Annotated in this window: 50 protein-coding genes and 3 pseudogenes (1 of these 53 cut by a window edge); 15 read left to right on the plus strand and 38 right to left on the minus strand. The window is 70.8% G+C overall.

Annotated features, from left to right (window positions below; all coding sequences use genetic code 11):
- Positions 1-224: 224 nt before the first annotated feature.
- A complete protein-coding gene (locus ACFVTC_RS26455) occupies positions 225-803 on the minus strand; it encodes an ester cyclase (RefSeq protein WP_390130971.1) in 579 nt (192 codons plus the stop codon).
- A 177-nt stretch (positions 804-980) separates the two neighbouring features.
- Here ACFVTC_RS26455 and ACFVTC_RS26460 point away from each other — a divergent pair, with 177 nt between their 5' ends.
- On the plus strand, positions 981-1,622 hold the full coding sequence (locus tag ACFVTC_RS26460; RefSeq protein ID WP_390130972.1) for a TetR/AcrR family transcriptional regulator: 642 nt from the start codon (positions 981-983) through the stop codon (positions 1,620-1,622).
- 129 nt (positions 1,623-1,751) lie between these two features.
- Here ACFVTC_RS26460 and ACFVTC_RS26465 read toward each other — a convergent pair whose 3' ends face one another.
- The gene (locus ACFVTC_RS26465; RefSeq protein WP_390130973.1) at positions 1,752-4,046 is read right to left on the minus strand and encodes an FUSC family protein; all 2,295 of its coding nucleotides are present in this window, start codon (positions 4,044-4,046) and stop codon (positions 1,752-1,754) included.
- Between the two features lie 340 nt (positions 4,047-4,386).
- Positions 4,387-5,319 (minus strand): hypothetical protein, encoded by a 933-nt coding sequence (locus ACFVTC_RS26470; protein WP_390130975.1) that lies wholly within the window; start codon positions 5,317-5,319, stop codon positions 4,387-4,389.
- 542 nt (positions 5,320-5,861) lie between these two features.
- Here ACFVTC_RS26470 and ACFVTC_RS26475 point away from each other — a divergent pair.
- Positions 5,862-6,604, plus strand: a pseudogene (locus tag ACFVTC_RS26475) (SDR family NAD(P)-dependent oxidoreductase).
- Positions 6,605-6,667: 63 nt separating this feature from the next.
- On the opposite strand, the gene ACFVTC_RS26480 reads toward ACFVTC_RS26475, so the two are convergent.
- From ACFVTC_RS26480 to ACFVTC_RS26530, 11 genes are all read right to left on the minus strand, one after another.
- Positions 6,668-7,183 (minus strand): flavin reductase family protein, encoded by a 516-nt coding sequence (locus tag ACFVTC_RS26480; protein ID WP_390130977.1) that lies wholly within the window; start codon positions 7,181-7,183, stop codon positions 6,668-6,670.
- Between the two features lie 145 nt (positions 7,184-7,328).
- Positions 7,329-8,129, minus strand: a complete 801-nt coding sequence (locus ACFVTC_RS26485) for an alpha/beta hydrolase (RefSeq protein WP_390130979.1) — start codon at positions 8,127-8,129, stop codon at positions 7,329-7,331.
- Between the two features lies 1 nt (position 8,130).
- A complete protein-coding gene (locus tag ACFVTC_RS26490; RefSeq protein WP_390130981.1) occupies positions 8,131-9,159 on the minus strand; it encodes an LLM class flavin-dependent oxidoreductase in 1,029 nt (342 codons plus the stop codon).
- A gap of 231 nt (positions 9,160-9,390) precedes the next feature.
- On the minus strand, positions 9,391-10,731 hold the full coding sequence (locus tag ACFVTC_RS26495; RefSeq protein WP_390130982.1) for an LLM class flavin-dependent oxidoreductase: 1,341 nt from the start codon (positions 10,729-10,731) through the stop codon (positions 9,391-9,393).
- 184 nt (positions 10,732-10,915) lie between these two features.
- Positions 10,916-11,779, minus strand: coding sequence for an ABC transporter ATP-binding protein (locus tag ACFVTC_RS26500; protein ID WP_390130983.1), 864 nt, complete (start codon positions 11,777-11,779; stop codon positions 10,916-10,918).
- Positions 11,776-12,771, minus strand: a complete 996-nt coding sequence (locus ACFVTC_RS26505) for an ABC transporter ATP-binding protein (protein WP_390130985.1) — start codon at positions 12,769-12,771, stop codon at positions 11,776-11,778. The genes ACFVTC_RS26500 and ACFVTC_RS26505 overlap by 4 nt, the downstream gene beginning before the upstream one ends.
- Positions 12,771-13,658, minus strand: coding sequence for an ABC transporter permease (locus ACFVTC_RS26510; RefSeq protein ID WP_390130987.1), 888 nt, complete (start codon positions 13,656-13,658; stop codon positions 12,771-12,773). The genes ACFVTC_RS26505 and ACFVTC_RS26510 overlap by 1 nt, the downstream gene beginning before the upstream one ends.
- 2 nt (positions 13,659-13,660) lie before the next feature.
- Complete coding sequence (locus tag ACFVTC_RS26515) at positions 13,661-14,689, minus strand: ABC transporter permease (RefSeq protein ID WP_390130989.1); 1,029 nt, start codon at positions 14,687-14,689, stop codon at positions 13,661-13,663.
- A gap of 31 nt (positions 14,690-14,720) precedes the next feature.
- A complete protein-coding gene (locus ACFVTC_RS26520; RefSeq protein WP_390130991.1) occupies positions 14,721-16,295 on the minus strand; it encodes an ABC transporter substrate-binding protein in 1,575 nt (524 codons plus the stop codon).
- A gap of 593 nt (positions 16,296-16,888) precedes the next feature.
- A complete protein-coding gene (locus ACFVTC_RS26525) occupies positions 16,889-17,788 on the minus strand; it encodes a DsbA family protein (RefSeq protein WP_390130993.1) in 900 nt (299 codons plus the stop codon).
- Positions 17,785-18,219, minus strand: coding sequence for an Rrf2 family transcriptional regulator (locus ACFVTC_RS26530; RefSeq protein ID WP_168532895.1), 435 nt, complete (start codon positions 18,217-18,219; stop codon positions 17,785-17,787). Before ACFVTC_RS26530 ends, ACFVTC_RS26525 begins: the two co-directional genes overlap by 4 nt.
- 138 nt (positions 18,220-18,357) lie before the next feature.
- Between ACFVTC_RS26530 and ACFVTC_RS26535 the strand changes: the two genes are divergently transcribed.
- Positions 18,358-18,864 carry a cupin domain-containing protein gene (locus ACFVTC_RS26535; RefSeq protein WP_390130995.1) on the plus strand — a complete coding sequence of 169 codons (507 nt, stop codon included), beginning with the start codon at positions 18,358-18,360 and terminating at the stop codon, positions 18,862-18,864.
- 36 nt (positions 18,865-18,900) lie between these two features.
- On the opposite strand, the gene ACFVTC_RS26540 is transcribed toward ACFVTC_RS26535, so the two are convergent.
- Complete coding sequence (locus tag ACFVTC_RS26540; protein WP_390130997.1) at positions 18,901-19,623, minus strand: FAD binding domain-containing protein; 723 nt, start codon at positions 19,621-19,623, stop codon at positions 18,901-18,903.
- A 290-nt stretch (positions 19,624-19,913) separates the two neighbouring features.
- A complete protein-coding gene (locus ACFVTC_RS26545; protein ID WP_329294414.1) occupies positions 19,914-21,047 on the minus strand; it encodes a glutathione-independent formaldehyde dehydrogenase in 1,134 nt (377 codons plus the stop codon).
- 175 nt (positions 21,048-21,222) lie between these two features.
- Between ACFVTC_RS26545 and ACFVTC_RS26550 the strand changes: the two genes are divergently transcribed.
- Positions 21,223-21,414 carry a hypothetical protein gene (locus tag ACFVTC_RS26550; protein WP_030190387.1) on the plus strand — a complete coding sequence of 64 codons (192 nt, stop codon included), beginning with the start codon at positions 21,223-21,225 and terminating at the stop codon, positions 21,412-21,414.
- Between the two features lie 333 nt (positions 21,415-21,747).
- Here the strand turns inward: ACFVTC_RS26550 and ACFVTC_RS26555 are convergent, their stop codons facing one another.
- Both ACFVTC_RS26555 and ACFVTC_RS26560 read right to left on the minus strand, forming a co-directional pair.
- Entirely contained in the window at positions 21,748-22,083 is a 336-nt protein-coding gene (locus ACFVTC_RS26555) for a hypothetical protein (protein ID WP_390130999.1), read from the minus strand.
- Between the two features lie 51 nt (positions 22,084-22,134).
- Positions 22,135-22,209, minus strand: a pseudogene (locus ACFVTC_RS26560) (multicopper oxidase domain-containing protein); the annotation flags it as partial.
- A 13-nt stretch (positions 22,210-22,222) separates the two neighbouring features.
- Here ACFVTC_RS26560 and ACFVTC_RS26565 point away from each other — a divergent pair.
- Positions 22,223-22,653, plus strand: a pseudogene (locus ACFVTC_RS26565) (LuxR C-terminal-related transcriptional regulator); the annotation flags it as partial.
- A 149-nt stretch (positions 22,654-22,802) separates the two neighbouring features.
- Here the strand turns inward: ACFVTC_RS26565 and ACFVTC_RS26570 are convergent.
- Positions 22,803-25,352: a discoidin domain-containing protein gene (locus ACFVTC_RS26570; protein ID WP_390131001.1), complete on the minus strand. Its 2,550-nt coding sequence runs from the start codon at positions 25,350-25,352 to the stop codon at positions 22,803-22,805.
- 924 nt (positions 25,353-26,276) lie between these two features.
- A complete protein-coding gene (locus ACFVTC_RS26575; RefSeq protein ID WP_390131003.1) occupies positions 26,277-27,401 on the minus strand; it encodes a hypothetical protein in 1,125 nt (374 codons plus the stop codon).
- 282 nt (positions 27,402-27,683) lie between these two features.
- Here ACFVTC_RS26575 and ACFVTC_RS26580 point away from each other — a divergent pair, with 282 nt between their 5' ends.
- Positions 27,684-28,175: a hypothetical protein gene (locus tag ACFVTC_RS26580; RefSeq protein ID WP_390131005.1), complete on the plus strand. Its 492-nt coding sequence runs from the start codon at positions 27,684-27,686 to the stop codon at positions 28,173-28,175.
- A 55-nt stretch (positions 28,176-28,230) separates the two neighbouring features.
- Here the strand turns inward: ACFVTC_RS26580 and ACFVTC_RS26585 are convergent, their stop codons facing one another.
- Together ACFVTC_RS26585 and ACFVTC_RS26590 are read right to left on the minus strand one after the other, a co-directional pair.
- Positions 28,231-30,579, minus strand: a complete 2,349-nt coding sequence (locus tag ACFVTC_RS26585) for an FdhF/YdeP family oxidoreductase (RefSeq protein ID WP_390131007.1) — start codon at positions 30,577-30,579, stop codon at positions 28,231-28,233.
- A 191-nt stretch (positions 30,580-30,770) separates the two neighbouring features.
- A complete protein-coding gene (locus ACFVTC_RS26590) occupies positions 30,771-31,478 on the minus strand; it encodes a YoaK family protein (protein ID WP_390131009.1) in 708 nt (235 codons plus the stop codon).
- 477 nt (positions 31,479-31,955) lie between these two features.
- Here ACFVTC_RS26590 and ACFVTC_RS26595 point away from each other — a divergent pair, with 477 nt between their 5' ends.
- The 3 genes from ACFVTC_RS26595 to ACFVTC_RS26605 all read left to right on the plus strand — a co-directional run bounded on the left by ACFVTC_RS26595 (position 31,956) and on the right by ACFVTC_RS26605 (position 36,727).
- Entirely contained in the window at positions 31,956-34,190 is a 2,235-nt protein-coding gene (locus ACFVTC_RS26595; RefSeq protein ID WP_390131011.1) for a SpoIIE family protein phosphatase, read from the plus strand.
- 189 nt (positions 34,191-34,379) lie between these two features.
- Complete coding sequence (locus ACFVTC_RS26600; RefSeq protein ID WP_390131013.1) at positions 34,380-35,726, plus strand: cytochrome ubiquinol oxidase subunit I; 1,347 nt, start codon at positions 34,380-34,382, stop codon at positions 35,724-35,726.
- On the plus strand, positions 35,723-36,727 hold the full coding sequence (locus ACFVTC_RS26605) for a cytochrome d ubiquinol oxidase subunit II (protein WP_390131014.1): 1,005 nt from the start codon (positions 35,723-35,725) through the stop codon (positions 36,725-36,727). The genes ACFVTC_RS26600 and ACFVTC_RS26605 overlap by 4 nt, the downstream gene beginning before the upstream one ends.
- 45 nt (positions 36,728-36,772) lie before the next feature.
- Here the strand turns inward: ACFVTC_RS26605 and ACFVTC_RS26610 are convergent, their stop codons facing one another.
- Complete coding sequence (locus ACFVTC_RS26610; RefSeq protein WP_168532926.1) at positions 36,773-37,243, minus strand: nuclear transport factor 2 family protein; 471 nt, start codon at positions 37,241-37,243, stop codon at positions 36,773-36,775.
- A gap of 191 nt (positions 37,244-37,434) precedes the next feature.
- On the opposite strand from ACFVTC_RS26610, the gene ACFVTC_RS26615 reads away from it, so the two are divergent.
- Together ACFVTC_RS26615 and ACFVTC_RS26620 are read left to right on the plus strand one after the other, a co-directional pair.
- Positions 37,435-37,863, plus strand: coding sequence for a MerR family transcriptional regulator (locus ACFVTC_RS26615; RefSeq protein WP_390131017.1), 429 nt, complete (start codon positions 37,435-37,437; stop codon positions 37,861-37,863).
- Positions 37,864-37,876: 13 nt separating this feature from the next.
- Positions 37,877-38,956, plus strand: a complete 1,080-nt coding sequence (locus ACFVTC_RS26620; RefSeq protein ID WP_390131019.1) for an NAD-dependent epimerase/dehydratase family protein — start codon at positions 37,877-37,879, stop codon at positions 38,954-38,956.
- Between the two features lie 22 nt (positions 38,957-38,978).
- Here the strand turns inward: ACFVTC_RS26620 and ACFVTC_RS26625 are convergent, their stop codons facing one another.
- The 6 genes from ACFVTC_RS26625 to ACFVTC_RS26650 form a co-directional block, all read right to left on the minus strand.
- Positions 38,979-39,896 (minus strand): cupin domain-containing protein, encoded by a 918-nt coding sequence (locus ACFVTC_RS26625; RefSeq protein WP_390131021.1) that lies wholly within the window; start codon positions 39,894-39,896, stop codon positions 38,979-38,981.
- A 76-nt stretch (positions 39,897-39,972) separates the two neighbouring features.
- Complete coding sequence (locus ACFVTC_RS26630) at positions 39,973-40,881, minus strand: STM4011 family radical SAM protein (protein ID WP_390131022.1); 909 nt, start codon at positions 40,879-40,881, stop codon at positions 39,973-39,975.
- An 8-nt stretch (positions 40,882-40,889) separates the two neighbouring features.
- The gene (locus tag ACFVTC_RS26635; protein WP_390131024.1) at positions 40,890-42,245 is read right to left on the minus strand and encodes an STM4012 family radical SAM protein; all 1,356 of its coding nucleotides are present in this window, start codon (positions 42,243-42,245) and stop codon (positions 40,890-40,892) included.
- A complete protein-coding gene (locus ACFVTC_RS26640) occupies positions 42,242-43,048 on the minus strand; it encodes an STM4013/SEN3800 family hydrolase (RefSeq protein ID WP_390131026.1) in 807 nt (268 codons plus the stop codon). Before ACFVTC_RS26640 ends, ACFVTC_RS26635 begins: the two co-directional genes overlap by 4 nt.
- 55 nt (positions 43,049-43,103) lie before the next feature.
- Entirely contained in the window at positions 43,104-44,273 is a 1,170-nt protein-coding gene (locus tag ACFVTC_RS26645; RefSeq protein ID WP_390131028.1) for an STM4014 family protein, read from the minus strand.
- A 33-nt stretch (positions 44,274-44,306) separates the two neighbouring features.
- Positions 44,307-45,275, minus strand: coding sequence for an STM4015 family protein (locus tag ACFVTC_RS26650; protein ID WP_390131030.1), 969 nt, complete (start codon positions 45,273-45,275; stop codon positions 44,307-44,309).
- Between the two features lie 197 nt (positions 45,276-45,472).
- On the opposite strand from ACFVTC_RS26650, the gene ACFVTC_RS26655 reads away from it, so the two are divergent.
- Both ACFVTC_RS26655 and ACFVTC_RS26660 read left to right on the plus strand, forming a co-directional pair.
- Complete coding sequence (locus ACFVTC_RS26655; protein WP_390131032.1) at positions 45,473-45,799, plus strand: hypothetical protein; 327 nt, start codon at positions 45,473-45,475, stop codon at positions 45,797-45,799.
- Positions 45,800-45,971: 172 nt separating this feature from the next.
- A complete protein-coding gene (locus tag ACFVTC_RS26660; RefSeq protein ID WP_390131034.1) occupies positions 45,972-47,006 on the plus strand; it encodes a DUF6745 domain-containing protein in 1,035 nt (344 codons plus the stop codon).
- A 69-nt stretch (positions 47,007-47,075) separates the two neighbouring features.
- Here ACFVTC_RS26660 and ACFVTC_RS26665 read toward each other — a convergent pair whose 3' ends face one another.
- The 4 genes from ACFVTC_RS26665 to ACFVTC_RS26680 form a co-directional block, all read right to left on the minus strand.
- Entirely contained in the window at positions 47,076-48,035 is a 960-nt protein-coding gene (locus ACFVTC_RS26665) for a GlxA family transcriptional regulator (RefSeq protein ID WP_390131036.1), read from the minus strand.
- Entirely contained in the window at positions 48,032-48,583 is a 552-nt protein-coding gene (locus tag ACFVTC_RS26670) for a cysteine hydrolase family protein (RefSeq protein ID WP_390131038.1), read from the minus strand. Before ACFVTC_RS26670 ends, ACFVTC_RS26665 begins: the two co-directional genes overlap by 4 nt.
- A gap of 218 nt (positions 48,584-48,801) precedes the next feature.
- A complete protein-coding gene (locus ACFVTC_RS26675; RefSeq protein ID WP_390131040.1) occupies positions 48,802-49,026 on the minus strand; it encodes a hypothetical protein in 225 nt (74 codons plus the stop codon).
- The gene (locus tag ACFVTC_RS26680) at positions 49,023-49,658 is read right to left on the minus strand and encodes an AAA family ATPase (protein WP_390131042.1); all 636 of its coding nucleotides are present in this window, start codon (positions 49,656-49,658) and stop codon (positions 49,023-49,025) included. The genes ACFVTC_RS26675 and ACFVTC_RS26680 overlap by 4 nt, the downstream gene beginning before the upstream one ends.
- Before the next feature lie 274 nt (positions 49,659-49,932).
- Here ACFVTC_RS26680 and ACFVTC_RS26685 point away from each other — a divergent pair, with 274 nt between their 5' ends.
- Positions 49,933-51,111 carry an amidase domain-containing protein gene (locus ACFVTC_RS26685; RefSeq protein ID WP_390131043.1) on the plus strand — a complete coding sequence of 393 codons (1,179 nt, stop codon included), beginning with the start codon at positions 49,933-49,935 and terminating at the stop codon, positions 51,109-51,111.
- A gap of 105 nt (positions 51,112-51,216) precedes the next feature.
- Here ACFVTC_RS26685 and ACFVTC_RS26690 read toward each other — a convergent pair whose 3' ends face one another.
- Entirely contained in the window at positions 51,217-52,080 is an 864-nt protein-coding gene (locus ACFVTC_RS26690) for a hypothetical protein (RefSeq protein ID WP_390131045.1), read from the minus strand.
- Positions 52,081-52,506: 426 nt separating this feature from the next.
- Between ACFVTC_RS26690 and ACFVTC_RS26695 the strand changes: the two genes are divergently transcribed.
- Positions 52,507-52,965 carry a MarR family winged helix-turn-helix transcriptional regulator gene (locus tag ACFVTC_RS26695; RefSeq protein ID WP_390131047.1) on the plus strand — a complete coding sequence of 153 codons (459 nt, stop codon included), beginning with the start codon at positions 52,507-52,509 and terminating at the stop codon, positions 52,963-52,965.
- Between the two features lie 75 nt (positions 52,966-53,040).
- Here ACFVTC_RS26695 and ACFVTC_RS26700 read toward each other — a convergent pair whose 3' ends face one another.
- The 4 genes from ACFVTC_RS26700 to ACFVTC_RS26715 form a co-directional block, all read right to left on the minus strand.
- A complete protein-coding gene (locus ACFVTC_RS26700; protein ID WP_390131049.1) occupies positions 53,041-53,658 on the minus strand; it encodes an FMN reductase in 618 nt (205 codons plus the stop codon).
- Positions 53,655-54,737, minus strand: coding sequence for a CE1758 family FMN-dependent luciferase-like monooxygenase (locus tag ACFVTC_RS26705; RefSeq protein ID WP_390131050.1), 1,083 nt, complete (start codon positions 54,735-54,737; stop codon positions 53,655-53,657). The genes ACFVTC_RS26700 and ACFVTC_RS26705 overlap by 4 nt, the downstream gene beginning before the upstream one ends.
- A gap of 169 nt (positions 54,738-54,906) precedes the next feature.
- Complete coding sequence (locus ACFVTC_RS26710) at positions 54,907-55,461, minus strand: NADPH-dependent FMN reductase (RefSeq protein WP_390131051.1); 555 nt, start codon at positions 55,459-55,461, stop codon at positions 54,907-54,909.
- Between the two features lie 182 nt (positions 55,462-55,643).
- On the minus strand, positions 55,644-56,132 hold the final stretch of the coding sequence (locus ACFVTC_RS26715; protein ID WP_390131053.1) for an FUSC family protein. The gene runs 1,365 nt beyond the window's last position; 489 of the gene's 1,854 nt are visible here — the last part of the coding sequence; its start codon lies off the right edge, out of view; its stop codon occupies positions 55,644-55,646.

A 56,132-nucleotide genomic window follows, 5' to 3' on the forward strand; every position in this document is an offset into this window, starting at 1 on the left:
GATCGGTGGCGCGTGCCGGTCGCCGGGCCGCTGCCTGCCGTACGGCTTCGCGCGTTGCCGCCGTGTGGGGGGGGGGGGGGGGGGCCCGGCCCCCGCCCGGGGCGGGCCCCGACCCCCTTCCGTGTCCTTTCGGACCGTGCGGCCGGGGACACGCGCGGATCACCGAGGCACCGGCGGCCCTGCTAGGTCGCCGGCCTCGGTCCGCGTCCGGCGCGGCGTCCGGCTCAGCGCCTCCCGGCCGGCTCGCCCGGCTGCCGGGCCGCTGCCTCGGCCGCCCGTGCGGTGATGTCGGCGGCCGCGCGTGCGGCGCGTCCGGTCACCTTCCAGGCGACCATGCGCAGGGCGGTGGCCGGGGCCGGGGGGAACACGCCGAGCTGCCCGAGCATGGTGATGTCGTCCCGTACCGCTTCGTGACCCACGACCCTTCCGTCCCGCAGGTCGAGCACATGGATCTGTTCGAAGTCGATCTCGCGCCCGGTGGGAGGTATGGCCTGGTCGAGGGCGCCGTCGCGGAAACGGACGAACGGGCCGGTGTGCCGGCCCTGCATCCGCAGCCGTACCCAGACCTGCTCGTCGTTGCCGGCGATGCCCAGAACGGGGAAGCGCAGGTCGCTGAAGGCGGACCGCATCCACGCGCTCGAGGCGAGAACCCCCGCGGGCCCCGGGATCGAGCAGGCGGAGGGCGACACGGCCGCTTCGCGGTTGTGGAAGTCCTCGCCGACCACCTCGGCGGCCAGTGCCGGATCCCCGGTCTCGAGGATGCGGAAGAGCCCGTGGGCCAGGCCCGTGGTGTCCATGCCCATTGCGTCCGTACCTTTCACCGGCTCTCACCGGCTGTGCGATCTGTGCGGCGACGTCAGTCGGCCCGGGGCGGAGGAGGCGCGTGTTCCACGCAGCGTGTGCCCGGCGGGCGACTATTGAGGTTACAGGGCACCTAATGAATAGGGAAACGGCGTGCTGATACTGACTACGATGTCCGGATGCCCTCCAAACGCGCCTATGTGTCTCCGCTGCGGGAGCAGGCCGCCGCGCGGACGCGCGCACTGATCCTGCAGCGCGCCGCCGAACTGTTCGCCGGACGTGGCTATGGGCGGGTGACCGTCGCGGACATCGCGGCCGCGGCCGGTGTCGCCGCGAAGACCGTCTTCGCGAGCGCCGGCAGCAAGAGCGACATCCTGGACCGGATCGTCGACCAGGGCGTGGCCGACTCCGGCTATGAACAGGCCATGCGACAGGTGCTCGCCCTGCGGACACCCGAGGCGGTGGTGAAGGCGCTGGCACGCGGCACGCGGCTGGGCAATGAGGAGCAGTTCACGGTGCACGAGGCGATCCGCAAGGCGCTGCCCGTCCACGAGCACGGCGAGGCGCTGTGGGAGCGCGCCACCGCGGACTACCGGCTCGCGCTGCGCGCCGCCGCCCGCCACCTGCACACCCTGAACCCGCCGCCTCCCGGTCCGGAGGACGAGACGGCCGACCTCCTGTGGTTCTGGTTCGGCCCCACCGGCTGGCGCACGCTGGTGGTCGAGAACGGCTGGCCCTGGGACCGGGCCGAGGAAGCGCTCGGCCGCACCGCGGTCGCCACCCTCTGCCCGGACCGCTGCACCGACCGCTGCTCGGACTGACTGGCCGTCGTTTCTGCCGGTCCGGTCCGGTCCGGTCCGGTGCGGTGCGGTGCGGTGCGGTGCGCGGGCGCGGGCGGAGTGCCTGTGCGGACGGCCACGCCATGGGGCGGCCCCCCACAGCGGTACCGGTCAGGACGTACGGTGTGGTCCCGCCGCGGCCGCCAGGTTCGGTTGGAGCCGGCGGGCGACATCGAGGTGGTCGGCGGTCCAGATGATGCGCACGGCCGTGGCGGTGGACCGGCCCCGCTCGTCGGTCAGGTCGCGGCGCAGGGACTCGACGAGCCGTCCCTCGGCCGTGGGATTGCGGGGCAGCGGTTGCGGGACGGGAGCGGCCCGGTCCAGGGCGGCGGCCAGCTCCCCGTACCAGCCGGTCACCTGGCCGGCGGCGCCCAGGATCACCAGGCGTGCCTCCGCCCGGTCGGTGCCGGCGTCCTCCTCTCCGGCGCGCTGCCAGAGTTCGAGGACGGCGTCCCCGGCCAGACGCAGCCCGACGATGCCGGTGACCAGCGTGGTCATGTCGGCGAGGGGTACCGGTTTGGCGCCGCGTTCGGCGAGGTAGCTGCGGAAAGCGTCGTCGAGCCGCCGTGCGGCGGCGGCAGCCGCACGGCCTTCCTCGAGGGGAGGACCGGCCGCGGGCGCCGGACCGGACCCGCACCGGCCCACCGCGTACGCCACCGTTCCGGCCAGATAACGGGCGCTGTCCGTGTACGCCTCGGCGAGGGCGCGGTCGACGGCGGCCGTGGCGCCGCGTGGCCAGAGGAACAGAGCCATCAGCACGCTCACGGCGCAGCCGATGGCGACGTCCTGGATCCGCATCAGGACGATGTGCCAGTCGGGGTTCTGGCCGATGTTGAACAGGACGACGACGGTGACGGTGAAGGCGGCCTGACCCGCCGCGAAGGAGATCGCGGCGGGGGCGATGCCCGCGATGAGCACAGCGAGCGGCAGCAGGATCCACAGCACGGTGCTGTGGCCGCCGATGAGCTGCAGCAACCCGGCTCCGATGACCGAACCCGCGAGGGTGCCCAGCACGGCGCGCATCGCGTTCTGACCGGTGTTCAGGGCGTTCGAGCGCAACACGGACAGGGTTCCCAGCAGGACCCAGAACGAGTGCTGGAGGCTGGTGACGTGGGTGAGGGAGACCGCGATGCCGAGGCCGAGCGCGCCGCGGAGGCTGTTGTGCAGCCAGACGGACTGCGGCCGCAGGTGCGTGACGGCCCGGTCACGCGCCGAGACCAGCGGTTCGGTGAGGGTGCCGGGTTCGCGTCCCAGCAGACGTTCGTGCCAGCCGCGCCGCTCGGCGGACGCGGCGAGGTCCACGTTGCCCGCGATCTGCAGCGTCGCGAATCCCAGTTCCTGCGCGCGGAACGACAGGTCCAGCATCCCGATGACCGGATGCACCCGGGACGGCGTCGCCGTTCCCGCGTGGTGCCCGCTCAGCCTGCCGGTGGCGTCGCGCTCCATGACGGCCATGGCCGTACCGAGGTCGTCCGAGGCGGCGCGCAGTGCGTCCGGGGAGGCCATCGGGGCGTGGAGGAGTCCGGCCGCCTCGTCCAGGACACCAGCGGCGGCCCGTCGTACCGCGTGGGCGTCGGGGTCGCACGCCGGGCGTGCGTCGAGAGGGGGCGCGCTGTCGGCGAGGATGTCGCAGAGCCAGGTCAGTTCGTCGACCAGACGGACGATGGCGCGTGAGCTGGTGGACAGACCGGTGGGCCGATAGGGCGTGGTGTCGAAGACGCCGCGCAGCTCGGCGGCGGCGTCGGCGGCGCGGTGGGCGGTGACGCGGCACCGGCCCATGTCCGGCGTGCCGGGGCCGCCGGCCAGCCAGGACGCGTCGGCCCGCAGCTGTTCCGCGGCGGCGCGGCAGACCCGTGCCGCGGGCGCGCTGAGCGGGTCCGCGGTGGGCCGGGGCCACAGCAGGGAGACGGCGAGCATCGCCGCGGCCGTCGCCAGCCCCGCGCCGGCGAGCCGGTCGGGGAGCTGGGACAGCGGGGCGGGTGAGGTCACCGGCAGGATGAAGGCCAGCAGCAGCGCGGTGGACGCACCCGCGAGGACGGAGCTGATGGCCCCCGCGAAGAGCACCAGGAAACCGATCAGGACCATGACGGGGACCGCGAGCCAGATCCGGTGGGCGACGAGCGTGCCCAGACAGATGAGGACGGCCCAGGCCGTCGCGAGCCCCGCGTGCGCCTGCAGCCGCTGCACCATGGGCCCGGTGAAGTCCACGAGCAGGAGCATGGAGAACGAACCGAACGCCGCGTACGTCGCCGTCGTGGGCGAGTCGATCACCTGGCCGCACAGGGCGAAGAGGGCGGGCATCACGATCGCGGTGCGTACGGCCCGGCGGGTGGCCGCCAGCTCGGGATCGTGGGCCCGCAGCCAGGACAGGGCGCGCCCGAGGGTGACACGGCCCGGTGTTCGCACGCGCCGCACCTCCCGTCGCCGAGGCGGTCCGCCTCAGCAAGTCTGACGGCTGTCCCGGGCGGAACGCCATGCGAACGCGGATGCGGATGCCTACGCGGATGCGAACGCCGACGTGGACGTGGACGCGGAGGGGAACGCCGACGTGGAGGCGAACAGGTCCGGTGGCGCGCCGCGCAGGCCGTGCCGTGTACGTGTGCGGTGCCCTGCCGCGACGGGACCCCGGCGAGGCACCGACGGGGACCCCGACGGGACCCCGACTGGACTCCGACGGGACCCGACTGGACTCCGTCGGGGGCACCGCTCGGCTCCTGGCCGGCCGCGGCGTGCCCGAGGAGCCGCGTCAGGCGGTGCGGGCGCCGCCGAGGCGTTCCAGGAGCAGTCCCTCCCGGGTGGACCAGGGGCAGATGGTGACGCTGTCGACGCCACAGGTCTCCATCAGGGCCTCGGCGATCAGGGCCCCGGCCAGCGACTGCTCGGCGCGGTGCGGCGAGATGCCGGGCAGCCTGCCACGTCGCTTCGGGCTCGAGGAGGCCAGCAGCGGAACCGTCGTCCGCAGCGCGGGCAACGTCAGGCGCTGCGGCGTGCGGGGCGGCCGGCTCTTCCCGGCGGCGGCGAGGCGGGACAACTGGGTGAAGGTCTTGGAACACGCCAGGACCTGTCCGCCCGGCTCCGCCCGGGGCAGGTCGGGGAGCGAGCTCAGCGAATGCCGCAGATGCTGTCGCAGCTCGGCCAGCCGGCGTTTGGAGGGGACGGTGCCGCCGGGAAGCCATTCACGGGTGATGGTGCGGGCTCCCAACGGCAGCGACAACACCGTGCGGGGCTGGTCCGCGGTACCGGAGGCGATCTCCAGGGTGCCGCCACCGATGTCCAGGACGAGCAGGGGGCCGCCGGTGGGCTCCGCCCATCTTCGGGCGGCCGCGTACGCCAGCCGCGCCTCCTCCTCACCCGGCAGCACCCGCAGCCGGATGCCGGTGGCGTGTGCCACCCGGTCGATGACCTCGTCGCGGTTGGGCGCGTCCCGGATGACGGAGGTGGCGAACGCGAACACCTCGGGCAGCCGCAGTCGCGGATCCGCCGAGGCGGCCTCCGTCACCGCCCGCTGCACGCTTCTGACGCCCGACTCGCGCAGCCGTCCGTCCGCTCCCAGGCTCTGCTGCAGGCGCAGTCGTACCTTCCGGGAGAGGACGGGTTCCAGCGTCCCGCCCTTCGGCTTCCGCACCACCGTCAGCAGCGCGCTGTGGCACCCCACGTCGAGGACCCCTGCCTGCCGCATACGCCTGCCTTCCCGCATCATGAGCTCTCCCCCCCCGGGGCCGGACCGCTTCCCGGCGGCCGTGACCGGGCCGGACAGCGGAGGGCGGCACCACGCGGATGCGTGTGCCACCTGCCCATCTTGTCACTGCTGCTGTTTTCCATGATCGGGCAGACCCCCTCGGACCCTCGTTCGTACCCCCGGACCCGGCCGGAGCGGGCGGGCGACCGGCCCGGTGGGGCGGCGGTGCCGCGCCGGACGCCGACCGTCGAGGGCCCTCGGGACGTACGTCGTCGAGCATGGCTCCGGTGGCGGACGCGCATACGTCGGCCCCGCGTCACCGGCGTGACGGCCGTCGAGGCGACGACGGCCGACGAGGGGCGCGTGTGTGTGTGGAGGCGCGCCCCGCCGGAGACCGTAACTCCACCCGGCACAACTCCGCCCGGTCGTGTCCTACTTACTGGTAATGCCCCTAACGCGACGTCGGAATCCCGCCGGACATCCGGTGGTCTGCGGCGCAGCATCGACAAGTCCAGTAAACCGAAAGAGAGTTGAGCGAGGACATGACTGCGATGCTTGACGGCAAGGTGGCCATCGTGACGGGCGGGAGCCGGGGTATCGGTGAGGCTGTGGCGCTCAGGCTGGCCGAGGACGGGGCCGACGTCGCACTGACCTACCGGGACAGCGCGGACCGTGCGGCGGAGGTGGTCGGCCGGATCAGGGCCATGGGCCGCCGGGCCGGCGCCGTCCGGGCCGACAGTGCGGACCCGACAGCGGTGCGCGAGGCGGTGGACCGGGTCGCCGCGGAGTTCGGACGCCTCGACATCGTGGTCAACAACGCCGGGATCGGAGTACTGGGAGCCGTCGAGGACCTGTCGCTGGAGGACATCGACCGGGTCCTGCACATCAATGTACGGGCGCCGTTCATCGCGTCCCAGGCGGCGGTCCGGCACATGGCCGGGGCGGGCGGATCATCAACATCGGCAGTTGCATGGCCGAGCGCGTCGCCCTCCCCGGCGGATCCCTTTACGCGACCAGCAAGACCGCGTTGACCGGCCTCACCAGATCACTGGCCCGCGAGCTGGGTCCGCGGGGTATCACCGCCAACCTGGTCCACCCCGGTCCGACGGAGACGGACATGAACCCCTCCGGCGGTCCGGGCGCCGACATGCAGCGGGATCTCACCGCGCTCGGCCACTACGGGCAGCTGTCGGACGTCGCGGCGACCGTGGCCCATCTCGCGGGCGACGCGGGCCGTTACGTCACCGGTGCCACCATCGCCGTGGACGGTGGATTCGCGGCGTGAGTCCCAGGTGGCCGGGGGCACGGGTGCCTGCCGGCCACCTGCGGGGAAGCCGCCGGGCGAAGGTCATGCCAGGGGGTGCGCCGAGGCGAACGATCCGTTGTGGTGCACGAGTGCCGTGGTCTGCGCGGCGGTCGCGCCCGAGTCGACCTCGCCGACGACCAGCAGATGGTCGCCGACGGTCTGACGGAGGGTGATCCGCGCGGAGAGCCAGGCGGCGACACCGTCGAGCACGGGCAGACCGTCCGTCTGGGCCCGCCAGGGGACACCGGCGAAACGGTCGACGCCACTGCGGGCGAAACGGCTCGCCAGACCGGCGTTGCCCGTGCCGAGCACATGGACCGCGAACCGGTCCGCGCGGCGGGCGGCGGGGGCACTGGAGGCTTCGACGCCGACGCAGAACGACACCAGGGCCGGGCGCAGCGAGACGGAGGTGAACGAGGTGGCGGTGAAGCCGACGGGGCCGGGGAAGGTGATCACCGTGACCCCGGCCGCGTGCCGGCGCAGGGTGTCGCGGAGAAGGTCCGCGCCGTCGGGAGCCACCGGCGGCGGTGGCGCGTCGCGGTGCACAGGGGCGGTCATGCCGTTTCCTTTCGGCGGGTCGGGCTGACGGATCGGCGGGCCGGGCTGACGGATCCGGTCCGCCCGGTGGGGTGGCCGGGCCGCGCGGTCGGGCGCGGGGCCGCGGTACCGGGCCGCCGGTGACGGTCACCGACGCGGCCGGCCGTCACCACGCGCTCGACTCCACCGCGACGACGGGCACCAGCGTGTTGCGGACCGTCTCCAGGAACGTGACGACCTCGGCCGCCACCGAGCGGTGCTGCAGGTCGTTGAGGACGTCGTGGTGGGCGTCCCGGACCACCGTCAGACGGGCGCGCGGCAGCAACTTCGCGGTGCGGGTGAGAGCGTCCCGGTCCGCGAGCGGATCGGCGTCGCCGACGAGGATCAGCGTGGGGACGGCGATGTCGCCGTGGTGGGCCGCGTCGAGCAGCGCACCCGGCACCGCGATGCCGAGCGAGCCCCGGTGCGTCCCGGAGTCGTCGGTGAGGACCCCTCGGTGGGCCGGGCAGAAGGTACGGACGTCGAGTTCGGCGTCCCAGGATCCTGCCGCGCCCGCCGCGTCTGTGTCCACCGGGCCGCCGGTGTCGGCGCCACGCCCCGGCAGACCCGCGAGAACGACGGCCTCCGCCGCCCGGACGACGGGCGACTCCTCGTCACCGAGGAGCGCGGCGAGGGCGGCGGCGCCGGTGTCGGCCCCGACGAGGACGACGGGACGGACCACCCCGTCCTCGGCTGCGGTCCCCTCGACGGCCGCGTCGAGCTCGGCGCCGAACCGCCTCAGCGAGCCGGTCAGGTCGTCGGCGTCGATCCGCGGGGCGTCGACGACGCGGACGCGGTAGGCGTCGGCCGCGAGCCGCCTGCCGAACCGGGCGTACGCGGCCCGGCCCTCTCCCCGGCCGGGCACCACGACGATCGTGCCACGGGTCCGGAGGCCTTCGGGGCCGTAGTGGTCGGTGTACTGGGTCATCTCACGCTCCTGCGAGGTCGGGCACGGTCGCGGGCTTCCAGCCCAGGGCGGGCGCCACTTCGGTCGCGATGAGCTCGAGGGCACGGATCGCGGCGTCGTGGTCGGGGACTGCGGGGTTGAACTGGGTGATCAGGTCGGTCGCGACCGGCAGCACCTTCTCCTCGCGGAGCGCGGCGGTGATCTCATCGGGATGACCGTAGAAGGAGTGGAAACGACGCAGCGCCTCGTCCACGCTCAGGCCCTTCGGGAAGGCACCGCCCTCCGCGTGGCGAAGGGCCGCCCGGTGGACGTCGTCGCCGATCTGCTGGAGCGCCGTGCGTCTGTCCTTCGCGGGGAAGACGAACCGGGACAGCCCGATCCGCGGCCGGCGCGGCCGGTCCCAGGCGTCGAGGAACGCGTCCGCCCAGGGGCGCTGCACCTCGTCGGTGGGCGCGTCGAAGCCGTATGCCGCGCGGTTGAGCAGGAGGTTCGAGCCGCCCGCGGCGGCGATCCGTGCGCCGGGGCCGCTGAAGACCCCCTGCCAGATCCGGTCCGTGAAGTCGCCGGGCGCGGGCTGGACGCGGAAACCGGGTGCGCGCACCTCCTCGCCGGCCAGCGCCCGGCGCAGCACGCTCAGCTTCTCGCTCGTCAACTCGCGCTTGCGGGCGACGTCCTGGCCGAACGCGGCGTACTCCGTGTCGTTGTAGCCACTGCCCACGCCGATCTCGACCCGCCCGCCGCTGAGCGTGTCGACGACGGCGACGTCCTCGGCGAGCCGGACCGGGTCCTCCAGCGGCAGGACGGTGATGGCGGTGCCGAGCCGGATCCGGGTGGTCCGCGCGGCGGCGTGCGCGAGGAACGTCCACGGAGAGGAGAGGCCGCCACCACCGGCCTGCACATGGTGCTGGGCCACCCACCCGGTGTCGAAGCCGAGTTCGTCGGCGACGACGAAGAGCTCCTGCGCGTTCCGGTACGTCCGGGCCAGGTCGTCGCCGCGGCCCTGGACATGAGTGAGGAAGCCGAGTCGGCACCGCGGTGTCAGGGAGGTCATGGAGTGTTCGCCCTTTCAGGGATCGGACCGTGTCGTCCCCCGGTCGCGGGGGAGAGGGATCGATGCCGGGGTGACCGGGCCCGCTCACCGGCCGGCCGTGCCGCCGCGACGAGACCCTTCGTCGGGGCCCGTCGCGGGCGCCTCCCCGGACGCGGACGAGGACCGCGCCCGCACCGGCGACGGGAAGGCCCGTAGCGCGTCGTCGCCGACAGCGGGGAAATGATCCTGTCCTCAGCCGTTCACGAGCTGGGGCTCGCGTGTGTGCCGGTTGGCCGGGACCGGCAGGCCGAGGTTGCCGCGCAGGGTGTCGGCCTCGTACTCGGTGCGGAACAGGCCCCGCTTCTGCAGGATCGGCACGACACCGTCGACGAAGAGCTCCAGGTCCTCGTTGTTGCGGAAGGCGAGGTTGATGCCGTCGAAGGTACCCGCGGCGAACCACCGCTCGATGGTGTCGGCGACGGTCGACGGCGCCCCCACGAACGGTGAGCGACGGAACTCGCTTATCGAATCAGCTACTTGACGCAAGGTCAGATTTTCGGCCTTGGCCCGCTCGATGAGCTTGGCGGCCCCGGTACGGCCGCCCTTCTCGGCGAGGTGCGCGACGTCCGGGAACGGCGCGTCGAGGTCGTGCCCGCTGAAGTCGTAGGCGCCGAAGGAACGGCCGAGGAGCGCGAGGTTGCGGCCGAAGTCGTTGTCCTCCTCGAAGATCTCCTGCTCGCGCCGCCTGGCCGCCTCGTCGGTGACGGCGACGAGCGGGCCGCCGTGGATGAATATCTTGATGTGCTCGGGGTCGCGGCCGTACGACGCGGTGCGCGACTTGATGTCCGCGTAGTACTCCTGCGCCTGCCGCAGGCTGCCGCCCGGCGCGTAGATGCCCTCGGCGACCCGCGCCGCGAGGTCGCGCCCTTCTTCGGAGACCCCCGCTTGAAAGATCACCGGCTGGCCCTGCGGAGAGCGGGAGAGGTTGAGCGGGCCGGCGATCCTGAAGTGTTCTCCCGTGTGGTCGAGCGCGTGCAGCTTGGCCGGGTCGAGGAAGACGTCGCGCTCCACGTCGGCCGGGAACGCGTCGTCCTCGTAGGAGTCCCACAGGCCCCGGGCGACCTGGACGAACTCCAGCGCGCGGCCGTAGCGGGTGGAGTAGTCGAGGTGCTCGTCGAGCCCGAAGTTCCTGGACGTTCCGGTGTCGAAACTGGTGACGACGTTCCAGCCGGCGCGACCGCCGCTGATGTGGTCGAGCGAGGCGAACCGGCGGGCGAGGTTGAAGGGCGAGTTGTACGTCGAACTGGCCGTGCCCACCAGGCCGATGTGCCGGGTGTGGGTGGCGACCGCCGACAACAGCGTGAGCGGCTCCAGCCGGTTCAGGTAGTGCGCCGGGTAGGTGGAGTTGATGAACTGGCTGTCGACGATGAACAGGGCGTCGAAGAGCGCGTGTTCGGCCGCCTTGGCCTGCGCGATGTAGTAGTTGATGTCGATGCTCGCGTTCTTCGCGACGCGCGGGTCCTTCCACAGACCGTGCTGGCCGGGGCCTCCGACACCGTAGGGGTGCAGTGCGAGGTGAAGGGTGCGGGACATGGTTGTTCCTTTCCATGCTTCTGGGGCGCTGAGGCGCTGAGGCGCTGAGGCGCTGAGGCGCTGAGGCGCTGAGGCGCTGAGGTTCTGGCGTTCTGGCGTTGTGGTGTTATGTGGATCGCTGGTTGCGGAGACCGGTGACGGGGGGAGATCGCCGGTTGTGCGCTTCTCGGGTTCCGTGCCGCGATCAGGTGTGCAGCAGGGCGCGCAACGCGTCGCGCTCGGCCCGGTCGGCCGAAGCGGCCCGCAGGGTGGGCGCGGAGCTGACGAGCAGACGGGTGTAGTCGTGCCGAGGGTGGGTGATGACGTCTCGGGCGGCGCCGACCTCGACCAGTTCGCCCTGGTAGAGCACCGCGACGCGGTCGGCGATCCCGGCGACGGACCCGAGGTCGTGCGAGATGAAGACGATGGCCACGCCGTCGGCGCGGAGTTCCTTGAGGATCCGCAGGACCTGCACACGGTTCGCGGAGTCCAGAGCGCTGACGGGCTCGTCGAGGATGACCAGCCGCGGCTCGGTGACCAGCGCCCTGGCTACCGCGACACGCTGCCGCTGGCCCCCGGAGAGCTCCCCCGGCAGCCGGTCGAGCAGTTCCTCCGAGAGGCGCACACGGGCGAGGAAGGTACGGACCCTGCCGGCCGCCTCCGCGCGCTCGACGCCCTGCACGAGCAGCGGCTCGACCAGGGACTCCTCGACGGTGAGGTCGGGGTCGAGGCTGCGCAGCGGGTCCTGGAAGACGTACTGGACCACACCGCGGCGGCGCAGGCCGCGCCACTGGCGTGGGCCGTACGCGCTGACGTCCTCGCCGCCGATGACGATCCGGCCCGCCGAAGCGCGGACCAGGCCGAGCACGGTACGCGCGAAGGTGGACTTGCCCGACCCCGTCTCGCCGATGACGCCGACGGTCTCGCCCGGCGCGACGCTCAGCGAGAGTCCGTGCAGGGCGCGGCGACGACGGCGGCGCAGGCCGTAGTGGACGTCCAGGCCGGTGACCTCGAGGACGGCGTCCGGGTGTGTCCCGGCGGACTCCTCCCGGGGGAGTGCGGCGGTCATGAGGCCTCCGTCGGCGTGAGGAACTTCTCCAGGCCGTACTGCTCGTGTTCGGCGATGAGTAACTGGGTGTATTCGTGCCGTGGGTGGTGGAGCACCGCCTCGGTCGGACCGTGCTCCACGACCTCCCCCCGACGCATCACGAGTACCTCGTCGCACAGCTGGGCGACGACGGCTAGGTCGTGGGAGACGACCACCAGGGCGAGACCGGCGCGCTGACGCAATTCGGCGAGCAGGTCGAGGATCTCGGCCTGGACCGTGACGTCGAGCGCCGTCGTGGCCTCGTCGGCGATGAGGATCCGCGGATCGGCGGCGATCGCCGCCGCGATCAGGACACGCTGGAGCATGCCTCCAGAGAGCTCGTGGGTGTACTGGCCGTAGACCAGCTCCGGGTCGCGCAACTGCACCGCCCGCAGCAGCTCGACGGCGCGTTGGCGCGCTTCCCGCCGCTTCAGCCCCTTCTTGACCCGGACGACCTCGGCGATCTGCGGGCCCACCCGGATCGAGGGGTTGAGGTAGGACGCGGGGTCCTGGAAGACCGCGCTGATGGTGGCACCACGCAGTGCCGTCCACTGCTCGGGGGTCAGGGTCGCGATGTCGGTGCCGGTGATCTCGATCGAGCCGCTGGTGACCTCGAAGTGCGGGGGCAGGATGCCGAGCGCGGCGCGGCAGGTGAGGGTCTTTCCGCTGCCGGACTCGCCGACGATGCCGACGGCCTTGCCGGGGGTGAGCTCGAAGCTCACCCCGTGGACGAACTCCCGGTCGCCGGCCAGGTCACTGATGTGTATCCCGCGGACGGCGAGCACGGGCGCGGCTGTCGCCCCGGTCGTACCCGCGGTGGCGGTTGCTCCGGTCGTACTCGTCGTAGCGGTCGTAGCGGTCGTAGCGGTCGTAGCGGTCGTACCCGTCGGGGTCGCGGCGGTCGTACCGGCCGCGTCCGCGGTCGCGGCACCGTGGGTCCTCGCGTGGGCGGTGTTCTGGGACAGTGTCGTCATCACGCACCTCCGGTGGGAACGGGATCGGGCTTGCCGAGGCGGTTGGCGCGTGCCTTGCGGTTGTTGACGAACGCCCGGCCGGCCTCTCCGGAGACGTCGCGGATCGCGTCGGCGAGCAGGTTGGCGGCCCAGACCGTCACCATGATCAGCAGCGCGGGGGCGAGGGGGGCCCACGGCTGGTAGCTGAGGTAGCCGAGGTCCGAGGCGAGCAGACCGCCCCAGGTGGGCGCGGGAGGCTGGACCCCGATGCCCAGGAACGTCAGGCTCGACACGATGATGAAGCCGACGCCGATGGTCTGGGCGAGCGCGACGGCGATCGGCGGAAGCACCTTGACCCACACATGGCGCCGTACGATCCAGCCGATCGAGGCACCGGAGACCAGAGCGGCCTCCACGTACTGCGAGCGGGCCACGGCCAGCGTGGCGGCGCGGGCCACCCGGTAGAAGAGCGGGGAGACCAACGCGCCCGTGACGAACATGGCCTGGGTGATGCCGTTGCCGAGCAGTGCGATCACCGCGACCGCGAACAGCAGGAACGGCAGCGCGACCAGGGTGTCGGCCAGGCGGAGGGTGACCCACTCGAAGACCCGGCCGAGGTAGACGGACAGGATGCCGGGGACCGCGCCGACCACCAGCGCCATCAGGGCGACCTCGAGCGAGCCGAGCACACTGACACGGGAGCCGTCGAGCAGCCGGCTCAGCACGTCACGGCCGAGGTGGTCCGTGCCGAGCCAGTGGGTGGCCGACGCGGCCGCGAGCGTGTGGTCGCTGGTGGCGAGGGGGTCATGCGGGGCGAGCAGCGGTCCGAGGACCGCGAGCAGGGCGATCACGGTCAGGACGGCGACGGCGATCCGGCCGGACGCGAGTGTGAGGACGTGGCGCACCATGGTCATACCCCCCGCTGGGACGCCGGCGTCACGCGCGCCAGCACCAGGTTGACGATCAGGTTGAACAGGACGACCAGGACGATCGACACCACCAGGACGCCCTGCACGGCCGGTACGTCGCCGGCCTGCGCGGAGTCGTTGGCGAACCTGCCGAAGCCCTGCAGGCCGAAGATCCACTCGGTGACGACGGAGGCCCCGACGAGCGCGGGGAACTTCAGACCGAGGGTGGCGAGCGCCGGCCCGATGCCGTTGCGCAGCACGTGCACGAGGAAGATCCGGCGTGGGCTAAGTCCGCGTACCACCGCGCCCGTCACGTAGTTCTCCCGGTAGGCCGCGACGAGACTGCCGCGCAACTGGCGGGCGACGTCGGCGACTACGTCGAAGCTCAGCGCGATCGCCGGGAGGGTGATGTGCGCGAGCCACGGGCCGATTCCCTGCCGGGCCGGGATGTAGCCGGCGGAGGGGAACACATGGAGCCCGACCGCGAAGACCGCCACGAGCACGATGCCGACGACGAAGGCCGGCATCACCGAGATGACGGTGACGAAGCCCGTGATCGCGCGGTCGACCCAGGTGGTGCGCCGCAGCGCCGCCACCGTACCCAGGACGAAGCCGAGGAGTACGCCGATGACGAGCGCGAACGTCGCGACGGAAAGGCTCACTTCAAGGCCCAGGCCGATGAGCGTGGAGATGTCGGCCCCGTTGGTCCAGCTGGTGCCGAGCTGTCCGTGCAGGACACCGCTGAACCAGTCCCAGTACTGGACCAGGAAGGGCCGGTCCAGCCCCCACTGGGACTCGACCCGGTGGATCGCCTCGGGAGTCGCCTCTTCGCCCAGCTGGATCCGCGCCGGGCTGAGTCCGCTCAGCGACCGTAGCGCGAACGTCACGAACGTCGCGACCAGGAAGACGGGCACGAAGATCGCGATCGACCGGGCGAGGGCGACCAGGACACGGCCCAGCGTGTGCCGCACCCTGGTCACGGCGACCCCGCGACGCAGGGCGGGCGCGGTCTGTACCGCTGTCGTCGTCATGGAGTTGCCCCCTCTCTGTAGTGGACTGAGGTCAGTTGCCGCTGGAGATGGTCACGCCGGTCCAGTCGATGTGGGCCGGGTTCTTCGGCAGGTCCGAGATCGCCTTGCTCTTGGCGATGAGGTTCGGCTGCGAGTACGTGAAGACGAGGGCCCTGCTCCGCAGCCCCGCCCGGGTCGCCGCCTGCAGCACCTTGGCGTAGTCCGGCGCGTCCAACGGAGTCTGGCGGACCTTCGCGATGGCGGCCTCGAAACCGGCGGGCTCGTACGGTGAACTGAGGTTCAGCGGGCCGTTGGGACCGAAGTGGGCGGTCAGGGTCTGCGCGGCGGAGTCACGGCCGGTGGTCCCGTACAGCGAGAACTTCAGGTTCTTCGCGAAGAACGGGGTGGCCCAGTTCTTGTCGACCTTGATGGTGACGGTGATGCCGACCTTGGCCAACTGCGACTGGACGATCTCGGCCTGCGGGTCGTCCGCGGGGATCACCAGGTCGAGCTTGATGTCGCCCGCCTTGTAGCCGGCCTCGGAGAGCAGCTTCTTCGACTTCGCCGGATCGTAGGGGTAGTCGGCCTCGGACTTCGGGTCGTAGGCCACGTAACCCTTGGGGAACGGCTGGTCGGTGACCTCGCCGTAGCCGAACGTCAGCTTGTCCACGAACTCCTGACGGTTGATCGCGTAACGGACGGCGTCGACGACCTTGTCGTTGTCGAAGGGCGCCTTGTTGATGTTCAGGCTGAGGTTCGAGGCGTTGAAGCCCGGCTGTACGAAGACGTCGAGGCCGGCCTTCTTGGCGGCGGACGCCTGACTCGGGTCGAGGTCGGCGAAGTTGTAGACGCCGGTCTGCAGACCGGAGACGACCGTGGAGGCGTCCGGAGCGGAGGTCAGCTCGACGTTGTCGATGTGGATGTTCTTCGCGTCCCAGTAGTCCGGGTTCTTCTTGAGGACCGCCTTGGTCCCCGGGATCAACTGGGTGACGGTGAACGGACCGGCGCCGACCGGGTTCTGGTCCAGTTTCCCGGGGTTCTTCGCCGCTCGGGGACTGGCGATCTGCAGGACACGCTCACCGAGCAATTGAGGGATCTGGTAGTCGACCTGGGTCAGATGCAGGACCGCGTTCAGTCCTTCGGCGTCCACCGACTTGATGGAGGTCAGGTCGCCGAAGAGCGCGGAGTTCTTCTGCTTCTGGGCCCGTTCGATGGCCGCCTTGACGGCGGCGGCATCGACCGGTTGACCGTCACTGAACTTCAGGCCGGGGCGCAGATGAAAGGTGATCTCGTCACCCTTCCCGTTGTACTCCCAGCTCCTGGCGAGGTCCGGAACGGCCTTGCCCGTCTCGTCCGTCCGGGTCAACGAGGCGTAAGTCAGCGCGAGTTCGCGGAACTGGGCGCCGCTGCCCCCGACCACCGGGTCCCAGTGGGCCGGGAAGTACGAGGACGTCCACTTCAACGTGGCACCGCCACCCGCGGCGGCGGTGTCACCGCCGCACGCGCTGAGGGAGGGTGCGAGCAGTGCGACGAAGGCGGTGGCGAGGACGGCGGCCCGCGGGCCACGGGACCGCCGGGAGGAAGGGAGGGCCAGTCTGCGGTGCTGGGTGGTGAGTTGGGCGGGCATCGTTTTCTTCCTGTGGTGGGCCCCGGCCTGCGTCGCGGCAGGAGGAGCGGTGCGCGACGGGCGGAGCGGAGGCAGCGAGCAGGAGGAGAAGAAGGTGCGGAGAAAGGAGCGGAGGCGAAGGAGCGGGGCTCGAGGCCCTGCTCGATGCCCGTACGCACCGTCGACCGGGACCCGGCTGGGCATGCCGGGGGAGGCGACCGCGCATATTGGGTGCACGGCGCTCAGGGCAGGGAATGTCGGGGGCCCACGGTGACGGCCCTGGAGACGGAGAGGGCGTGCGACGGTGCACGGAGGCGCTGAGGTGGAGGCGCGGACGCGGGGGGACGGACGCGGCTCGGGCGAGTGGCGGGCGGCTGGTGCCGAGAGCGGCGGTCAGGCGCCTGCGGGCCGGGGGCGGCGAAAGGTCAGCGACAGAGTGCGCTGCTGGTGCGCCGCAGGTCCACGTAGCGGCACACCACACCGGGGTGCGTCGTGAGCATGTTGCACATCCTGGGGGCAGTCTCGACCGGCTGTCAATGGACACCAATTGGTGTCTCATTCGGCGGGACGGTCACTGATCGCAGATCAGAGACCTGCCGGGCCGGGCGAGGTGGTCAGCGGCCGGTGGCGGGATGCACCGCGGCCTCGTCGGGGTGCAGCCACAGGGGACCGTTGCCGGTGTCCACCCGCACGGCGTGCGCAGGCGGCCACGCACCGTCCGTGAGCTGCCGCCGCTCGGGATCCGTCAGGCTCCGGTAGCGCTCCAGCGCGTCCGCCGGGGAGAGCGGTGCGCAGACCCCCAGCAGTCCGGGACGGAGCGCGTCGAAGGCCGCCGCGTACTCCTCGAAGGGCCGCCAGCCGGGCACCGCGCGACACCCCGCGGGAGACCGGACCAGCAGGGTCGGCAGTGCGTAGCGGCGCCCGCCGTCGGCGGTCTCCTTGGCCGCGCCGGGATGCGGTGATCCGCCCCCCGGCGCCAGCACCTCGGAGACGGGCCGCCGGGCCTCCGCCCGGTCGGCGCGCACCTGGTCCAGCACCGTCTCCGACGCGGCGTCGGCCGTCAGCCGCCGCAGGTCGAGCCCCGGCGTGCCCCGCACCGCGGACAGCGCCAGCGCGGCGGTGTCCGCCGGTTCACCGAGCACGAAGACCGTCTCCCGCAGCCGTCGCAACACCCGGTCGGCCACGTCATGGCCCTGGAGTTCGGCGGCCTTGGCGACCAGGGAGGACGGCCAGGAACTGGCCGCCACACGGCTGAGCCGCAGGGCGTGGGGGGCACGGCTGTGCGCGCTGATCTCCTCGACGTAGCGCGCGTACCAGGCGGTCTCCGCCGCCGGGTCGGGCGGCGGGTCGTCGTCCTGGTCGAAGAGGATCGCGTACACCCGCCGCCAGCGCACCCGGCCGGCCAGCGCCGCTCGCAACTTGCGGAAGACGGGCTCCGATCCCCAGGCCCAGGGGCACAACGGGTCGGTGTACTCGACCACTTCGAGCGTCGGCGGCGCCGGCGAGCCGGTCACGCGGCGCCCGTCCGGGCCAGCCCTCCGGCCGCTGCCCCAGGCAGCAACGACCTCAGTGTCACCCCGCCCAGGACCGCCGCCGCACCCGCTTCGACCTCGCGCCACACCCCCGGCAGCGCCGCCGCCGGACCGGGATAGTCGAGGCCGTCCAGCGGCGCGCCGCGCAGGGTGATCAACTCGCCGTCCACGGCACGCGCGACGTCCAGCAGGGTGATCTCCTCGGCGGGCCTGCCGAGCCAGTAGCCGCCTTCGCAGCCACGCTGGCTGCGTACCAGGCCCGCTCTGCGCAGTTCGCCCACCACGGACTTCAGGAACCGGAAGGGGATCTCCTGCGAAGAGGCGATGGCCTCGCAGGTGAGCGGACGGGCGGGTTCACGGGCGAGCTCCAGCAGCGCCCGCATGGCGTAGTCCGCCTTCGCGGAAATATGCATGCGCACATCATGCCCGAGGAGCCTGCGGCGCGAGGGGCGCCGACCGGCTCACGCCCTACATTGCGGGAACGTTGCCGCAGGTGAACGGCAATGGACACCTCTTGACATCCATTTCGGGACCGCCCTAGCGTCCCGGCCATGAGCGAGCCGTCGACGACCCCTGGTGAAGGCTTTCACCCTCATCTCCACGACACCGCGGGCCGCCCGGCGGCACCGCTGCGCACCCGCCTGCACCACATCCGGTCCGACTCCCTGGACGGTGACACCGCGCAGAGCGGCGGCATGCGCAGGTTCGCGGCCGTCAGCGGGAGGAACGTGGGTTCCGAGAAGCTGTGGATGGGCCAGACCCACGTGGCACCCGCCACCTCCTCCTCCGACCACCATCACGGAGAGTCCGAGACCGCCATCTACGTGGTGAGCGGACACCCCGAGTTCGTCTTCCTCGACGACTCGGGAAGCGAGCCGGAGGAGGTGCGCCTGCGGACCTCCCCGGGCGACTACATCTTCGTCCCTCCGTTCGTACCGCACCGGGAGGAGAACCCGGACCCCGACGACGAAGCGGTGGTCGTGATCGCCCGCAGCACCCAGGAGGCGATCGTGGTCAACCTTCCCCACCTGTACGTGCCTCCGGCCGACGAGACGTGAACTCCCGTCCGTCCGTGGCCGGTCGGCGGCTCCGAATCACCGGTCGCCGACGCGGGCCAGGACGGCCGTGACCTGTTCGCGCACCAACTCCGAAGCCGTGGAGTGGAGTGCGCCGATGTCCGTACGGTCCAGGGTGTGGAGCACCTGCGCGGAGTCCGTGCCGCACTCGACGCTCTCGCAGAGGACCTCGTAGCCGTCCCGGACCGCGACCCGTAGGCGGTGGCGTCCGTCGTCGTCGGCGTGCACGGCGGTGGCGACGACGAGGGGCGGCGGTCCGCCCGCATCGCCGGACACCTTGTGGTAGCCGCTGACCCTGGGTTCACGCCAGTGGAGGCTGAGCAGGAGATGGCGCTTGGCGATCACCTCGGCCAGGTCGGTCTCGTAGACCCTGTCCGGTTCCAGCACCGTCGCACCGGCGTCCAGCACGAGTGCCGCGGGCAGCAGACAGCGCAGCGTGCTGCCGACGAGGTTGCCTCCCACCGTGGCCGTCCGGCGCACGGCTCCCGTGCCCACCGAGCCCGCCGCCCGCCGCAACACCTCTGGCACGCGGTCGTCGATCCGGTTCAGGACCACGGCGGAACCCAGTGACCCGGGCCCGATCGCGTTGGCCTCCGGCAGGTTGCGCAGGGACATGGCCCGTTCGGGGAAGCCGTCCCGCTGCCAGGCGGCCCAGACCAGTGTCGCGCCGCCTATCGGCTCCGCCCCCTCGGCCATGCACTCCTGTGCTTCGGACACGGACGTGGGCAGACGCAGCAGCATGGCAGCCGACCCTGCTTTCCTGGGGAGTTGGCGACGGTGGAACGCGGCAGCCCAGTCGTACGAGCGCCGGCATCTGCGCATTCTCCCCACGGATGCGGGGGCGCATGCAGGGCTCATCGTTTCACCTCGCGCGCTTCTCGCCCACAGGCCAACGGCGGGTCCGGCCGTCTCCCCGGACGGCCGGTGCGGCACGTTCGCGGGCACCACGCCCAGAGGCCGGAGCCGCTTGACCAACTGCGGCTCCAGCCTCTTTTCCTTCCGTGCGGACGGGTCCTGCCGGTGTGCAGGGACTACGGGTGGAGGACGACCTTCGTGTAGCCCTCGATCCGCTTGTCGAACTTGTCGTACGCCGACGGCGCCTGATCCAAGGGCATTTCATGGGAGACGACGAAGCTGGGCTTCGCCCGGCCCTCGATGATCATGTCGCGCAGGAAGCGGTTGTAGCGCTTCACGTTGCACTGACCCGTCCCGATCCTCAGCCCCTTCTCGAAGAGCTTGCCGATCGCCACGAGGAGCATGCCGTGTTTGGCCTGCTCGTCCGGGCCGCCGGGGTCGGACGGGACATAGAGCCCGGGTACGCCGACCGCTCCGGTCGCCCGGACCGTCCCCACGAGCGAGTTGAGGACGGTCGCCGGCTCCTCGCGTTCCGTGCCGTGCGCCGTGGCCTGGTAACCGACGGCGTCCACGCCCTTGTCGGTACCGATGCCCTCGGTCTGGTCCTTGATCTGCTCGACCGGGTCGCCCTCGGCGAAGTTGATCGGAACCGCGCCCATCTCCTCGGCCTTCTGCAGCCGTTCGGCGATGCGGTCCACGACGAAGACCTTCTTCGCGCCACGTATCAGTGCCGAGTAGGCGGCCATGAGTCCGACCGGTCCTCCGCCGTACACCGCGACGCTCTCGCCGGGCCGGACCTGTGCGAGTTCACAGCCGTGGTAGCCGGTGGGGAAGATGTCGGCGAGCAGGATGAAGTCGTTCTCGTGTTCCTCTCCCGGCGGGAGCTTCAGGCAGTTGAAGTCGGCGTAGGGGACGCGTAGATAGTCGGCCTGACCGCCCTTGTACGGGCCCATGGCGACATAGCCGTAAGCGCCGCCCGCGAAACCGGGATTGACGGTGAGACAGTATCCCGTGAATCCCTCGACGCAGTTGGTACAGAAACCACAGGCGACGTTGAAGGGCATGACCACGCGGTCGCCCTTCTTGAGCGCGGTGACGCCTTGGCCGATCTCCTCGATGATTCCCATGTTCTCGTGGCCGAAGACGATGCCGGGTTCGGCAGCGGTGCGACCCTCGTACATATGCAGGTCCGAGCCGCATATCGCGGTGGAGGTGATGCGTACGATCGCGTCGTTCGGGTGTTGGATGCTGGGCCTTTCAACCTCTTCGACCGCCACGGTGAACGGTCCCTTGTACACAACGGCCTTCATGGCTGTCACCTCCGTCGGGAATTACGCGTCCGGTTGTCACCCCCGCCGCCTCGCCGCTTTCATCGCGTGACCCATCTCTCATGATTGTCCGGTCTGTCCGATCGGACAAGCCGGTAATGTCGGCATGAATGGCATTCCGCTGCCGTAGCGAGAGAATGGAAAGGGAGAGCGAAAGGTGTCAGCACAGAGACTCGGAACCCTGCTTGTCCCCGTACCCGGACTGTCCGGCACCACGTACCCGCCCGGGACGACCGTGACTGTCCGCGGTCGAGGCGCCACGGTCGACGCCTTCGTCAACGGTGACTGGCTGCCTCTGTCGTGGTGGGAATTCTCCGACGGTCTCCGCGAGGACATCGCCGACCGCTGATCCCGGCCACCGCCGACAGCACCGTCCGCTGACATCCCCGCGTCGCCCGGGTGCCCGTTCCCATCGTGTGCCACCGCACTCACGCGGACCCCGGCGGAGCACCCTCAGCTCCCCACCGCGCCCGCGGACACCTGGTGCGGGCCCTCGTCCCGCCGTCGCCACCGTCGCGACGACCGCTTCGCCCGGCACGCTGAGTCCCTTGTCCCCGCCGGTGTCGTCGCCCGCGGAAAGCCGGCTGTAGCCGGTGACGGCGGCCGTCAGGCCCCGCTCCCGTGCCGCCGCGCGGACCGGACGGTCTACGGAGTCCGTGAGCGGGTCGTGGAAGCCCTCCGACTACGGTCCGTAGAAGACAAAGAACGTACTGTGCCCGTCCTCGGTGGGGAAGCCCGGGTCGCCGGTGCTGTCCTGGTCGAGCACCTGGACGCCGCCCAGCGCGCGCAGTCGCCGCGCGACGGCGGTGACGTCCGCGCGGGCGGTGGTGCGGCCCGCCGGTACGGCGAGCACCGGCAGACAACCCAGATCGGCCGAGACGCCGTAGGTGCGGGCCGGCGCGGCCCGGGTCTCGGAACCCTCCTGGCCGGGCAGCGAGAAGTCCGACGACAAGCGGTCCGGCAGCCGCCCGGCCGCGGCGCCCCCGGCCGGCACGACGACCAGCCGGAAACCGATCACCCACCGGCGCTGGCGCAGTATGGAGTGCGCGAACGTCTGCTCACGTTCTCCTCAGCGGCCGGTCCGGATGGTCGTCATCATCGCCATGTCCTCGTGTTCGAGGTTGTGGCAGTGCAGCAGGTACCGGCCGGCGTAGTCGTCGAACTTCGAACTCGACGAGAACGTCCTGCGTGCCCTGCGCGCCGGCGCCGGCGGATTCCTCGGTAGGAGCGTCGAACCCGTGGACCTCCAGGAAGCCGTCCGCGTGGTGGCCGGCGGCGAGGCACTGCTGTCGCCGAAGGCCACCCGCGGTCTCATCGGCCGGTTCCTCGACGAGCCGACCTCCGGACCGCTGCCCTGCCCGGTGCTGCTCGACGGCCTCACCGAGCGGGAGCGCGAGACCATGGAAAACTGGTCGCCGCCGGGTTCTCGAACGACGAGATCGGCGAGCGGTCGTACGTCTCCCCGCTGACCGCCAAGACGCATGTCAACCGGGCGATGATGGCCCTTGGCGCACGTGACCGCGCCCAACTCGAGGTCCTCGCCCATCAAAGCGGCTTGGTCCGGGCCGGCGACCTTCCTGTCCAGTGACCGCGACGAGAGGCGCCATGCGGCGTCGGCCCCGTCTCCGAACCGGCCCGGCACCGGTGGTCCGGGCCCGGTGAGCACCTTGGGCCCGTGGCCGCCACCAGGGCGGACCACGGGCCTACGGTCAGGTGTTCAGCGGACCCCAGGGTCCGTCAGGGGAACTGAGTGATCTTGGACGGGACGGTGTCCGTCCCCGAGGTGGGTGCGCCCGTGTTGTTGATGACGTGGGCGTACTGACCCTTGCCGCCGAGCGAGATCACCAGGATGTCGTGCATCTTGATGCCCGTCTTGACGGGGACCTGGAAGCCGTGTTGCTGGACGATCGTCGGATCGGACGTGAAGTTGCAGTAGCTGCCCAGACCCCAGGCCTCGTGGACGTTGACACTGTCCGCGACCTTGTAGGCGGCGTAGCCGACGATGCCGTCATGGGTGATGGCGGCCGCGTTCGGCACGTCGTAGGCCTTCTCGTTCTGGAAGAAGATCGTCCGGCCGCGTTCGCCGTTCCAGAGCACGTCGTACTTGTTGAAGTGCTCCACGAACAGACCGGTGGTGAGGACGTCGTCGCCGTTCACCACCAGACCGTAGTCGGCCCGGTTCGTCTCCCAGCCGACCCCGGCGCCGTGGTCGGCGCGCCAGAGCCAGGTGTGGTCGATGATGGCGTCGTCACTGTTGACCACCACGGAGTTGGTGGCCAGGCCGGGACCCGCGCCGCCGATGCGGACGAACACGTCCTGCATGGTCGTCGGGTTGGCGGCGTGGTCGGCCGAACTGCCCGCCGGGCCGATCTGCAGCAGTGTGTCGGACCGGGCCGAGCCCGCGTCGATGAGGAACCCGGCAAGCCGGACGCCGTCGACGTCGGCGACGTGCATGGCGTCGACCCCGTTGTCGGGAACGATGGTGGCGAGTCCGAGCCCGAGCACCACGGTGTTGGCGCGGTTCACGTTGATGGTCTGGTCGAGGTGGTACACGCCGGGCGTGAAGAGGAGGTTCAGGCCCTGGGCGAGCGCCGTGTTGATGGTCGCGGCGGTCGCGCCGGGCTTGACGACGTAGAACTGGTCCAGCGGGAGCGAGGTGCCCCCGGCGTTGGCGGGCCAGGACACACCGCGGGCGTTGGTCCGCTTGCCCGGCACGAACACCTTGTAGGTGTTGCTGTCCATGTACAGGAACGGCTTCTCGCGGGAGACCGGTGTGTTGTCCAGGGTGGTGTACGGGCCGCTGTCGAAGTTGGTCGCCGGCGCGCCCTGCACACCGGAGAACGTCATGTTCCAGACGCCGTTCGTCCAGCCGCCGACCGAGCTGTCACGGGTGTACCACTGCTGCTGCGAGTACGGGCCGACCGTGCCGTCGATCTTCGAGTCGGCGATGTAGCCGCCGGACGCCCAGCCGTATCCGTTCGGGGCGAGGTTGAGGCCGCCCTGGACGTGGATGCGGCGGAACGGGGCGGCCTGGGCGACGGCCCAGCGGTCGGTGCCGTTGACCGGCTTGATCGCCAGGTTCTCCGCGGAACGCCAGAAATTCTGCGTGGCGTTGCCGTTGAACCAGCCGGCGTCCACGGTGATGTCACCGTTGATCTGCGTGTCGTCGGGGTTGAGTCCGAGCCCGGAGATCGAGGTGTAGAAGCCGAGTTGCGCGTTGATGCCGTTGTACGTGCCCGGCTTCAGCAGGAACTGGTAGCGGCCGGAACCGAACTGGCTGGACTCCTGCTGGGCGAAGACCTGGTCGAACTTGGCCTGCAGATTGGGGGTGCTGGGATCCACGACGATGACGTTGGGACCGAGGTCCCCGCCGCCCTCGACCGGCGGAGTGCCGGTGGACTCGGTGTGGACGGCGACCTCCCAGAGCGAGTAGCCGTAGGCGGTACCGCGGACAGTCCCGTTGACGCGGAGGTAGCGGCCCGAGCCGCTGACGTCGTACGAGGCCGTGCCGCCGGTCCCGTTGGTGACGGACTTCAGAGTCGTCCAGTCCTGGCCGTTGGCCGAGGACTGGATGGTGAACTCCTTGCCGTACGCGGCCTCCCAGTTGAGGTCGACCTTGCAGATGTCCTGGACCGAGCCCAGGTCCACCTGGAGCCACTGTGGATCCGCGGCGGCCGACGACCAGCGGGTGCCGGTGTTGTCGTCGAAGGCGCTGGAGGCGGGTGTGCCGGCGTTCTCCGTGGACGAGGCGGTGGCCGGCTTGCCCTTGGCGGCGTTGGCCGTGCCGCAGTTCCCGGTGGGGGGAGTGCCGGTGTCGCTGGTGCCGAAGACCTGGAACTCCCAGAGCGAGTAACCGTACTGCGTGGCCCGGGTGACGCCGCTCATCCGGACGTAGCGGCCGTGGCCGGCCACGTCGAGGGTGTCGGTGCCGCCGTCGCCGCCGGTGACGGACTTGATGTCGGTCCAGGAACTCCCGTTGTCGGAGACCTGGATCTTGTAGTCCTTGCCGTAGGCCGTCTCCCAGTTGAGGACGACCTTGCTGAGGGTGGCGGCTGCCCCGAGGTCGACCTGCAGCCACTGTGTGTCGGAGGCGGCCGAGGACCAGCGGGTCGCGGTGTTGCCGTCGACGGCGTTCGCGGCGGGTGTTCCGGCGTTCTCGTCGGAGGAGGAGGTGGCTGTCCTGCCTTGGGAGAGGGGGGTGTCTGCCGCGGCAGCGGGCGATGGGGCGGGGAGGGTGATGAGCGCCGCCGCTGCGGCGAGCGCGATCCCCAAGGATCTGAGTCTCATGCGTTCACTCCGTTCGAAGGAGGGGACGGGTCGTGCGGGCCTCCCGAGGCCGTGCACGACTCGTAACAGGGCACGCCGGGGCGACCTCCGTACCGAGATCCGTGCTGTGGCCGAAGGGGCCAGGAGGAGACGAAATGGCTTACAGAGCTGCTTAGTTCAGGCTTTGATTTAAGTCATGAGGCAATGTGCGGGCAACCCCTTGGACGCGTCTTCTTCACAGGCTCCGACGACGACGGGGATGCCGACGGCACGGTCCGTACCGGGTGAGCTGCCCGGACGTGCCCGGCATGGCCTGACGGCGGAGAGGGCCGCGATCAGAAGTTGAAGACGATGGCGACGCCTCGGAGGGCGTCCGCTCTGTCGGCTGCGGGCCTCTGTCGTGACAGGGAGTGCGAGGAGACGCCCCTCGGCGCCCTCGTCCGGGTGCAGAAGATGAACACAAGCGGGGGAGGGGGCGGCAACCACCCGTTCCTCCACGGCTCCTGATGATCCGTCAATCCAGACTCGCGGCGGGCGGGCCTGGATCTCGAACTGTGCCACGACGTCGTCGACCGCGAGCCCGGTGACGATACCCGTCAACGCGTCGGGCACGGACGTGGGCGGCCCGCCGACTTCGGCGCGCTCGCCCTCCGACGCACGCCGCTGGGCGAACCGCGCGAGCCCCGCGTCGAGCACCCGGTTCCCCGACCCGTCCCTGCCCGGGGGCAGCCGCCCCCGTCCGCCCGGCGGCGTGCGGTCTCCGGACGTACCCTCAGCATGCTCGCGGCCTGGCCAATGCTGTACGTCGGCACACGTCGGCACACGTCGGCACACGGGAACCTTGACGTGCGCCGCGGGACGGTGGCGCTTCCCCCTCCGTCCGTCCCGGGCAGGGCGGAGGAGGGCGGGGCGGGTGCGCGACGGGTGGGCGGCGGGCAGGTCCTGTCAGGCCGGTTCGGCGTAGCGCGAACCCGCGAAATACCGTGCCGTCCGCTCCACCTCGTCGCCGTCGCGCAGCCGGCGCAGCTCGACGAGCGGGTAGGCCCGGTGTCCGTCGGTCAATTCGTGGGGCAGGTCGAAACCGAGGCCGGGGACCGGCCACAGCAACAGCCACAGGTGCTTGTCGGTCGCGCCGGGTCTGCGGGCCACGGCGACCGCCACCACCTGGTCCCAGCCGATCGCCACCTCAGGGACGTCGGCGCTCTGTACGGCCAGGCCGTCCGGTCCGATCCGCAGGCGCAGGGGCCGCACCCAGCTGCGGTAGGACAGCACACTCAGACACCACCCCAGCATCGCGCCCAACGGCGCGAGCGCGGCGGCTGGTTCGGGTCCCCAGGGGAGATGGCCGGTGAACAGCGGGACCGTCGCGGCCGTCCCGGCGACGGCGAGGGCGAGCGCCAGCAGCAGCCGAGCGCCGGTGTGGCGACGTGCGGTGAAGGTACGTGCCGCGACGGCGGGGTGCTCCACGGCCCGGGGGGACGCGGCGGCATCGGTCAGCGGCCCGAAGCCGGGGCCCTGCAGCGTCACGGGCCCGGGTGCCACCGCCCGGCGCAGCCCGTGCGGGGCCGCTTCGAGGCGCGGGCCCGCGTACCGGGTCAAGGCTTCGATCAACTGATCCAGACCTTGGTCGAGTTCGGCGGCGTCGGCCACGTCGTAGAAGCGCCGGCCGCCGGTGACGGATGCCGGCAGGCCCGGCAGTTCCGCGCCCTCAGTGGGAAAGACGTGGAGACGCGGGGGCGGCGGAGCGGTGGGGCCATCGTCACTGTCCACGTTGACCGCCGCCCTGTAGTGCAGAGCCACGCCCTCGATCTGTCCCCAGCCGAGACCCCCGTCGACCAGCGTGATGCCCTGCTCGTCGACGCGCAGGCTGAACGGGCGCGCCGCGCGGCGCAGTTCCCGGATCCCGGTGAGGACTCCCAGGGCGGCCAGGGCCATGAGGAAGTAGGCCGGGTCACGGTCCCGGCCGTTCGCCAGGACCGCCCACACGACCGCCCCGGCCTCGGCGGCGAGACCCCATCCCGTCCGGCGTCTTCCGTTCGCGCGCAGCCGTCCGCTTCTCGTGAATTCCATCATTCGCCCCCTTGCCGCTCTCGCGGCTCTCTGGTGGTCCCTCCGGCTCGTGGATCCACCGGGACTTCCGTCCGGCCCCGAGCCGCTTCGCCTGCTCTGCCCTCCAGGACGCCGCCGGACGCTCCGCCGAGGGGAACGGGGGATGAACAGACGGCGACCGTCGATGCTGCTCACGCCGGTGCCGCTGAGGGGCGCGGGTGAGGAACGGGGTATGGGTGTTGAATGGGATAGGGGGGTCTAAAGAGTGTCCTCACCCTCAATGGGCCCGGCGAAAGGTCCCTCATGACGAGCCTGACACGCGGACTGATGTACGGCGCCGCAGCGGGCGCCGCGGGAACCACGGTGCTCGACACCGTGAGCTACTGCGACATGGCGCTGCGCGGGCGTCCCGCCAGTTCCACACCGGAAGTGACCGTGCGCAGGCTCTCGCAGGAGCTTCACGTCCCCATCCCGGGCGAAGGTGAGAAGCAGGACAACCGGGTGGCCGGCCTCGGCCCTCTGACCGGCTACGCCGCGGGTCTCGGCATGGGAGTGCTCCTCGGTGTCGCGCGCGCCGCCGGGTGGCGTCCGGCCCCCGCGACCCACTATGCGGTGGCCGCCGCCGGAGCCCTCGTCGCCACCAATGGTCCGATGACGGTTCTGCGGGTCACCGACCCGCGTACCTGGTCGGCCGTCGACTGGGTCTCCGACATCGTCCCGCACCTCGCCTACGCCGTGGTGACCGTGGGGGTCCTGGTGCGGATGATGCCGACGGCCGGCCGTCGGCGCGGCTGAGGGAGCGACGACAGCACCGCGGCCATGGCACCGCGGACGGGACGGCGGGGCGGCCTCAGTCCGTCCGGCTCGGCGAGATCGTCACCTTGAGGCTCTTCATCAGCGGCTGGTCGCTCTGGACGCTGTAGTCGCTCGCCCCGATGAGGGCGTTCATCTCCGGCATGTAGCCGGCCGCGCAACTGCGGGGCACGTCGTAGGGCAGTGCGTGGTACTGGTGGAGCGTGCGCCGGGTGCCGTCCTTGGCCGTGGCGGTGATGTCGACGAGGCTTCCGTCCTTGATGTTCCGGGCGCGCATGTCGGCCCGGTTCATGAAGACCAGCGTGCGCAGGTTCTTGATGCCCCGGTAGCGGTCGTCGTCGGAGTAGATGGTGGTGTTCCACTGGTCGTGGGAGCGCATGGTCTGCAGGATCAGGGTGCCGTCCTGGGGGACGACGTCGGGCAGCGGGGCCGCCGAGAACTCGGCGCGTCCGCTGGGAGTGAGGAAGACGAGTTCGCGGGCGGGCTGACGGATGCGGAAGCCCAGGGGGAGCCGCACCCGGCGGTTGAAGTCCTCGAAGCCGTCCAGCACTTGGGCCATGGTGTCGCGGATGCGGTCGTAGTCCTCGATGTAGTGCTCCCACGGTGTGCTGCTGTCGGGGAGGGTGGCACGGGCCATGCCTGCGATGATGGCGGGTTCGGACAGCAGGTCGCGCGAGGACGGCCGCTTCATGCCCACCGAGAGGTGCACCATGCTCATCGAGTCCTCGACGGAGGTGGCCTGCGTGCCGTGACGCTGGTGGTCCTTCTCGGTGCGGCCCAGACACGGCAGGATGAGGGCCTTCTTACCGTGGACGAGGTGGCTGCGGTTGAGTTTGGTGCTGACGTGCACGGTGAGGGCGCAGCGGGCGAGGCCCTCGGCGGTGTAGGGGGTGTCTGGGGCGGCCAGGGCGAAGTTGCCTCCCATCCCGACGAACACCTTCACCTTTCCCGTGTGCATCCCCGCGACCGTGGCGACGGTGTCCAGGCCGTGCGGACGCGGCGCGTCGATCCCGCAGACGTCGTCGAGGCGTTGGAGGAACGCCTCGGTGGGCCGGTGGTCGATCCCGCACGTCCGGTTGCCCTGGACGTTGCTGTGGCCGCGCACCGGGGAGGGTCCGGCACCCTCGCGGCCCAGATTGCCCCTGAGCAGCAGCACGTTGACGATCTCGCGGATGGTGTCGACGCCGTGTTCGTGCTGGGAGACGCCCAGGCACCAGCTGATCAGGGTGCGGTCGGAGCGGGAGTAGACGTCCGCCGCCTTCAGGATCTCGGCGCGGGACAGTCCGGACTGGCGCTCCAGTTCCTTCCACGGCGTGGCCTCGCAGACCGCCCGGTACGCGTCGAAGCCATGGGTGTGACGGTCGATGAACTCACGGTCCAGGGCCTTGGGATCGTGCTCGGACTCCTCGAGGACCGCCTTGGCGATGCCTCGCATCAGAGCCATGTCGCCGCCCGCGCGGACCTGAAGGTTGAGCGTGCTCGTCCGCGTCGACTTGAACAGGGCCATGTCCGTGATGTCGTGCGGCACGATGGTGCGGGTGGCGGCCGCTTCCACCAGCGGGTTGATGTGAACGATCTGCGCGCCGCGCCGGTAGGCCTCGGCCAGCGCGGTCAGCATGCGAGGGGCGTTGGAGGCGGCGTTGACGCCCATGATGAACAGGGCGTCCGCGGTCTCCCAGTCCTTGAGGTCGGCGGTCCCCTTGCCGGTGCCGAGGGCGGCCTGCAGAGCGCGGCCGGAGGCTTCGTGGCACATGTTCGAGCAGTCGGGGAGGTTGTTGGTGCCGAATTCGCGGGCCATGAGCTGGTACAGGAAGGTGGCCTCGTTGCCCAGTCGGCCGGAGGTGTAGAAGGCCGCCTCGTTCGGGCTGTCCAGGGCTCGCAGTTCGCGGCCGATCAGCTCGAAGGCATCCTGCCAGTCGATGGGGACGTAACGGTCGGCGTCGGCGTCGTAGACGAGGGGTTCGGTGAGGCGGCCCTGGTCCTCCAGAGCGAAGTCCGTCCAGGTGGAGAGCTCCGAGACCGTGTGGGCCGCGAAGAAGTCCGCGCCGACCCGCTTCGGGGTCATCTCCCAGGTGACGTGCTTGATGCCGTTCTCGCAGATGTCGAGCTTGAGCCCCTTGGTGTCGTCCGGCCAGGCGCACCCCGGACAGTCGAAACCGGTGTTCTCGTGGTTCATCCTGAAGATCGCGCGAGGCCCGTCGATCAGGGCTCTTTCCTTCATGAGGACGTGGGTGACGCTCTTGGCGGCGCCCCATCCGGCCGCGGGGTGGTGGTAGTGCACCTGCGACGGCTTCTTGTCCGTGCTCGGGCCCATGCCGCCGTCGGGCGTCCGGGGCGGTTCCTCGTGTTCGGCAGGCGCCGACTCGTTCACATCCGAGGCAGTCATATCCATCACCCTGCAATAGGTGGAAAGGGGCGGGCTCCGCGGGCTCCGATATTTCAAGGCTCCGGTATGTCATGTTATGGGTGAATATCCGCATTGTCCTGCGTGGCCGGACGTGACGATCCTCCATGGCCGCTGTGGCGCCGGGCGCCGGGCGCCGGGCGTGCGGGCGAAGATCACCGGATACCACCGGATCACGCGTCGGGGAGCGGGCCGTCGTCGGGCGCCGGCCGTCGCCGTACCACGGTCACCAGCAGCGCGGCCGTCACCAGAACGGCGGGAATCGCCGGCGCGAGGAGATGGGCCCAGCGCGCTGCCGCACCACCCACCGCGGCACCGACCGGCAGCAGCAGGATGACCAGCGCGTTGTGCCCCTGAAGCTTTCTTTCGACCGTGGCCTGAGCCACGAGTCCCGTCAGGGCGCCGGTGATGTAGGCGGTCGTCACACCGCTGCCGGCCACCACGCGGACGCTGCCGCTCTGGCAGCCCATCGACATGGCGCCCGCGGCGAGCAGGACCCCACGGGCGGTCGTACCCGGCGCGCCGCCCAGAAACAGCCAGGAGGCGAACACCGCCCACAACAGCACACTCTCCGCAAGCAGTGCTCCGGCCACCCCGGTGAGCGGTACGCGGCCCGCAGCGGCCGTGATCCAGCTCCCGGCGGCAGCCCCCACCAGGTACGCCGCGATGGCGAGCGCCGCGAGGTTGGCCAGTGAGAGGTGCCCATTGCCCAGTGCCAGCCCCAGCAGCGCGGAATTGGCCGTCATGACGCTCGTGAACACCCCGCCCAGCGCGAGGAAGCTGATGGCGTTGACGGCACCGCTCGCCAGCGTCAACAGGAACTGAGCCGTCCGCGCGTGTCCCGGCCACTCCTGCCCGGCGGTCGCGCTCGGTCCCGTCATGACGGCGGGACGCGCAGCTGCGACAGGGGCGGACGGACCCGAGGCGGAGACGGGCGGAGCGGCCCTGCACAGTCCACTTCCACGCCCCTCACACCCCCGTCCGATGGTGCTGCGCCACAGCCTCGACGCGATCAATCTAAAGGCTGTCCCGTGATCCCCGGTGGATCAGCGCGCGGCGTCAGACGGGGTGCGTCGCAAGGCGGAGGGTCGTCCTCATACCGCGCGGCAGGCGGCGGAGCCCCACGTCGGCCGGGAACCCGCCGAAGCGCGTCAGGGTCCGCGGAGTCGGCCTGCCCCCGTCACCTGGTGACTGAGTTGCCGGTGTCGCCCCCCGGCGGCATGGTGGAAGGTAGTCATCCTGCGGCCCTCAAGGAGTGGCGTGGGCAAGGGAATGGAGGGGCCGGCCCTCTTCCCGGCCACGCGGTCGAACGCCGTTCGCAACGGACTGTCTGCCCTGGGGAGCTGGAGGAGGCGGGCATGCAGGCGCACGAGACGTGGTTCACGCTCACCGAGGACGGCGGCGTCACCGACTGGACCCGGGTGGCCGCCGAGGCGACGGGAATGTCGGCGACCGACGCCGAAGGCATCCCGGTGGGAGAACTCCTCGGCCGGCTGCTCGGACCCGACTCGCACTGCGCCTTCAACCTCGAGGTGGGACGGGACACGGACGACGGCGACATCCACGTGTGGGCCGTCCGGCACAGGGCCGAGGACACGATCGGTTCCGTCTTCGAGCAGTCCGTCGCGGGACTCGAGATATACGACCTGAACCTCCGCGTGCTGAGATCCAACCCCGCCGCCCTGGCGATACGTGGACTGCCCGCCGATCAGGTCCTCCATCGGCCGGTGGCGGACCTCGGCCCCGGCCTCCCCCTGGTTCCGCTCCTCGACCAGGTCGTCACCGGCTGTCTGCCCGCGGCCAGCCAGGAGATCCGAGGACATGACCGCGAAGGCGGCTCGCACACGTACCACGTGACCGCCTACCTTCTCCACGGGGTCTGCCACGACCCGGTCGGTATCGCCACCGTCATCCACGACGTCACCGAACGGGCCCGGACGCAGGCGGCGGCTGAACTCCTCGCCCTGGCCCGCGGGAAGATCGGGACCACCCTCGACCCCGTCCGTACCGCCCAGGAACTCGCCGCGGTCGCCGTCAGGGACTTCGCGGACGTCGCCTCCGTCGACCTGCTCGACTCCGTACTGCACGGAGACGAACCTCCCGAGCCACCCGTCGACGCCGATGTCCCCCTGCGCCGGGCGGCGTTCGAGGGCCTGGCCCACATGAGGAGCGTCTACGCGGTCGGCGAGCCGAGCCGATTCGTGTTCCCGACCCCCTACACACAGGTGCTCGCCGATCTCGCGCCGCGCCTGGTCGACCCGCACGCCACGCCGTCCGACTGGCTGATGCACGACGCTGCGCGGGCCGGCGCGCTGCAACGCGCGGGGATCCACTCACTGATCATCACGCCGCTGGCCGTGCACGGCCGGGTCCTGGGGCTCGCCTGTTTCTACCGCGGCCCCCGGCATCCTGAACCCTTCACGACCGACGACGTCCCGCTGGCCGCGGAGTTGGGCAACAACGCGGCCATCCACATGGAGAACGGCCGTCGCTACATCCGTGAGCACACCGTGGCCATCAGTCTTCAGCGCAGCCTGCTGCCCAAGGTGCTGCCGACGGCTTCCGCGGTCACCACGTGCTACGTGCACCTGCCGGGAACCGGCCAGGCCCTCTGGTTCGACGTCATCGAACTGTCCAGCGCCCGCATCGGTCTCGTCATCGGCCGGATTCCCGATCAGGGTCTGGCCGCGGCGGCCACCGTGGGGAGATTCCGTACGGCTGTGTCGACACTCGCCGCGCTGGACCTGCCTCCCGACGAACTGCTGGCCCACCTGGACGACGCCGCCCAGCGCGTCGCCCGCGAAGGGCCCGCATCCGAGTCCGGCGGGGCGTCTCACGCGTGTTGCCAGTACGCCGTCTACGACCCCGTGGACGGGCACCTCACCATGGCCAGCGCCGGCTGGCCACCACCGTTGATCACCCCGGCGGACGGGGTGACCCCGGACAGCATCGAGCGGATCGTCGGACCGCCCCTGGGAAACCACGCCAGCTACGAGAGCATCCACATCCCTCTCGCGCCGGAGAGCCAGCTCACGTTCTACTCCCCGTCGCTGGTGGGCACCGGCCCCCAGGCCGACCAACGGCTCTCCTTGCTGCGTGAGATCAGCGCCCGCCCGACCACCGACCCCAAGGCCACCTGCGACGCCATCGTGTACAGGCTGTTGCGCGAACCGCCGCCGGACGGCGTCGCCCTGCTCTCGGTCCGCACCCACCGCCTCGCCCCGGACCACGTCGCCTCATGGCGGTTTCCCCCGGAGCCGTCGGCCGTCGCCGACTGCCGGCACCGGGTGCGTGGGCAACTGGAGCGGTGGGGACTGGACTCGCTCGCGTTCACGACGGAGATGGTCGTCAGTGAACTCGTCACCAATGTCATCCGCCACGCCACCGGCACGGCCACGGTGCGGCTGATCCGGGACCAGTCGCTGACCCTGGAGGTCTCCGACGGGGCCACGACCGTCCCCCATCTGCGACACGCCCGCATCCAGGACGAGGACGGCCGTGGTCTGCTCATCGTCGCCGCCCTCACCGACCGTTGGGGCACCCGCTACACCGAGGACGGCAAGACGGTGTGGACCGAGGAGCCACTGCCCTGACGGCCGCGCCGCGCTCGGCCACGCGGCGGGCAACGCGTAGCCCGTCCGGGTGGCGCCCCGCGCCGCGCCGCACGCGGGACATCCCTGATGAGCCGTCACCAGGCGAGCATGGACCGGGTGTTGCATCCAGTGAGCAAGGCCCTGGCGGTCGCAGGAGACCCATCGCAGCTGCTCCCCGCCAGGGAGCAGATGGCGTTCACTCTTGGCTTCCACATCATCCTGGTCCCTTTCGGTGTCGCCCTGACCGCGCTCATGCTCATCGCGCACTACCGAGGCCTGCGCCACGGCGACAACGACGCCCTGCGGCTGGCCAGGCGCTGGTCGAAGGTGGCCGCGGTGCTCTTCGCGGTGGGGGCGATCACCGGTACGGTCCTCTCGTTCGAACTCGGCATCCTGTGGCCCGGCCTGATGGGCGACTACGGAGCCGCCTTCGGAATGCCGTTCGCGGTGGAGGGCCTTTTTTTCTTCCTCGAAGCCATCTTCGTCTCGATCTACCTCTATGGCTGGAACCGGCTTCCGCCCTGGGCCCATTTCTGGACGGGAGTCCCGGTCGTACTGGCCAGCCTCGGTGGTGCGGCGGCCGTCATCGCGGCCAACAGCTGGATGAACCAGCCCGGCGGGATCACCCTGCGCGACGGACACGTCACCGCCGTACGCCCGCTGCGCGTCTTCTTCAACGGAGCGTTCTGGTACGAGACCGTGCACATGCTCCTCGCCGCCTACATCGTGGCCGGTTTCACGGTCGCCGGCGTGTACGCCGCCGGCATGCTCAAGGGACGCCAGGACCGCCACCACCGTCTCGGATTCCTCATCGGCTTCCTTGTCGCGGCGGCGGCCATCCCGGTGCAGATCTTCGTCGGCGACACGGTGGCACGCGAGGTGTTCAAGGAAGAGCCCGCCAAATTCGCGGCGATCGAGCTCCTGCCCACGACCGGCGACCACGTGCCGGAGAACCTCGGCGGGTTCCTCGTCGACGGCAAGGTCAAGTACGGCCTTCCCGTCCCGGACATGGCGTCGATCCTCGCCGGCTTCACCCCCTCGACCGAGATCAGGGGCCTGGAGGCCATTCCGCCCGAGGTACGGCCCACCGACCGCAGTGTCACCATCGTGCACCTGGCCTTCGACGTGATGGTCGGCACCACCTTCCTCATGCTCGGTCTCGTCCTCTGGTTCGCCTGGCTGTGGTGGCGAGGACGGACGATGCCCACCAACCGCTGGTTCCTGAGAGGCGCCGCTCTCAGCGGCCTCGTCGCCGTCGTCTGCCTGGAGAGCGGCTGGGTCGTCACCGAGGTGGGCCGTCAGCCCTGGACCGTGGTCGGGCTGCTGCTGACGAGGCAGGCCGTGACGACGCAGGGCAATCTGTGGCCGCTGTTCGGGGCGACCGTCGTGCTGTACGCGGCGGTCGGCACCGGTGCCGTCCTGGTCCTGCGCGCCATGGCCCGGCGCTGGCGGACGGCGGGCGACGAGACCGTCTACGTCCCCTACGGACCCGAGCAGCCCTACGCCACGTCCGGCACGGCGGGAGAAGAGCGATGAATCTCAGTGATGTGGTCGCCCTCGTCATGTTCGTCGGTGTCGTCGCCTACGCGCTGTTCGGCGGCGCGGACTTCGGCGCCGGCTTCTGGGACCTGACGGCCGGGGGAGCCGAACGCGGCAAGAACGCCCGCCATCTGGTCGACCTGTCGATCGGCCCGGTATGGGAGGCCAACCACACCTGGCTCATCTACTGCCTCGTCATGCTGTGGAGCGGCTTCCCCGCCGCGTTCGCCGCGATCACCACGACCCTGTATCTGCCCCTGATGTTCGCCGCGCTGGGAATCGTCCTGCGCGGCGCGGGCTTCGCCTTCCGCAAGGTCTCCGCGCGGACGCCCCAACAGCGCCTCAACGGCACCCTGTTCGCGGCCTCGTCCGTGCTGACGCCCTACTGTTTCGGCAGCATCGCGGGCGGCATCGCCTCGGGCCGTGTGCCCTCCGGCGGCAACGGCGACGCCGTCACCAGTTGGCTCAACCCCACCTCCGTCCTCGGCGGCATCCTGGCCGTCGTCAGCTGCGCGTACCTCGCCGCCTTCTACCTGGCCACAGCGGCCCACCGGCTCCACGACGCCGACCTCGAGCGGTACTTCCGCGACCGCGCCCTGCTGGCCGGAGCCGTGGCAGGGGTGGTCAGCATCGCCGGGATCTTCGTGCTCAGAACCGACGCACCCCGGCTGTTCCATCAGCTCGGTCACCGAGGGCTGCCGCTCATGGTGCTCGCGGCGCTCTGCGGCATCGTCGGCATGGCGGGGGCGCATCTGGGCCGACGCACCGGCCGACGCGAGATCGCCGCGCTGGCCATCGCCGCCGTGGTCGTCGGCTGGGGAGTGGCCCAGTACCCCTTCCTGCTCGGCACGCATCTGCGCATCCACGAGGCCGCGGCTCCGGACACCACGCTGGCCGTTCTTCTCGGCGTCGCCTGCGTCGCGGCCCTGATCATCCTGCCGTCCCTGATCCTGCTCTTCCGCCTGTCCGGCCAGGGCAGACTCCGCGCCCACACCTGACCGCTCCCGCCACGCCACTTCGTCCCAGGTCACGTCCTGCCGGGTTCAGAAGCCGAAGTCGCTGAGGCTGGGGTAGTCGGGCGGGCGCGGCCCCGAACGGTCCCAGTCGAAGGCGCGTTCAGAGGCCGTGATCGGCACGTCGTTGATGCTCGCGTGGCGCACGCTCATGAGCCCGTCGTCGCTGAACTCCCAGTTCTCGTTGCCGTAGGCGCGGAACCAGTCCCCGGTGGCCGTGTGGTACTCGTAGGCGAAGCGGACGGCGATCCGGTTGCCGCCGAACGCCCACAATTCCTTGATCAGCCGGTATTCGCGTTCGTTCTCCCACTTCCGGGTCAGGAAGTCGACGATCTCCCCGCGGCCGTTGATGAAAAGCGAACGATTGCGCCAGCGGCTGTCCTCGGTGTACGCCAGCGAGACCTTCTCGGGATCGCGGGTGTTCCAGGCGTCCTCGCCCGCCCTGACCTTCTGCACGGCGCTCTCGGCATCGAACGGCGGATAGGGCGGCTTCCCGGCCATCGTCAGCTCCTTTGACTCGTACGCGGTACGGGTTCGTGGATGGGGATGCGGTAGGCCCAGTGTCCCCATGCGCGACGTCCCGCGCATCCGGGCGTCCCGTGGTTGCCCGGAAGCCCGGGTCCAGGACATTTGACTTGAAGCGCTTGAAGTGTCGGAGGCTCCTTCATGACGGACACGACGGAGGACGAACGGTGAGTCTGACCATCCAGGAGATGGCGCGGCGCTCGGGCTTCAGCGAGCCCACGCTCCGCTACTACGAGAAGGTCGGCCTGCTGGGAGTGGTCGGCCGCGACGAGTCCAGCGGACATCGCCGCTACACGGCGGCGACGGCCGACCGGGTGGTGGCTCTGGCCTGTCTGCGCTCGGCGGGAATGACGGTAGCCGGTATGCGCCGCTACGTGGACCTGCTCCCCCTGGGCAACGCCGCGGCGGCGGAGCAGCGCGACCTGTTCGCCGACCAGGCGGAGCGATTGGCCGACGACATCGAACGGCTGAAGTCACGCCTGGCCTACCTCCGGGGGAAGACCCGGATGTGGGATGCCCGCCTGCGCGGCGACGCCGTCGCCGAACGCCGGGCGATCGAGGCGGTCACGCTGATCCTCGAACGATTCGAACCCTGAAGGACTGAGTGAAATGGCTGCAGAGATCCTCGCCCCCGGCGCCTCCGGCGCTCCCGAGGCAGGAACGGTGCTCGTGACCGGCGCGAGCGGATACGTCGGCGGGCACATGGTCGCCCGCCTGCTGAGTGAGGGGTACCGGACCCGGGTGACGGTCCGGGAGCCCGGCCGTGCGGCCGGGGTGCGGGCACTCGTGCGGCGGGCCGGGGTGGACCGCGAAGACCTCCTGGAGTTCGCCGTGGCCGACCTGTCCGTCGACGCGGGCTGGGCGGCCGCGGTGGACGGCGTGAGCCATGTGCTGCACGTGGCGTCCCCCTTTCCCGTCACGCCCCCGGAGAACGAGGACGAACTCGTCCTCCCGGCACGCGACGGCACGCTGCGGGTCCTCTCCGCGGCCCGCACCGCGGGCGTACGACGCGTGGTGATCACCTCCTCCTTCGCGGCGGTCGGTTACACCGTCAAGCCCGACGACCGGTACGCGGAGGAGGACTGGACCGACCCTGAGACCGACGGCCTGCCCGTGTACCACAAGTCCAAGGTCCTCGCGGAGCGCGCGGCGTGGGACTTCGTGGAGACCGACGGGGGGATCGAGCTGGCGGTCGTCAACCCCGTGGGAATCTTCGGCCCCGTGCTGGGACCGCGCCTGGCCGCCTCGGTCACCATCGTCAGGTCCATGTTGACCGGCGGGATGCCGGTGCTGCCGCTCATGTACTTCGGCGTCGTCGACGTCCGCGACGTCGTGGACCTGCACCTGCGCGCCATGCTCCACCCCAAGGCGGCGGGAGAACGGTTCCTCGCGGTGGGCGGACCGTCGATCAGTTTCCTCGGCATGGCCCGGACCCTGCGAGCACACCTGCCTGCCGCGGCCGACGCACTGCCGTCCTCGGAGCTCACCCTCGAACAGATGCGTGAAGCGGCGAAGAAGGAGCCGGCGCTGCGGGACGCGGCGGCTCTGGGAGGCCGGATTCCCGTCATCAGCAGTGCCAAGGCGCGTTCCGTGCTCGACTGGGAACCCCGCGACATCACCCGCACGGTCCGTGACACCGCCGACAGTCTCATCGAACTGGGCCTGGTGACCTTGGCCGAAAAGCCCTAGTTCGCGGGTTCCACTCCGCGCTTCACGATGCCCGCGTCGTCTTGCGGTAGTCCCGGGGCGAGACGCCGTTGACCCGCTTGAAGGCCGTACTCAGCGCGCTCTCGGAGCCGTAGCCGACCGTGCGGGCGATGGCGGACACGGTGTCGGTTCCCCGCCGCAGGTGGCGGGAGGCGAGTTCCACCCGCCACCGGGCGAGGTAGTCGAGCGGCCCACGGCCGACCGTGCCCTTGAAGCGTGCGGCGAGCGTCGACCGCGACACTGCGCAGGTCCGCGCGAGCTCGGCGACCGTCCACGGATGCTCCGGCCGGCTGTGCAAGGAGGTCAGCGCCGCCGCCACCACCGGATCCCCGAGGCCGGCGAGCCAGCCGGAAGCGGTCCCGGGCTCACGTGTGAGGTGCAGACGAAGGACGTGGACGAGCATGACGACCGCCAGATGCTCGGCGACCAGTGTCGAGGCCATGGGACTGTCCTGCAGTTCACGTTCGATCTGGGCGAGCGCCCATTGCAGGGTCTCGGCCTGAGGTGTTCCGGCGGGTACGTGTATGACCGGAGGCAGGTCTTCGAGCAGCAGCGTGCGCGCCCGGTCGCCGAACGAGAAACGGCCGCCGACGAGGAGAACCTCGTCCTCCCCGTTGCCCGCTCGCGCGACCCCGCCCTCGGGCGACGCGAAGACCTGGCCGGCGTCCACGGCCACCGCTTGCGGGTCACTGCGGAGGGTGAAGCGCAGGGGCTGGGTCAGCAGGTAGCAGTCCCCCTCCTCCAGGGCGAGCGGGTCAGCCATGCCCTCCAGTTCGAGGAGGCAGTGACCGCGCCGGACGGCGTTGAACTTCACGCCGGACGGTGCGTCGAACCGGATGGCCCACCGGCCTCCCGCGACCAGGCTCGCGGAGAGGTGACCTCTTGTGTCGAGCAGGGTCAGCACATCCTCCAGGGGATCCATCACCGACTCCTTCTGGACGGTCGAGCAAGTTTTCCTGGCTTCCTACTGTAAATCGTCCGTGCTCGGGGCCTCGGCGTCAGGGAACACCCATGGCCATCGGGAGGAGCGGGCGGGGTGGGAGCGACTCCGGGTGCGGGACGCGTTCGAGGACTCCGCCGGCGAAGACGTCGTACAACGGCAGGGTCTCCAGATGTACGTACCCGATGTGGCAGTCGCACGCGGTGAGTGGGCACGGCCGCGGGGCGAGCGCGGAGCGGTAGGACCCGTCGTAGAGGTTGCCGAGTTCCGTCCGGACGAAGTGGCAGCGCCGGACCGTGCCCTCTCCGTCGACGGAGATGACGCTCCGGCCGGTCCGGCAGGGCAGCCCGGCCGAGCGGTGGGGACGGCGGCTGTAGGGGAAGAGCGGGTCCAGCGTGGTCCACTCGGCGGCCTGCTCGTCGGTGTAGGTGTGCCCTTCGGCGGCGTTGATCCACAGGTAGACGTGCGAAGGCAGATCCGCGCGCAGGCGCCGCGCGTGGTCCAGGTGCTCGGGGAGGCCGACCACGCCGACGCTGAACCGGATTCCCAGGTCGGACAGGCGGTGCGTCCTGTCGAGGAACCGCTCGTAGGGTGTCTGCCCCGGATGGTAGGTGCACCAGAGGGCGACCGTGTCCGCAGCCGCGTCCGCGAGCCAGTCGGTGCGGCAGCTGAGGTTGGTCTGGATGGCGACGCGCTCGATACGCGGCTCGTGGGACAGTTCCACCAGAGCCCGGCGGTACCACGAGCGGGTCAGGCCCTCGCCCCACGGTGTGAACAGCACGGACAACCGGTGCTCGTGGGGGCCGCGCGCCCAGGCCACGAACCGTTCGAGGGCGGCGCGGTCGGCGCGCAGTTGCGCGGTGCTGTCGCGGCGCTTGGCGAACGGGCAGTACGGGCAGTCGTAGTCGCAGGAGGCGAGAGGCCCTCGGTAGAGGATCGTGAGGTCGCTCGGGTCCGTGAGATCCATGGGGCCCGTCACCTCAACTCGTAGGCGTTCATGGCGTCCTTGACGGCGGGGGAGAAGAACTCGGGCCCGATGGCGTCCGAGTGGGCGAGCCCCTCGGGAGAGAGCCTGAGCCGCTCCGTCCCCGCGTCCCGCAGCCAGCCGCGCCGGGCCAGGACATCCAGCTCGGCGGCGAAGTCGCCGGCCGGATCGGTGCCGAAGCGTCGCCGGTAGTCACCGGTGGACAGGCCCTCGGCCTGCAGCAGTGACTGCAACAGGTGCCGGCGTCGCGCTTCGTCCTCGTCCACCCAACGGCCGTGCAGAGCACGGGAGAAGTCGTCGGTGGCGCTGTAGTCGTCGATGATGGCACGCACCTCGCGCATCGACACGGCGTAGTCGAAGGAGTAGTGCAGGGCCGAGGTGTACGACCGTGCCCCGCAGCCCAGCCCGATCATGCCGTCGGTCTGGCACGCGTAGTCGTCCGGCCCCTGCGGAGGGGCGTCGGCGCGACGGAACATGCGCATCGACACCTGCTCGTACCCCTCCGACAGCAGATGGTCGCGGCCCTCGCGGTAGAGGCGCAGCCGCTGCTCGTCCCAGTCGCGGTCGGCGATCCGGGCGTCCGCGTGACGGCCCAGACCGGTGAGCGGACGGATGTAGAGCGGGTAGAGGTAGATCTCCTCCGGGCGCCAGGCGAGGGCCGCGTCGAGTGAGTACCGCCAACTGGCCCCGGTCTGCCCGTCGATACCGTAGATCAGGTCGATGTTGAGGACCGGGACGGCCGACTCCCGTATCCGGGTGAGCGCGGCCTCGACGTCGGCACGCCGTTGGGGGCGCACGGCGGCACGGGCCTCCTCCTCGACGAAGCTCTGCACCCCGAGGCTGAGGCGTGTGGCGCCGCGCCGGACCAGGACCGCGAGCCGGTCGGCGCTCGCCGTCGCGGGCGACGCCTCCACGGACAGGGGGATGGACCGCAGGTCCGCGCCCATGTCCCGCTCCGCGATGTCGCAGAGGCGCTCCAGCTCCGCGGCCTCCAGGAAGGTGGGCGTGCCGCCGCCGAAGGCCGCGCCCGCGAACCGCGGCGACGACTCGTCACCGAGCGCCTCGCGTACGGCGACGGCCTGCCGGCTCAGGGCGTCGAGGTAGCGGCCGGTCAGCCCGTCCGGGGCACCGACGCGCGTGAACAGGTTGCAGAAGCCGCACCGCACCTCGCAGAACGGGATGTGCAGGTACAACGAGAGCGCCTGCCGTGATTCACCCGCCCACAACTGCTCCAGCGCGGGCCGCGGATCGAGCGGCCGGTAGGCGGTCTTGTGCGGATAGGCGTACAGATAGCTCTGATACGGGCGGGGCACGGCGTGCGCCATGGCCACGGGGGTGACGGTCATGCGGAGGGCTCCAGGAAGAAGTGACTGTAGGGGACGGTCCACACGGACTCGTGGCCCAGCCGGTGGCCGGTGTATCCGGCGTCCCCGTACGCCGTGCCGTGGTCGGAGCAGACGATGGCGAAGCAGCGACGGCGTGCGGACATCGCGGCGAAGAGCCGTCCGACATGGCGGTCGACGTACTCCAGAGCCGCGGCGTGGGTGCGGCGGCTGTCACCCGCCTCCGGGGTGGCGCCCTCCAGGTGGAACCAGTTCGGCTGGTGCAGCGCGGAGGCGTTGAGGAAGAGGAACAGCCGCTGCCGCGCGGGCAGTTCGGCCACGACCTTCTCGGCCCGGGTGACCTGTGCCTCGAAGGACGTCGGCGAGGCCACCGAGAACTCCGGTTCCCAGTGGCTCTCCTGGAAGAGGCCGGGCAGGACGTCGCCCAGGGCCCCGCGCTTGTTGAAGAATCCGACACCACCGATGCACACGGTGCGATAGTCGTGGGCGGCCAACGCCGACACGATGTCGGGGGTGTCGAAGACGAACGTACGGTCCTCGGTCGTCTCGCTGCCCGCGAACCGGGCCGCGAACAGCCGTGGATGGGGCCCTTGGGAGGCCGGGGTCGGCAGGAACCCCGCGAACATCGCCTGGTGGGACGCGTAGGTGAAGCTGCCCGGCGCGTGCCGCTTCTCCCAGACACCGCCAGGCAGATGCGCCGCCAGGTTCGGCAGGCGGCCCGCCGCCGCGAGTTCGACGGCGACGTCGTGGCGCAGGGTGTCGAGGGTGAGCAGCAACAGGTCGTCCCGGCCCACCACCTCGTTCATGTCGGGCGTCGGAAGCGCTTCGGCTGACCCTGCCGGACGTGCGCCGGTGGGCGGTTCAGAGTGAGGCATGGAGTGTCCTTGAACGGTGGTGCGGTGAGGGCGCGGGCCGCGGGACGAACCGGGCGGGCCCGCGCGCACCGAGGGCCGCGATCTGGGCGGCGTAGGTGTCCAGCCCCTCGGCGGGGCCGTCCGGCAGACCGGTGAGCCGGGGCAGCAGGTCACCGAACGCGTTGACCTCGCCGACGGCGAACCGGCGCCAGCCGACGGCGGGCAGGAGGTCGACGCCCACGCACAGGGTCGCCGGGAAGCAGGCCGCGGCCTGTTCGCAGACGGCGATCGCGTGGGCCCAGCGGTCACCGGCCAGGGCCCGGACGGCGGACAGATCGCCGCGGGTGCCGCCGAGATGGAGGTTGGTGAGGGGGAAGCGGCTGGTACGGACGACGGCGTGGGTGGCCCGGCCCGCCACGACGAGGACGCGCAGATCCGCCGATCGGTTGCCCAGCGACGCCTTCGGCAGCCAGCGTTCGATGTGCAGGCCGTCCGGTGCGAGCCTGTCCACGATCGCGGCGACCTCGGACTCGTCGGTGTAGTGGCGCACGCGCAGCGAGTTGTACAGCCGGCCGTCCGCGATCTCCACGGAGGTCGTCGCCCGGACGCGTCCCGCCGTCGTCGTCTCGACCGCCAGCACGCCGGAGGCGGACGAGCCGTGAGCGAGCTTCACGAACGCCCGCCGTAGGCCCGCGTCCGCCATCCGGGCCCGCACCGCCGGCCAGTCTCCCGCCGGAGCCGTGTCGCCCGAGGTCGGGGAGACCGGCACCGGTACGCCCGCACCCCGCAGGCGGGCGTGACAGAGCCGCTTGTCGAACAGGACGGCCAGGTCCTCCGGCGCGTCGAGCCGGCGTCCGCCGCGCAGGGAGGCCACGCCGTCGAGGAAGCGTGCGTACCACCGCGCGGATCCCTCCACGCGGGTCGGATCGCCGACGCCGCGCAACAGCAGGTCCACCTCCGCGTTCTCCCCGGGGGAGTCCAGGCGCACGATCTCGTCCTCGGCGAACTCGTGCCCACCCTCGCGCAGCACGTCACACCACTCGACCACGCGAGGGGTGCCGTGGCCGGCGGCCTCGGCCGCCGCGGTGAACAGGGCGACCCTCCGGTTCTCCCCGTTGGCGACGACCGCCCACCGGGGCGGCCCGCCGTGCGCTTCCGTGCCGTCCACTCCTGACACTTTCCCTTCCGTCCTCCGTCCCGTACCGCCGCGTTACTCGCCCACCGCCACGAAGCGCCAGACGGTTCCGTCCTCCTCCTCGTCGGAATCGGCGTCGTCCTGATCGGCGTGGACCTTTACGCCGTGCGGCTCCAGCGTCTCCAGCAGACGCGAACGGACCGCCGCGCTCAGGTAGTTGTGGTGCAGGTCGAGTGACTTCAGATGGGTCAGCGGCTGTCCCGTCAGCAGCGCCGTCGCGCCGTCGTCGGTGAGGACCCCCATGGAGACGTCGAGGGACTCGAGACGAGCCACCACGGGTGCCGAGGCCAGCGAGGAACAGATGACGTCCTGGATCTCGCTGTTGCGCAGGGCCAGGTGCTTGAGCGCGGGCAGGCGGCTCCCGGCGAAGAACGGCTCCAGATCGCCCACCTCGCAGTCGCCTCCGTACTCGGAGGTGCCCAGCCACAGGTCGAGATGGACCAGTGCCGGCAGATCGCTGCCGGCGACTCCTCGTACGGCCTCGGCGGGCATACCGCCGGTCTCCACCGTCAGCCTGCGCAGCCGCTCGTGGCGGACGACGGGGAAGACCAGTTGGTTGCCGCCGCGGACGCCGAACTCCTCAAGCAGGGGGAAGGCATCCAGCACGGGGGAGACGTCGCCCTGGACGATCCAGGAGATCTCGCACTCCTCCATCACGATGTCCGCGAGGAATACCGCCCGCAGCTCGGGCAGCCGGTCGCGGGCCGCCACGAGAGCTTCGACCACGTCCGTCGGAGCGTTGTCGTACGCATCGCTCCAGGCGCCCACGACCAGGGCCCGCACGCGCGTGGTGTCGACCGCGTCGAGGAACCGGGCGAAGGCGTCCGGCCACGACTCCTCGCTCTCGTAGGAATCCACGGCCACCCGCCAGGCGACGGATTCAGGGGACGGGAGGGCGGAGACCCGGAGGGGTTCGTCCCCCGTCTCCGGGAAGGTGAACGCCGGTAGTCCGTGGAACTCCTGCAGGTGGCTTCCGATGGTCATGCGCGCCCGCTCCTTCGTGCATCTGGTCGGTGGTGCGACAGCCTGTGGTGCCTGGTGCGCGCGGACCGCATTCCCAGGTACCGGAGTTCTACCAAGACCCACTGACAACCTCGCGCGGCGGGGGACTGTCAGTGGCCGCCTCTACGGTTCTCGCATGGCACATCCGGTGCCCGAAGCGTGTGGCGAAGGGGAGACACATGTACCGGCAAGGAGATGTCCTCATGGTGTCGTTGGCACCGGACGCGGTACCCGCCGCAGCGGTCGACGCGCCGTCCGAACCGCGTGACGGCCGAGGCCGGCTCGTCCTCGCGCTGGGTGAGGTCACCGGCCACGCACATGCGGTGGTGGGCCCCGGGAAGCTGATCAGGGAGGCCGGGGTGTTCGGGCCGATGCTGCTGCACGTCCCGGACGGAGCGCGTGTCGTCCACGAGGAACACGCGGCGATATCCCTCCCGAAGGGCTGGTACCGGGTCGTCCGGCAGCGGGAGTACGTGCCGGGTTCCGTGCGCGTCGTCGCCGACTGAACCCATGGGGGGCGCGAGCACGCGCGCGGGGCGGTGACGTACATCCGCGGGTGCTCGTCGCGGTGCCGCCTCCCGGCGGTGCGACGCGACGAGCGTGGCGACAAGGACGGGCCGGGCGGCCGGAGCGTGATGCCTCCACGCCCGTGCCGAACGACGTGGGAAGAGAACGAACATGACGGACATGAGTAATTGGCGTGCGGTCGCGTCGGCCACGGGGGCCGCTGATCGAGCCGCGGCCGAGGAGGGTGTCCGGCTCGCCTACCGGAGCGCCGGTCTGACGGGGCCCGAGCGCGTGGTGTGGGTGCGCTCTCCCCGCGAGGCGGTTCAGGTGCTCATGGGCGCGCCGGGTCCGGACGGGGTGGGGCTGACGGGCGACGAGACCGGCGCGAGCGTGCGCCACGCCGTGCTGAGCGAACCCTGGGCAGCCGAACGCGAGCGACTCCACCGGCGGTTGGGTCCGCAGGGATGGAGCGGGCACTGGCATGCCACGGGCGCCGGTCTGTGGGAGTCGACCCGCGTCCTGGTCGACCGGATCCGTGCGGGAGTCGTCGAGCAGCTGGCCACCGGCAAGGAGGAGGAGACCCGGATCCGGCTCCTGCTGCTCGACGCCGCTCTCGGGCAGCACGACGCGGCCTGGCTGTCCGCGTTCGACACGGAACCCTCGGGCGCGCTGGGCGGTCCCGCCATGGTGGCCGGCGCGGCCGGCTGGTGGTGGCCCTACGAGCGGGTGGCGGTCGTCTGCGAGCGGCCCACGGCGCTCCACCGCGACGAGGCGGGCCGTCTCGACCGAGGCGACGGACCGGCGCTCGGATACGAGGACGGGTTCGAGCTGTACGCCTGGCGTGGCATGCCCGTGCCGGGCGAGTTCCTCGACGAGCTGGCCTCGCTCGACCCCCGGCGCATCCGTGACGAGGAGAACGCCGAACTCCGCCGTGTGATGCTGGAGTTCTACGGCTACGACCGGTATCTCGCGGAATCGGGCGCGGTTCCCGTACACCGGGACGAGACCGGAATCCTGTGGCGGCTCGAACTTCTCGGGGACGAGGACGTGGTGATGGTGGAGGTCGTCAACTCCACTCCCGAGCCGGACGGCACGAGCCGCACGTACTGGCTGCGCGTCCCGCCGACGACGCGCACGGCCCGTGAGGGGGTCGCCTGGACGTTCGGCATCGCGGCCGAGGTCTACCAGCCGCTCCGGCAGACGTGAGTCGACTCGCCCGTCGGCCTTCCCGAGTGTGTCGCGAGGCGCCCGCGACCGGTGGCGTTCCCTCGCCGCTCACTCGTCGGGGCGCACGCGACGTCGGGACGGCTCGCCCGCGCCCGCCCGCGGCGTCCGGGTGCGGAGGCGGCGCAGCATCCGGGCGTCCTCGAAGCCCACCTGACGGGCCGCCGATTCCACCGTGGCGCCATGGTCGATCAGGTGCTCGGCGCGTTCGACCCGAAGCGTCTGCTGGTAGCGCAGCGGGGTCAGACCGCCGGTGGCACGGTGGAAGAGCCGGGTCAGGGTGCGCTCGCTGACGCCCGCGCCCGCGGCCAGGCGCGCGAGCGGCAGCGGTTCGGTGAATCGCGCGTCGATGAGGTCCTGGACGCGGTGGACGGCGTCGTCCAGGTGGGACCGGTGCCGCAGCATGGCGCTGGCCTGGGACTCGTGGCCGTTGCGACGGGCGTACACGACCATGTCCCTGGCCACCTGGGCGGCGAGTGCCGGGCCATGGCGTACGGCCAGCAGGTGCAGCGCGAGGTCGATGCCGCTCGCGATCCCCGCCGACGTCACCACCCGGTCGTCGGTCGTGAACAGCACGTCCCGCACCACGAGGGCTCGGGGATGACGGGCGGCCAGTTCGTCCTGGTGGTCGTGGTGCGTGGTGCACCTGCGCCCGTCCAGCAGTCCGGCCCGGCCGAGCGCCTCCGCCCCGGCGCACACGCTGGCGACGGTGCCCCCGGCGGCATGGTGGTCGCGCAGCCATTCCGACCCGGCGTGGCTCAGCGCCGGCCCGCCGCCCAAGGTCCGCGTCCGCCAGCCCGGCACCACTGTCAGGTCGTCGACGCTCGGCGTCGGCCACCGGGTCCGCGCGATCAGGGGCAGACCCTGGGCGCTGAGCACCTGCTCACGCTCGGCGACGTACTCGATGCGGTAGGGCTGCCCGAAGTCCGCCGCGGTGCTGAAGACCTGTGCCGGTCCGGCCAGGTCGAGGAGGTGGACGCCGGGCAGCAGGACGAAGACGACGAGGCTCACGCCTTCGAGGGTGCCAGCTCCGACTCCAGTTCGGCCACCGTGGTGATCCGGGCGAACCGGTCGCGCAGGACCGCCTCGGTGCGCTCGATGATCGCCTCGGCGCTGAGACCGCCTATGGGGTTGGTGGTGGTGGCGTCGGTGACGAAGACCATCCGGTACCCGAGATCGCTGCCGACCCGGGTCGTGGTCTCCACGCACTGTTCGGTGCGGATTCCGCAGACCACCAGTTCGCGCACCCCCGCCTCGGTCAGCAGCTGCTGCAGGTTGGTGGTGGTGAAAGCGTTGTGGGAGGTCTTGTACAGGACCGGCTCGCCCGGCTCCGGACGGTCCAGCTCCTCCAGCAGACGGACATGCCCCTGCGCGGGATCGAACACGTCGCCGCTGCCCGGCTCGGAGTGCAGGACCCAGACGACGAGGTCGCCGTTGGCCCGCGCGAGACCGACCAGCCGGTTCACCGGTTCCGCGATCCTCGGACGGGCGATCTGCTTCCACAGCGGGCGAGCCCGGAAGGACTCCTGGACATCGATGACGATCAGCGCTCTGCTCATGCCATCGATGGTGACCCGGAACGACGCCCGAAGCGCAGACCCGATCCGGGCCGGTACCGGAACGATCCGGTCACGCACCCCGGACCGTACGCCGTGTGTTCCGAATCCTGCGGCGCACGGCGCACGGCGCACGGCGGACAGCGGACAGCGGACAGCGGACAGCGGCCAGCGGCCAGCGGGCGGCCGGCGCACGCGGCGTGCAGGACGCGGTGCGCGGCTTACGGGTTGTTCCTCAGGGGACGCAGTACGGCGGCGCCGACACGGATGAGCGCGGACACGGGCGGCCCCATCCACCGGTTCAGCTCGCGCGGCACGGCGGGATCGACCTCGATGGTCAACCGGATGTAACGGGCGTCCAGCTGGGTGACCTTGAGCGGACGGGGGGAGGTGGCGCCGGGTTCACGCTGGAGCGCCGCCCGGTAGGTGTCCTTGCGCTGGTTCACGCTGTGTCCTGCCGTTTGATGAGTTCGTCCGCGAGGTCCATGTAGGCCGAGCCCTTGACGTCGACCGCGCTGCCGAAGGACTGGGAGTAAAGGTCGAGCCGTGGAATGTGGGTGGCCAGGACGTCGAAGCCCCGTTCCGTGAGAGCCTCGCGGGCGTCGGCGTCGGGACCGGTGCGCGTCGCGTCGGGACGGTTGGTGCGGTTCAGCAGAACTGCGGCCCGAGCCGGCTGGGCGCGCAGCGACTGCACGTCCCTCATCTCGCCGCCGATGGGTGCCATGCGGTCCAGCTCGATGGGCGCCGGGGTCAGTGGCACGATCCAGTCGCTCGCGTACCTCATGATGCTGCGCGCGATGTGCGCGTGATCCTCCAGCTGGGGGGCGTCGAACACCACGGCCTGCCGGCTGCCGAGGAAGTCGTTCACGCGCCGGTGGACGTCCCCCACCGGGAAGGCGATCACGGGAAACGGGAAGCCTCCCGCCAGTTCGCTCCAGCGCAGAGCGGAGGAGGCGGGGTCGCTGTCCACCAACAGTGGGGAGACGCCCAGCTCGTGCAGCGCGTGGGCCAGCCAGACCGCGCTGGTCGTCTTTCCCACTCCGGGTTTGAGATTCACAAAGGCATAGCTCAGCGTCACAGGGCGCAACGCTAGTGGCCCCGATCGGCAGGCCGCCGTCGGCGCGGCGGATATCGGCTTCTTTCACCCTGTGGTGGCATGAATCATTCTTAGGGCCTAACGCCGGCCGTGGGCGGCGAAGGGCTCTTCGCCCGATCTCCACGAGGGCGCCGAGTTCGCCGTGGGGCGACCGTCACGGCCCGGTGTCCCTTCGGTAACCCCCCTCACAGGACGCACATATGGCGTGCGAGGATGCGGATTCCGGTAGAGAGTACCGGCGTAGAGGGGAACATCATTGAAAACAAGGAAACTGAGCCGTAAGCGGAGACGGGCGACCATAGTCACGGCGGCGGCCGCCTCGGTCGTCGCCGGCGCGGCTCTCCTGCCCAACTGGAGTGCGGGCGCGGCGAGTGTCGCCGACGACCCCACGGTCGACGCGTCGACCAAGGCCACCTTCCAGCGGCTGGCGGACGCGGTCTTCACCGACCGTACGGACGCCCTGGTCGACAACGGGAAGAGCAAGCAGACGCCCAAGGCGTCCCGGTTCTCCGGCGACGTACGGCTGTCCTCCACGCAGTCGCGGGACGAGAACGCCGCGCTGTCGCAGCTGCGGGGCCGCAAGTCCCGTCTGGCGTCGCTCGGCGAGAAGTACAGCTCGGCCGACACGAGCGTCTCGCTGGACCGTACGCGGGTGGAGGGTCGCCACGCCACGGTCGCCGTCACCGAGACCACGACCCTGACGTACAAGAAGGTCCAGGGCGGCGAGCCGAAGACCACTGGCTTCCAGGCTCACCACGAGCTGACGTTCAAGGCCGACCACAAGGGCGACTGGCAGCTCACCAAGGTCCGTGACACCGATGACGGCGTCGCGGTCAACCAGGTCGCCAGCCCGCAGGTCGCCAAGCCGGCCACCGCCGCCGACGACGCTCCGCCCGAGGCGACCCGCTCGGCCATCACGTTGCCGGCACCGGCGAAGGCGAAGAACTTCTCCGCCACCGGTTACGACTACAAGGCCATGGCGGCGTACGCGGCGAAGTACTGGAACAAGTACAACCCGGACTACCCGGACTTCAACGGTCAGGGTGCCGGCGGTGACTGCACCAACTTCGTCAGCCAGTCCCTGAAGGCCGGCGGCTGGAAGCACGTCCCCGGCTACACGAACGACTTCCACAAGTGGTTCGGCAACGCCGACATCCAGTCGGACTCGTTCGTCGGGGTCAACGAGTTCTCGTGGTTCGCCCTGTCGTCCAAGCGGGTCACCAGCCTTGCCAACGTCTACCAGCTGGACGTCGGCGACGTGCTGCAGATGGACTTCAACAAGGACGGCGAGAAGGACCACAGCATGATCGTCACGTCCCGCAGCTCGCAGGGCGTGCCGTACGTGTCGTACCACTCCACCAACACGTACAACAGGTCGGTGGCGAGCATCATCGCGTCGTACCCGAACGCGGCGTACTACGCGTACCGCACCTGAGCGGTCTGATTTCCGAGCGGGAGCCGGGCCCCGGGGTCCGGCTCCTTGCTCTGTCGGCACCGGACCACGACGGTCCGGCTTCTCGCTCTGCCGGTGGTTGCGTGTTCAGTACCGGCCGGGGCGACCGCCCGTCGGCGGGAACGCGAGGCCGGTCGGGGTGTTGAGCCCCGTGGCCGGCAGCGTGACCTGTCCGCCGCCCGTCTCCCGGACTCGTACCACCCGGTTGTTGAGACCGTCGGCCACGTAGAGGCCGCCGTGGCAGTCGAGTGCGAGCCCCAGCGGGTCGTTCAGACCGGTGACGGGAACCGTGCGCTGCCGGCCACTGCCCGCGGACACCCTCACCACGCGGTCGTTGCCGCTGTCGGAGATGAACAGGTCCCCCGCGGCGTTCAGCGCCAGTCCGGTGGGTTGGGAGAGGCCGACGGTGGGCACGGTGGTCTGGCGGCTCCCGTGCGCGGACACCTTGACGATCCGGTCGTTGACGAAGTCGGAGATGTACAGGTCTCCGCCGGGGGCCAGCGCCAGTCCCCAGGGATGCAGCAGTCCCGTGGTGGGGACGGTCGTCTGACCGCTGCCGTCAGCGGGCACCTTCACCACCCGGTCGTTGAAGCTGTCCGCGATGTAGAGGTTGCCGACCGCGTCCGCGGCGAGCCCCAGCGGGCGCGACAGGTCGGTGGTGGGCACCGTGGACTGGTCACCGCCCCTCGGAGGCAGCTTCACCACCCGGTTGGCGCCCGTGTCCGAGACAAAGAGATCGCCGGCGCCGTCCCAGGCCAGACCGGTCGGACGCACCAGGCCGTCGAGCGGGACGGTCCGCTGACCGCTTCTGTCCGAGGGCAGTCTCACCACCCGGTTGTTGCCGTAGTCGGACACGTACAGCGGGGGACGGGACCACGGGCGCACACCGCCGGCCGACGCCGCGTCCGCCGGTCCGACCGGCACCGCACAGAGCATCAGGAGGCCGGTCACGGCGGCCAGTTGCCGGGTCCATCTCCGTCTCGCGCGGTCCGCCGGGGTCGAGTGCGCGCGCGTTCGTGATCCTGCCGTGGTGCGTTCCACGACTCACCCACCTGTTCTGGACGGTCGGCCCGTTGCCGTACCGGCCCGTGGAGACGGTCGGTGCCGAGCCACGTCGTGGCGCGGCGCCATGGGTACGACGGGCGGACCCCCAAGGGCGGCACAGCCGTCCGCCGCCTGCTCCGCCCGTCAACCGCCGACCCTAGGAAGAGCGGTGCCGGGGGGCGCGGGAGCCACGCCACCGGCCCGCGCGGCGGCCACTCCAATGCCCGAGGACCCGGACGCCGCGACACCCGGCGTGCACCTGCCGCGGCTGGGGACCGGGGCTTCGTGATCCGCCCCGGCCGGCGTCCGATTCGGGGCAATTACACTGTGTCCATGACTGACGCGACGACGCCCGAGCCTCTCAACCCCGACGAGGAGGCGTTCATCCGGGCTCTGGGCCGGGTGATGGCCTTCCTGCCTCGTGTCGTCGACTCGGACATGCTCTCGGAGCAGCAGATGACCACGTCCGAGTACATGGTGATGGTGCACCTCTCCGAAGCACCGGACAGCCAGCTGCGGATGAGCGAGCTGGCCAACGAGTGCGGGCTCTCCCTGAGCGGCATGACCAGAATCGTGAACCGCCTGGAAGCCCAGTCGCTCGTGCTGCGGGTGAAGTCCCCCGAGGACGGCCGGGCATGGCTCGCCGTCCTCACCAGCTCGGGATGGACGCGGTTGAAGCAGACGTGGCCCACGAACCTCGCCAGTGTGCGGCGGCACGTCTTCTCCCGCCTGGAGGGGTGCGACGTGGCCGCCGCCACCCGGGTGCTCGACCGCATCACGTCGGACCTCTGAGGATCCGCGGCCCCGACACGTCTCGCCGCGGGCGCGGGCCCCCAGCCGGCGGGGCCGCGTCCTGCCACCCCACGGTCAGCCCCCGGCGAGCAGGTTCTCGAACGGTGTCGGCGACATGTAGGGATCCTCGACGACCGGGGTGTCCCGGCGGTCCACCTCACGCGCCAGCTCGCCGGCGGCCCGTTCCGTCCGGTCCGCGAGCGACGCCGCCGACGCGTGGCCGCCGCCCCAGTCCTCCGGCGCGGCGAAGACCCCGGTGGTCACCACAGCCGCGCGCAGACAGGAGAAGAGCGGCCGCATCTCGTGGTCGAGCACCAGCGAATGCCGTGCCGTGCCGCCGGTGGCCGCCATCAGGACGGGCTTGTCCTCCAGTACGCCCTCGTCCAGAACGTCGACGAACATCTTGAACAGGCCGCTGTACGAGGCGCCGAAGGTCGGGGTCACCACGATGAGCCCGTCCGCGCGCGCGACGGTGTCCAGCACCGGACGCAGCTCCTCGGAGGGGTATCCGGTGATCATGTTGTTCACGAGGTGATGCCCGTAGTCGCGCAACTCGACGCTCCGCACGTCGACTTCGGCACCGAGCCGCTCGAGCGCGCGACGGGTCGCGGCGGCGAGGCGTTCGGCCAGCAGGAGCGTGGAGGACGGCTGCCGCAGTCCTGCCGAGGCGACCGCGATGAGGCGCCGCTTCACGGCCGGGCCTCGCGGGCCGCCTTCAGCGAGGCGTGAGTCGGGGCGTCCGGTATCCGCGCGGGACGCCCGACCTCGAACTCCTTCCGCAGCACCTGTACGACCTCGCCCAGCATCTCGATCTGCTGGAGCACCGTGTCGCGGGGCAGCCCCAGGGCGTCGACGGCGAACAGCTGGCGTTGGTAGTCACCGTCGGCGTGCTCACGGAACTCAAGGGTGCGCTCGATGACTTGCTGCGGACTGCCCACCAACAGGGCGGTCCGGGCGGTGGTCTCCTCCAGCGAGGGACCGTTTCCCCACGCGGGTGAGTTGTCGAAGTACGGCCGGAACTCGCGGATCGCGTCCTGCGAGTTCGGCCGCATGAACAGTTGCGCGCCGAGCCCGACGATCGCCTGGTCCGCCGGCCCGTGTCCGTAGTGCTCGTACCGTCCGCGGTAGAGCCCGACCATGCGCTGCACGTGCTCCTTCGGCCACAGCACGTTGTTCTGGAAGAAGCCGTCACCGTAGTACGCGGCCTGTTCGGCGATCTCCGGGCTGCGGATGGAGCCGTGCCACACGAAGGGCGGTATGCCCTCCAGGGGCCGCGGAGTCGACGTGAAGGACTGCAGCGGTGTGCGGAACCGGCCCTCCCAGTCGACGGCTTCCTCGCGCCACAACCTGCGCAGCAGCGCGTAGTTCTCGACGGCCAGGGCGATTCCGTCACGGATGTCCTTGCCGAACCAGGGGTAGACCGGTCCGGTGTTCCCGCGGCCCATCATCAGGTCGACCCGGCCGTCCGCGACGTGCTGCAGCATCGCGTAGTCCTCGGCGATCTTCACCGGGTCGTTGGTGGTGATCAGGGTCGTCGAGGTGGACAGCACGATCCTGCTCGTCCGGGCCGCGACGTGTCCGAGCAGGGTCGTCGGGGACGACGGCATGAAGGGCGGGTTGTGGTGCTCGCCTATCGCGAAGACGTCCAGCCCCACCTGCTCGGCCAGTTCGGCGTACTCCAGAACGGCCTTGATCCGGTCGTACTCGCTGTCCTGCCGGCCGGTCGTGGGGTCGACGCCGACGTCGCCCACTCCGAAGATCCCGAATTGCATGTCGTTCCCGCTTTCCCTTGAAAAGGCCGACGCGCATCACGAAATTCGTCAGAGGCGACAGATGGCGCCGGGAACGAACCGGCTGGTGATGCTGTACCGCTGCCGGCTGTGACACCCCTGCCGAACACGGTGGACGGCCGCCGTCGCGGCCGCCCAGCTCGCCGAGTGGCTAGCGCAGGGACGCGAGAGCGTTCGACCAGCTCACGACCTGGTCCAGCATCGTGTTGAGCCCGTCGAGGTGGAGGTCGCCGGGCCGGAAGACACTGAAGTTCTCGAAGTCCGTGAACAGGGACAGCGCCACCTGCGAGCGGACGTCGGCCATCTGCAGTTCACCGGCGACGAGGCGCAGGTGCTCGACCGCGCGAGTGCCGCCCACCGAGCCGTAGCTGACGAAACCGATGGCCTTGTTGTTCCACTCGGCGTACAGGTAGTCGATGGCGTTCTTGAGCACACCGGACGTGGAGTGGTTGTACTCGGGCGTCACCATGACGAAACCGTCGAACGAGGCGATCTTGGCGGCCCACTCACGGGTGTGCGGCTGGCTGTACTGGCCCAGCGACGGCGGCATCGCCTCGTCCAGGTGCGGCAGCTTGTAGTCGAGCAGATCGACCAGTTCGAATTCGACGTCGACGCGCTGCGACGCGATCTCATGAACCCACTTGGCCACGGCCTCGCCGTTGCGGCCCGGACGGGTGCTGCCGATGATGATGCCGATTCTCGTCATGCCGTCGATCCTCAATTCGGGTACGCGCGATTGCGCGGATTTGTTTGACGAGTCAAGCATAAAATGATTGATGCAACAAGTAAATCCAGGCCGCGTGGGGTCGGAGCGGTGTGAGCCGCGGCACCCCCGGTCCGCGCGTCGGCCAGCACCGCCGGCTCTTCGGCGCGACCGCCCGGCACCTTTCAGGAACGAAGGCCGTGCAGCCGGTGGAGCAGTCGGTAGGCCCGTTGTTCCGCGGCGGCGAGTTCGGCCGGGTCGATCTCGGCCGGCCACAGTTCGCCGGCCGCGGTGTCGTCGGCTTCGCGGAGTTCCACGACGGACATGGCCAGACGCACCTGGACCACGGGAAGTGCCGGCCCGTCAGGGTCGCTCGGTGGGTCGCTCAGGGCCCGCTCGGCCTGCTCGGCCGCGCGCTTGCACGCGGCCAGCGCGCGTTCCACCCGTACCGCGGCCCGGTCGTGGACGATCAGCAGCGCGCAGCCCAGCCCCACGGCGATCCCCACGGCGCTGCCCAGCACCCGGTCGAGAACCAGCTCTCCGGCCGGGGAGGGGGCGGCCAGATCGCTCAGCAGCAGTGCGATCGGGGTGAGGAAGACGACGGCGAGGGCGTAGTTGCGGGCCGCGACGTACTCCAGCAGGAACTCCAGGACCACGATCACCAGCGCGAGCTC

Source organism: Streptomyces sp. NPDC057950 (assembly GCF_042887295.1).
GTDB classification, from domain to species: Bacteria; Actinomycetota; Actinomycetes; order Streptomycetales; family Streptomycetaceae; genus Streptomyces; species Streptomyces kaempferi.

Coding starts and splice junctions, on each gene's coding strand:
- ACFVTC_RS26455 (WP_390130971.1), bottom strand. CDS start 803: ATGGGCATGGACACCACGGGCCTGGCCCACGGGCTCTTCCGCATCCTC.
- ACFVTC_RS26460 (WP_390130972.1), top strand. CDS start 981: ATGCCCTCCAAACGCGCCTATGTGTCTCCGCTGCGGGAGCAGGCCGCC.
- ACFVTC_RS26470 (WP_390130975.1), bottom strand. CDS start 5,319: ATGCGGCAGGCAGGGGTCCTCGACGTGGGGTGCCACAGCGCGCTGCTG.
- ACFVTC_RS26480 (WP_390130977.1), bottom strand. CDS start 7,183: ATGACCGCCCCTGTGCACCGCGACGCGCCACCGCCGCCGGTGGCTCCC.
- ACFVTC_RS26485 (WP_390130979.1), bottom strand. CDS start 8,129: ATGACCCAGTACACCGACCACTACGGCCCCGAAGGCCTCCGGACCCGT.
- ACFVTC_RS26490 (WP_390130981.1), bottom strand. CDS start 9,159: ATGACCTCCCTGACACCGCGGTGCCGACTCGGCTTCCTCACTCATGTC.
- ACFVTC_RS26495 (WP_390130982.1), bottom strand. CDS start 10,731: ATGTCCCGCACCCTTCACCTCGCACTGCACCCCTACGGTGTCGGAGGC.
- ACFVTC_RS26500 (WP_390130983.1), bottom strand. CDS start 11,779: ATGACCGCCGCACTCCCCCGGGAGGAGTCCGCCGGGACACACCCGGAC.
- ACFVTC_RS26505 (WP_390130985.1), bottom strand. CDS start 12,771: ATGACGACACTGTCCCAGAACACCGCCCACGCGAGGACCCACGGTGCC.
- ACFVTC_RS26510 (WP_390130987.1), bottom strand. CDS start 13,658: ATGGTGCGCCACGTCCTCACACTCGCGTCCGGCCGGATCGCCGTCGCC.
- ACFVTC_RS26515 (WP_390130989.1), bottom strand. CDS start 14,689: ATGACGACGACAGCGGTACAGACCGCGCCCGCCCTGCGTCGCGGGGTC.
- ACFVTC_RS26520 (WP_390130991.1), bottom strand. CDS start 16,295: ATGCCCGCCCAACTCACCACCCAGCACCGCAGACTGGCCCTCCCTTCC.
- ACFVTC_RS26530 (WP_168532895.1), bottom strand. CDS start 18,219: ATGCATATTTCCGCGAAGGCGGACTACGCCATGCGGGCGCTGCTGGAG.
- ACFVTC_RS26535 (WP_390130995.1), top strand. CDS start 18,358: ATGAGCGAGCCGTCGACGACCCCTGGTGAAGGCTTTCACCCTCATCTC.
- ACFVTC_RS26540 (WP_390130997.1), bottom strand. CDS start 19,623: ATGCTGCTGCGTCTGCCCACGTCCGTGTCCGAAGCACAGGAGTGCATG.
- ACFVTC_RS26545 (WP_329294414.1), bottom strand. CDS start 21,047: ATGAAGGCCGTTGTGTACAAGGGACCGTTCACCGTGGCGGTCGAAGAG.
- ACFVTC_RS26570 (WP_390131001.1), bottom strand. CDS start 25,352: ATGAGACTCAGATCCTTGGGGATCGCGCTCGCCGCAGCGGCGGCGCTC.
- ACFVTC_RS26575 (WP_390131003.1), bottom strand. CDS start 27,401: ATGGAATTCACGAGAAGCGGACGGCTGCGCGCGAACGGAAGACGCCGG.
- ACFVTC_RS26580 (WP_390131005.1), top strand. CDS start 27,684: ATGACGAGCCTGACACGCGGACTGATGTACGGCGCCGCAGCGGGCGCC.
- ACFVTC_RS26585 (WP_390131007.1), bottom strand. CDS start 30,579: ATGACTGCCTCGGATGTGAACGAGTCGGCGCCTGCCGAACACGAGGAA.
- ACFVTC_RS26590 (WP_390131009.1), bottom strand. CDS start 31,478: ATGACGGGACCGAGCGCGACCGCCGGGCAGGAGTGGCCGGGACACGCG.
- ACFVTC_RS26595 (WP_390131011.1), top strand. CDS start 31,956: ATGCAGGCGCACGAGACGTGGTTCACGCTCACCGAGGACGGCGGCGTC.
- ACFVTC_RS26600 (WP_390131013.1), top strand. CDS start 34,380: ATGGCGTTCACTCTTGGCTTCCACATCATCCTGGTCCCTTTCGGTGTC.
- ACFVTC_RS26605 (WP_390131014.1), top strand. CDS start 35,723: ATGAATCTCAGTGATGTGGTCGCCCTCGTCATGTTCGTCGGTGTCGTC.
- ACFVTC_RS26610 (WP_168532926.1), bottom strand. CDS start 37,243: ATGGCCGGGAAGCCGCCCTATCCGCCGTTCGATGCCGAGAGCGCCGTG.
- ACFVTC_RS26620 (WP_390131019.1), top strand. CDS start 37,877: ATGGCTGCAGAGATCCTCGCCCCCGGCGCCTCCGGCGCTCCCGAGGCA.
- ACFVTC_RS26625 (WP_390131021.1), bottom strand. CDS start 39,896: ATGGATCCCCTGGAGGATGTGCTGACCCTGCTCGACACAAGAGGTCAC.
- ACFVTC_RS26630 (WP_390131022.1), bottom strand. CDS start 40,881: ATGGATCTCACGGACCCGAGCGACCTCACGATCCTCTACCGAGGGCCT.
- ACFVTC_RS26635 (WP_390131024.1), bottom strand. CDS start 42,245: ATGACCGTCACCCCCGTGGCCATGGCGCACGCCGTGCCCCGCCCGTAT.
- ACFVTC_RS26640 (WP_390131026.1), bottom strand. CDS start 43,048: ATGAACGAGGTGGTGGGCCGGGACGACCTGTTGCTGCTCACCCTCGAC.
- ACFVTC_RS26650 (WP_390131030.1), bottom strand. CDS start 45,275: ATGACCATCGGAAGCCACCTGCAGGAGTTCCACGGACTACCGGCGTTC.
- ACFVTC_RS26655 (WP_390131032.1), top strand. CDS start 45,473: ATGTACCGGCAAGGAGATGTCCTCATGGTGTCGTTGGCACCGGACGCG.
- ACFVTC_RS26660 (WP_390131034.1), top strand. CDS start 45,972: ATGACGGACATGAGTAATTGGCGTGCGGTCGCGTCGGCCACGGGGGCC.
- ACFVTC_RS26670 (WP_390131038.1), bottom strand. CDS start 48,583: ATGAGCAGAGCGCTGATCGTCATCGATGTCCAGGAGTCCTTCCGGGCT.
- ACFVTC_RS26695 (WP_390131047.1), top strand. CDS start 52,507: ATGACTGACGCGACGACGCCCGAGCCTCTCAACCCCGACGAGGAGGCG.
- ACFVTC_RS26705 (WP_390131050.1), bottom strand. CDS start 54,737: ATGCAATTCGGGATCTTCGGAGTGGGCGACGTCGGCGTCGACCCCACG.
- ACFVTC_RS26710 (WP_390131051.1), bottom strand. CDS start 55,461: ATGACGAGAATCGGCATCATCATCGGCAGCACCCGTCCGGGCCGCAAC.